Raw genomic sequence first — 57,671 nt, 5'->3', positions numbered from 1 at the left:
GAGGCGGTGGGTTCGTCGAGCAGCAGCACGCGGCTCTCGCCGTACAGGGCCTTGGCGATCTCGACGAGCTGCCGTTGCGCGACCGACAGCCGGTCGACCAGCACGTCGGGGTCGAGGTCGACCTCGAGCAGGCCGAGGATGCGCCGGGCCTCCGCCCGCATGTACGCCCGGTCGACCAGTCCGCGCCGTATCGGAAGCCGTTGCAGGGCGATGTTCTCGGCCACCGAGAAGGCGGGGATGAGGTTGCGTTCCTGATGGACCGCGCCGATCCCGGCCAGCGCCGCCTCCGTCGGCGATCTCAGCGTCATCACCTCGCCGCCGACGAGCAGCCGGCCCTCGTCCGGGCGCTGCACTCCGGTGAGGATCTTGATGAGGGTCGACTTGCCCGCCCCGTTCTCGCCCAGCAGGGCGTGCACGGAACCGGATTCCAGCCGCAGGCTCGCACCGTCGAGGGCGCGGACGCCGGGAAAGACCTTCACCAGCTGGTCTGCGACAATCACGATGAACCCCCTGACCGGCGCGTCTCGCGCGTGCGGGTGAGCACGACCGTGGCGAGCACGACGGCGCCGACCACGAAGTTCACCCAGCTCGGCTGGAGGGAGAACTCTGCGCGCGCGCTGTCGACGAGGCGCACCACAAACGCCGCCAGCACAGTGCCGAGCACCACGGCCGTGCCGCCGGTGAGCACTGCGCCCCCGATGATCGGGGCGGCGAAGCTGGGCAGCAGCCAGTCCCCGCCGATGCTCCTGTTGACGCCGGGCGAGACCGCCACCGTCACCACGGCCGTGATGGCGACCACCAGACCCGACAAGGTGTGCGCAAGGATGATGGAGCGGTCGTTGGAGACGCCCGACAGCGTGGCGGCCAGCGGGTTCGAGCCGGAGGCCAGCATCCTGCGGCCCGGCGCCGTGGCCCTGAAGAACACCGCGACCAGCGCGGCCACGCCCAGAGCGAGCAGGAAGACGAGGGGGATGTTCAGGACGGACGCCTGGCCGAACTGCTTCAGGCCGGGTGAGTAGTCGCTAACGGTGCGGGTCCCGACCAGGCGGTACTGCGCGCCGATCAGGATCGTCATCGTGGCGAGCGTGACGACGAACCCGTTGATGCGGGTGTACACCACCAGCGCACCCGTCACCGCGCCGATGGCCGTGCCGAGCGCCAGCCCGAGCACGATGGCGGCAGGGGCGGGAACGCCGAGATCGGCCATGAGCACGCCTATCGCGCAGGCGAGGAACCCGCCGAGCGCGCCGACGGCCAGGTTGAGCTGGCCGACGCTCAGCGCGATCATCTGGGCCAGGCCGATCAGCACGGGCACGGGCAGGAACTGGAAGAAGGTCTGCACGGCGTTGCCGGAGGCGAACGCCCCGCCGGACGCGACCACGAGCGAGAGGTAGCCGGCGACACAGATCGCGATGAGCACCCTCACGATTTCACCCCCCGGCGTTGAAGGAAGCGGTCAGCAGACAGCGCGAGCAGGAGGATGACGCCCAGGTACACGTTGAGGTACTCCAGGCCGATCCCGACCATTTCGAGCCCCCTGCGGATCACCAGGGTCAGCGACGTGCCAAGGAACGTGCCGATGACGGAGATCACTCCGCCGGCCAGTGCGGTGCCGCCGAGAATCGCACCGAGGAAGGAGGGCAGCAGGAACTCCTCGCCGATCGTCGCCCGGAACGACCCGGTGGTTACCGCGAGCATGAACCCGGCCAGCCCCGCCAGTAGCCCGCTCAGCAGGTGCGCGGTGACTATCCGGCGGCGCGTCGGGATGCCCGACAGCTCGGCGGCGAGCGGGTTGGACCCGGTCAGCAACAGCTCCCGGCCAGGCCGCGTGCTGTGGTAGAGGTATCCGAGCGCCAGCATCGGCGCCACCGCGAGCAGCATCATCTGCGGTACGGCGGGCGACCCGCACAGGTTGCCCAGGCACACATCGCCCAGCGAGTACTGGCGCAACTCGCGCATGCCATCGGGTTTGACGGTGAAGGCCGCGTTCGCGGTGAGCGCCGTGTAGACGACCGGGATCAGCCCCAGGAGCGCGAAGTCCATCGCGAGCGTGACCACGAAGGAGTTGATCCCGGTCCTGGCGATGATCCAACCGGTGAAGGCGCCGATCGCCGCGCCCGCCAGCAGGCCGATGCAGAGGCCGGCGTACAACGGCAGGTGGAGCCGGTCGTAGGACAGCCCCATGAACATCGCGGAGAACGCCGCCATGCGGCCCACCGCGAGGTTCATGTGCCCGATGGAGAGCACGACCATCTGGGCCAGCCCGCGCGCCATGTCGACCCACTTGGTGTAGTCCGGTTCGCGCAACTCGATCTCGACGAGCCGACTGATCGAATCTGCGGGCAGCCCGTTCTCGACGAACTCTGCGGGCGGCAGCGCACGCGGCTCTGGGATCACGCGTTTGCGTGTCCCGGTCTGACCAGGCCCGTCTCGTAGGCGAAGACGGCGACTTGGGTGCGGTCGCGCAGCTGGAGCTTGTTCAGGATGCGGCCCACGTGAGTCTTGACGGTCTGTTCCGCGAGGACGAGCCGGCCCGCGATCTCCGCGTTCGACAGGCCGTGGGCGATGAGGGCGACCACCTCGGTCTCGCGTTCGGTGAGGTCGCCGGCGCGGGCCTGGGCCGGGGGCCGCGGGGTGCCGCCCAGCCGGGAGAACTCCGCGATGAGTCGCCTGGTGATGTTCGGGGAGAGCAGGGCCTCGCCCGCGGCCACGACGCGTACGGCCTCGGCGAGCTGGACACCCGAGGCGTCCTTGAGCAGGAATCCGCTGGCGCCCGCCCGCAGCGCCTCGTACACGTATTCGTCGAGGTCGAAGGTCGTCAGGATGAGGACCTTGGTGGCGAGGCCAGGATCCGCGGTGATGCGACGAGCGGCCTCGATGCCGTTCAGCCCGGGCATCCGGATGTCCATCACGATCACGTCGGGGTGCAGGTCGGCGGCCTTGGCGACGGCGTCGGCGCCGTCCTCGGCCAGGCCCACGACCTGGATGCCGGGCTGGGCGTTGAGAAGGACGGAGAAACCCTCGCGGACCATGGCCTGGTCATCGGCGATGAGCACGCGGATCGTCACGTGTGGCCTTCCTTCGCGGTCGTGGCGGTGTCCACGGGCACCGGGAGCAGGACGGAGACCTCATAGCCATCGCCGGGCGTGGGACCGGCGGCCAGTTCGCCGCCGAGCATCGCGGCACGTTCACGCATGCCCATGATGCCGTGACCGGCGCCGGGCGAGGGCCTGGTCTTGTCACGCGAGGGGCCGTTGAGCACCCGCAGCCGCAGCGTGGAGAGCGCATACGCGACCTCGACGCGGACCGTGGAGCTGGGCGCGTGGCGCAGCGCGTTGCTCAGAGCCTCCTGAACGATGCGGAAGGCCGACAGTTCCACACCCGGTGGCAGCGGGCGGGCCGTACCCGAGACGTCCAGCTCAACGCGCAGGCCGGCGGAGCGCACGTTGGCGACGACGCTGCCAAGCTGGTCCAGGGTGGGCTGGGGGCCGCCGGGCGCCGGGGAGTCATCGGTGGCTTCCGCGCGCAGGACCCCCAGGACATGGCGCAGCTCGGTGAGGGCTTCGAGGGCGTTCTGGCGGATGACGGCGAAGGCGTTAACCAGTTCTTCGGGCGGATCCTCGACGCGGTAGGGCGCGGCGTCGGCCTGGACGGAGATCACGGACATGTGGTGGGCGACCACATCATGCAGTTCGCGCGCGATCCGGGCACGCTCCTCCAGCAGGGCGCGGCGCCCCCTCTCCGCGATGGTGGCCGCCTGCTGCACCTGGAGCCGCTGCCGTGTCTCCCGGCGGCTGTGTGCCGAGGTGCCGAGGAACACGGCGACCGCGAAAATCACCGCGGGAGTCAGCGGCCTTTCCCAGAGCAGGTCTCCGCCCGGCCATTGCATGCCGCCGGCCAGCAAGCCGCTGAGCAGCAGTGTCTCGACGGCGACCCGGGGCCGGTTGCGCAGCGCCACCAGGAACAGCACCCCGGCATGGACGAACCATGGCCACGGCTGGCCGATGAGCGTGGGCGAGTAGGGCGTCGCGGCGGTGCCGGCCAGGAACGCCATCGACAGCCACCACGCCGGCACCGGCCAGCGCAGTGCCGACACCAGGATCACCGCGTGGGCGATCGCGAACGGCGCGGCCGCGCTGCCCTCGGCCGCAGCGGCGAGGAGAACGGCGGGCAGCACGATCAGCACGTGTGGCAGCCATTTCAGCGGCCGCGGCCCGGCCATGGGCGGCAGCGGCTGCCGGGCCGACGTGAGCAGATCCGCTCGTACGCCCCGCAGCACGGCACCCATCACGTCGGCCCTGTCCACGTGGACGATCCTAGACACGGGGCGGCTCCTCGCAGGCGTTTCGCGCTCCACCCTTCGACGGACGGCCGGCCCCGCCTCGCTCGACCGCGCCGAACGCGGCCTGGCACACGGCCAGCGCGATCGCGAAGACCGGCAGCCAGCCGAGCCGGGCCAGGACCCAGCCGAGATCGTCCGGCCTGGTGTGCAGGCCCGGCAGCGGGCCGGACAACAGCCCCATGGCGGTGACCGCGAGCATCGCCGTCTGGTGCCAGAGGAAGATCGTCATGGCGGAGAGGTTGGCCGCGGCCACCGCCGCCCAGACCATCGGCCGGATCATCATCCGGCGCAACGGCTCGCGCAGCAGCAGAGCCAGTCCGCATTGGGCCAGGCCGAAGGCGACGGCCGCCAGGGTGGGCGGGTTGAGATTGGAGACCGGCGCGCCGGGCACCCCGACCATGGACGCCGGGTATCCGCCGCAGATGACGAGGCCTACGGCGGCGACCGCACCGATGATCAGCAGCGGACCCGAGCGGCGGGTGTCGAACCGGCCCCGCGCCCACGCCGCGCCCAGCGCATACGGCACCAGCCAGCCGGCCACCACGTTCACCCAGCCGAGCCAGGCCGGACCCCCAAGACCGAAGCGGACCAGGTCAACAGCGGCCACCACCGCGAGCGGCCACCACGGGCCGACCCGTAAGACCATCGGGGTCAAAGCCGTGAGCAGCGCGAACACCAGCAGGGACCACAGGGGCGACAGGACCAGGGTCAGCAGCGTGCGCACCGTCTCAAGGGGTGTGCCGGACAAGAGCATGACGACGGCCGTCACCGCCCACACAGCGAGGATCACGACGACAGGCCGGAACAACCGGGCCAGCCGCCCGCCGAGCCACCGGCCGTACTCCACACCGCGCCGACGGGCGGCTTGGTAGCCCTTCGCGGCGACGTGCCCGCCGACCAGGAAGAACACGGCGAGGGTCTGGAAGATCCAGGAGAGTGGGGCGAGCCAGGGCATGTACTGCAGCGGGCTCGCCCCCTGCAGGGGACCCCGACCGGCCTCGACCACGGCGCTGACCAGCCAGTGGCCGAATATCACGCCGAGGATCGCCAGGGCTCGCAGAGCATCGACGGCCCGGTCGCGATCAGGTGGGGTCCGGGCATCGACGCGCCGCGCCAGTTCCCGCAACCCCGGCATCGGGCGGTGACCGGCTCGGACGGGACGAAACGACTGGGCGGTCACCGGGTCACCTCCCGGTCGTGTCCCAGGGCGATACGCGCCAGGTTCGCCACCGATGCCGAGCCGGGCGCGAGATAGTCGCCGTGGCCGCCGTCGCCCGCGGCGAACAGCCGGGCGCCGAAGCCGCCCGAGACCGGATCGGCGCCGAAGCCGATGGTCGTGCCGAAAACGGGCATGCTCAGGTGCGGCACGCCGCCGATCCAGTCCCGCGCTCCCCGTCCCGCCCACACCCGCGCGGCGGTGCCCAATCCCGCCGCCGTGTCCGCACCGGTGCCGGGGCTGCCGAACATGGCGATGTCGGCGACGGCCAGGCCGGCGGCGGCGCGCCCGCACACCACCGAGCCGTAGGAGTGGCACAGCAGCGAGACCTGCGCGGCCGGGTTCGCCCGGCGCACCGAGACGACGAACGCACGCAGCGCACGCGCGCCGTCTTCGGCCCGGCCCGTCGTGACCGCGTCGGTGCTGATCAGCCGGGGTGGTGTGTAGCCGAGCCAGGCCACGACGGCGACCTTGGCGGCCGGGTCCAGGCGGCGGATCTGCTCCTCCAGCGAGCGGGCCGCCCAGCCGAGCCTGGCGTGCGGCTTCGGGGTACGGGCGTCGTAGGTGTCTAGGGTGGTGTCCGAACCGGGCACCAAGACCGATATCCGCCGGGCGGTCGCCAGGTCGCCCAGGACCTCGACGGCCCGGCCCTCGCCGCGGGCGTCGAAGGACAGGAACGTCCGGGCGGAGCCGGCCATGGCCCGCAGGGCCTCTGCCCGCCGGTGGTCCCCGCCCTTCTCGGCCATGCGCGCGGCCTGGATGATGTTGGCCCGGTTGGCCGCGTACCGGGTCTCGAGGGTGCCGGTCGACAGGACGGGCAGCATCGCCGGGTCGGGGGCAGGGACGCCCGCCCGGGCCGCGGCCGAAACCGGTGCGCACAGCGCGGCGATCAGCAGCCCGGCCAGCGCACCACGCCACAGCCGGGTACCGCGGCCTGGGATCCACATGTCGCACCTTCCCTTCCAGAGGTTTTGACCTGGTCAGGAAGTTACGAAGAGGCGCAAGTAATCAGCGTCCCGCTGTAGAGCCCACTTCCGGATGTAGCTCTCAGGTACTGCGGGTATCGGTCCCACCGCGTCGATGCCCGCAGCGCCGTGCATCCCCTCTTCGCCGAGAGTGAAGGCAACGTGGATCCGGGCACCTCGGCGCGGCACACCAGGGCACGGCGGATGGCACACAGGTGAAACGCCTTCGGGGGTGTATCCCGTCACTTCCGCCTAAGGACACCATCATGTCGATCCGTCGCATCGCCGCGGGCGTGCTCGCCCCGCTGCCGCGGCCGCCGTGGGAGTCGGTGTCAGCGCCGCCCCAGCGAACGCTTTCCCCAGGGACTGCGCTGTCATGTGGGACACGGTTGCTGGCAACAGGACGGTCCTCTTACGCCAGGTACGACCCAGGTGGCACACGGCCGGCGACTTGCGTGCTGGGCGCCGTTGCACCTGGTGCTGATCCGCCGGCTCCCGGCGGGCGCCCGCCGGGCGGTCACACTCGCCGCCGTGGCGACGGTCATTGACCGACTCTACGAATTCAACCTGTGTAGGCCGGAAGGCTGCAACGGCCTAGCCGGGATACCCAACTTCGCTGCGGTCTGGATCGACACGGAGGACATCGAAGGGATCGCGGAGCGTTTCCGCGCGGATCCCGACTCCGGGACCCCCTGCGACCTCACCGCGGCATTCCGCCTGGCCGCAAAACGAGCAGAACACTCTGATCTGGATCGGGACGCACTCCCCGGGCTGGTCCGTCGCGATCACCATAGACGGCAGTCTCACCCTTCGGGAGGGGGCGAGCGCTATTACCAGGACGGAGAGTTCATGGGCATGGTCGGAGTGCAAGGATTCCAGGAATACGCGGATGATCTGCACGCGAACGATGAGTTCGAGGAGTTGGTGGAGAGTTACCTCATCCTCGCGGGGCGGATCACGGGCCGTTTCCTCGATCGGGACTGGTTCGCGGCGCCGCGCGTCCTTTACCGCATTCCCAAGGACGCGTGGCCTCGCGCTCTAGACCGAGCTTGAGGCCTTGACCTCCTATCGGGGAATGGACGTCAGCGGCGGTCGCCGGCCAGCAGCACTCGGCCGCGACGGTAGGTTGAGGCCTGACGGGTGTTGTCGGTCAGGCGTACCGGGCCGGCGATCGAGGTGACGGTGACGGGGGTGCCGCTGGCGCGGCGCAGGCTAACCTGGAATCCCTCGACGGTCAGGGCGACGTCCCCATCGGGCTGCGGAACACCGAACTCGACCACCGTTGTGGGTGCCGGCGGAGGCGAGGCGATCAGCATCCCGGCCGTGTTGCGCCCGAACCCGGGCGGCAGGGTGGGTAGGCCGGCCGGAGGCCGGACCGCGCGGGTCCGCGTCTTCGCCTGGGCGGCGGCCGACCTGATGGCCGGTCAGCCCATCGAGATGAGGATGGGCGCGACGTATCGCCCGCGGTCACCCGGGTGGCGGTGGGCGCCGTAGACCATCGTCGGCAGGGCCGCGGGTCCCTCGGTGGGCCCCAGCCCAGTGAGCCACGGGCGCAAGCCCGGGTAGGCGTCCAGCAGGTCGATCCGCACGTCGCGGTCGGCGCCGTGGGCGGCGGCCAGGATGAGCTCGCGGGCGGCTTCCTCCGTGGGCGCGACGACGGGGCCGATGACACGGTGGGGGCCGGCGTTCCAGGCCACAGCGAAGCCGCCGTCGGTAACGATCGTGCGCTCGGCCGTGGCCAGCAGGGCGTTCAGCGCCTTGCTCCGGTCGGCCCCGGTGACCTCGGCGTCCAGGTCGAGGAGCGCGGCGTGGTCGTCCGGTGTCGCCACGCGGACTCCGGGCGACCCCGCCGCCCCCTCCATCGGGCCCATAGTGATCGTCAGGTTGCCCGTGGGCCGGAAGCCCAGCCGCTCGTAGACGGGGCGCCCGAACCGGGTCGCGGTCAGCTCCACGATGCGGTCTCCGGCGGCCTCCAGGGCGTGCTCCATCAGCCGCGTGCCGAGCCCCTGCCTGCCGTACCTGCTGGCGACCAGCATCATGCCGACGTCGGCCAGCGAGTCGCCGTAGCGGGTCACCACGACGCACCCGGCCAGGCCGTCGCCGTCGGCCGCGTCGACGGCGTAGACCTCGCCCGTCTCGAACATCAGCCGCCATTTGGCCTCGTCGGTGGACCACTCGCGATCGCTTTCGAGCCGCTGGCACAGGGGCAGTTCCTCGGGACCGAGAAGTCGAATATCACTCACAGGCGAGAACCTACTCTGTCGGCTACTCCGGCACAGCCCCGGAAGTACCAGAGCCGGTACGGAGTCGAGATCACAGGGACGGCCTGCGCTCCGGTCTGCGGTTCTGGCAGGCCTTCGCCATGACGCGCGGAGACCTCACCGACGAGGAGCGGTCCATGATCGAGCCTCACTTGCCGCTGGGTGAGCGAGGCCCGATTCCGGGTCTGCGGCGGCAGATCAACGCGGTGGTGTGGCGGTTTCGTACCGGTAGCCCGTGGCGGGACCTGCCCATCGAGTACGGGCCATGGTCCACCGGTTCCGCTTTGTGGGCGGTGAGCGGCGATCCGGGACGGGACGCAGCGGGCTGCCTGGCGTTCAGCACGGTCCGGATGCCAGCCTCGGCAAGGATCTCGTCCATGAGCGCCGGAAACTTCCCAGCCCGGTCGCGGATCAGGGAGCGAGCCCGGCAGCCGGCGTCCTGCAGATCCATCACCGCCTGATCGCGGCCCGGCAACATCAGCCAGCCGAACACCCGAAGCGCGAGCGGATACAGCAGGCGGACAAGCACAAGCCGCGATCTTTCTGCGCGAACTGACCCCGTCAAACCACAGGCCAGAGCCCTCTTAGCTGTATTTGACGCGGTACACGCCTGACCCCACCACCCGATAGAGCAAATCAAGATCGAGAAACACCGTTATCTAGACAAACCCCCACCTGGCATCGGAATGAACCCGGCGTCGGCGGGCGTACGTACAACCTGTCTCCAGGTGCGGCAACCTCTCTACAGGTGCGGTCCGAGCAGGCTCAGGTCGGCGGGCGAGAGCCGGTCGGAGGCGGTCGCCGCCTGATGCCAGTACGGGTAGAGCAGCGGCTGGCGGCTGACCTCGTCCAGCCGGTCACGCTGCTCGGCCGTCAGCTTCAGGTCGGCGGCGGCCAGGTTGTCGGCCAGTTGCTCGCTGGTGCGCGCGCCGACCACCAGCGACGTGATCGCGGGCCGTCCTAGCAACCAGGCCAGCGCCACCTGCGCCGCCGACACCCCGTGCTCCCCGGCGATGTCGACCAGCACCTCGACGGTGTCGTACAACTGCTCCTGATCGCGTACGGGAGGCTCGTTCCACTCGGTGAGCTGGCGGCCCTGGGACGGCTGGACGTCCCGGCGGTAGCGGCCGGACAGCAGGCCGCCCGCCAGCGGGCTCCACACCAGCACGCCGAGGCCCTGGTCGATCGCGGCCGGGATCAGCTCGTACTCGGAGTCGCGGGCCTGGAGAGAGTAGTAGATCTGCTGGCTGACGAAGCGCGGCAGGCCGAGCCTGTCGGCGGTGCCCAGGGTCTTCATGAGCTGCCAGCCGGTGTAGTTGGAGACGCCGACGTACCGGACCTTGCCGGCGGTCACCAGGTGATCGAGCGCCGCCAGGGTCTCCTCGACGGGGGTACGGCCGTCCCATTCGTGCACCTGGTACAGGTCGATGTGGTCGGTGCCCAGACGGCGCAGGCTCGCCTCCGCCCCGGTGATGACGTGGTGGCGCGACAGCCCGGCGTCGTTGGGGCCGTCGCCCATCGGCATGCGTACCTTGGTGGCCAGCAGCAGGTCGTCACGGCGGCCCTGGATCGCCTTGCCGACGATCTCCTCCGACAGGCCGGTGGAGTACACGTCGGCGGTGTCGATGAGATTGACCCCGGCGTCCACGCACATGTCGATCTGCTTGCGCGCCTCCTCCACCCCGGTGTCGCCGACGTAGGCGAACTTGCCCCCGCCGCCGAACGTCATCGTGCCCATGGTGAGCACCGATACCCGCAGCCCCGATCGTCCCAGCTCGCGATATTCCATCCCGTCATCATTCCAATCGGCGAGCGGCACCGCCAGGACGCCCGCCCGTGGGAAGTGTCCCGTTCCGTGACCTGGAGCCCCACGCTGATGGCCGCACCTCGGATGATCAGGGAGGAACAGATGGAGGGCAAGAGCGGCCCAACGGCCGAGATCATGATCGCCGAAGCCTGCAAGGCGTTATGGGTGATGGTCGGGTTCCTGGCCGTCATCTGGAAACCTGGTTCACCGCCAGCCCGACGGGCATCGGGGTGGACGCCAGCGGGCTGGTGTTCGGGTACTTCGGGCGATCTTACCGACCGGTGGGATCGGTGTGCGTCGGGCGTTCTTGCGGCCGGGAGGGCGTCCGGGGCTAATCGGCAAGCTGAGCGGTGCAGTTCTCCCCCACACGGGTGTTCACTGATCGACGTGCTCGGTCGCGGTCTTCGGGAGCGCGAGCATCACGAGTGCCGCCACGACGTAGAGCACCGCGGAGACGACGAGGACGATGCTGAGCGCGTGACCGTAGTCGGCCAGTCCCGGTGTGCCGGTCGTCGATCCGGTGACGGCGGTGAAGAAGACTGTGCCGAGAACGGCGATGCCGATGGCGCCGCCGATCTGGTTGACGGTGGAGAGCACGCCGCCCGCGGCGCCTGCGTTGCGTCCAGGGATGCCGGCGAGGACGACGTTGACGAGGATGGGGGCGGCAAGACCGAGCCCGAGGCCACCGATGAAAAGAGCGAGGGCAAGCTGCCAGTATCCGGGATCGTTACCGTCCCTGATGATCGCCCACAGGACGAGCTGGGATGCCGCGATGGTGAGCGAGCCGGTGATCACCAGGGCTCTCCCGGCCTTGGCGGCGAGAGCGACGCCGAGTCCTGAGGTGATGATCGAGCCGAGCGCGTAAGGCAGGATCACCAGGCCGGTCTCCCACGCGGTGCGGTCGGTGCCGTTTTGGAGGTAGACCGACAGGGTGAGGAAGAACGACCCGATGCCGCCGAAGAAGAGCACGGACGCGCTCAGGCCGATCGCGAAGGCGCGGATTCGGAGCAGAGCCGGATTGAAGACCGGTTCGGTCCCGTGTCCGGTGAGGCGGCGCTCGTAGGCGAGGAAGATCGCCAGCACGATGATTCCGGCGACGAGGAGGGCGTAACTGGCCCAGGTCCATCCCCAGGTCTCGGTCTGGATGATCGGCAGTAGCAGGAGCAGGATGCCCGAGGCCGCGAGCAGCGCGCCCAGGAGGTCCGGCCGCGCGGTCGAGGCGGAGCGGGACTCCGGCAGAACTTTCGCGCCGATGATGAGCGCCAGGATCGAGACAGGCACGTTGATCCAGAAGATTGTGCGCCAACCCAGATCGAACAGGTCGCCGTCAACAAGCAGCCCGCCCAGCAGCGGGCCGGCGACCGACGCGAGACCCTGGACCGCCCCGTAGGCACCGAACGCCTTGCCACGCTCGCCCGGAGCGAACGATGCCCGGATGATCCCGAACACTTGCGGGACCATGATCCCGGCGGTCAGTCCCTGCGCGGCGCGCATGCCGATGAGCATTCCCGGTTCGGCGGCCAGCGCGCAGAGCGCGGAGGTGAGCATGAACCCGGCCAGCCCGATCATGAACAGGCGCTTCCGGCCGTACTGGTCACCGAGCCGCCCGCCGGTGATCAGGCCCGCACCCAGGGCGAGGACGTAGGCGGCGATCGTCCACTGGATCTGAGCGTCGCCGGCCTCCAGGTCTTGGGCTATCGCCGGGGCCGCGACGGTGACGATCGTCGCGTCGAGAAGGTCCATGAAGGAGCCGAAGAGCACCACCAGGAGCGCCGCGCCCGCGCCGGCGCCGGAGATGAGTGCCGAGGAAGCGGCTGGTGCATGCGTGCCCTTCTGAGGGCTCTGTGAAGCGGTCATGCCGACCACAATGACGGGTATAGTTGCCATCGAGTGACCGCTTTAAGTGAGGGGATGAGCGATGGCTGCCACCTCCGCGCGGACGCTCAAGCTGCTGTCGATCTTCGGGATCGGCGCGACCCTGACCGCCGTGGAGCTCGCCACCAGGCTCGGGGCGTCTGTGCGGACCGTGCGACGCGACATCGACACGCTCAGAGAGCTCGGGTACGAGATCGAGGCCGTGCGCGGGGCGGGAGGAGGTTACCGGCTCGGGCGCGCCACCCAGTTGGCGCCGGTCGTCTTCGACGAGGACCAGGCTGTCGCGGTGGCCGTCGCGCTCCAGACCGTCCCCATGATCCTGTCCGGTATCCGCGAGAACTCGGCCCGCGCCCTCGCCACGCTGCAGCAGGCGATGCCCACCCGCAGCCGTATCCACGCCGAAGCGTTCACCGTCTCCGCAGCGCGCAACTACTGGGAGTTCCCCGCAGCGCCCATCGATGCAGAGATCATCCGTGTCATCGGTGGCGCGATCAACCGACAGCACATCGTTCGTGTGGACTACACCGGCGAGGACGAATCGACGACGCTCACGCTGGAACCGCACGACCTCGTCGTGTGGGCGGCACGGTGGTACCTCGTCGCATTCGAACCGGACGCGGACCGATGGCGCGCGATGCGAATCGACCGCCTCGAACCACGCATGCCCACGGGGAGAACCTTCAACCGCCGCGACGTCCCGCACAACGATCCGGTCGCATTCGTCATGAGCACGCACGACCGCGGCGACACCCCGGCGGAATGGCCATGCCGCGGGTCGGCGCTCGTCGCACTCCCTGCGCCCGTCGTCGCCCAGTTCGCCCCCGGCGGATCGACGGTCGAGCACGACACCGACTCCAGCTGCCGACTCACGCTCGGTGCGTGGTCATGGGCAGGGCTGGCAGGACTGCTCCTGACTTTCGACGCTGACGTCACGGACATCGAACCGGCAGAGCTCAGGCAGGCGCTGCACTCCTTGCGCACCCGCATTGACGAAGGACTCAGGCGTGCTATGTGAGTTCACTGACGTGATCTCAGCCCATTGCCGGTAGGTAGTCGTGCTCGACATGGGTGAGGACGAGCGCTGCACGGGCGATGTCGCCGATTCGGCTGGGGCTGATGGTGATGTGCTGGAGGGTTCGCCACCGGCCTTTGAGCAGGGCGAATCCGCTGTCGGCGAGGGTCGGCAGACTGGCTGCGGCAGCGGCAGCGGCGTACACCGCGCCCAGCACGTGGGTGCGGGCGGCGGACAGGGATGGGTTCGCCCTTGACGCTGAGGATCTGCTCCGCGCAGCGGTCGATCGGGATCAGGGTGCCGTCCAGGATCACGTAGGCCAGTCCTTCGGCTTGGGCGCGGTCGAGAGCTTCGGGCAGATCCGGTGCTTGAGCTGCGAGAACCTCGATGCCTTCGTGTTCACGTGCTTCTGTTTGGTGTGGCCTCAAGCGTCCCAGCGCTGGTTGGCGCCGCCCCAGCAGGTGTACTGCTGGAGACGGGCGCTATTTGCCGTCGACTGGCCGGACACGTCGAGGCACTTGCCCGAGTGCCGGGCGACGATCTCGACGTAGCTCGTGCCGGACACGGTGCGGAGTTGCCACTGCTGGTTGGTGCCGCTGCCGCACGTGTACTGGATGACGGCCGCGTTGTTCGCGGTGGAGCCGTTGTTCACGTCGAGGCACTTGCCGGAGTGCTGCGCCACGATGTTGTGGTAGCCGTTGCCCAGATCGCGCAGTTGCCACTGCTGGTTGGCGGCCCCGGTGCAGGTGTACTGGATGATCTCGGCGGCGTTCGCGGTCGAGCCCTGCAGGACGTCGACGCACTTGCCGGAGTTCTGGTTGACGATCTGGGTCGTCGTTGCGCCACCGCCGCCGTCGACGGCGTCGCCCCAGCCGTAGCGCAGGCGGTTCGCACCGGACTGGTTGCGGATCGTGAGGTTGAGGTCGGTGCCGCTGCCGCTCCTGGCGTACATCGAGTACCAGTCGTAGCCGATGTCGCCGGGCTTGCCGCCGATGGCCGGCCAGTAGGTGCCGCCCATGGCGTTGTCCCGCATCACCTGGGTGACGGCGCGGATGTGGCGGACGAAGTTGTCCGTGCTGTTCGCGTCGGCGTAGTTCAGGCCGTTGTTCATCGGAGCCCCGAACTCGGTGACGACCGCCCGCGAGGCGCAGTTGCCAAGGCGGGTCTGGACGTGGGACCGCCAGCCGTCGTACGTGTTCGCCGAATAGAAGAACGCGTAGTGGTGGAACGAGAACAGCGTGCCGGCGAAACGCGAGTCGTTGCACAGGTCACGGAGGTCCTGGCTGTAGCCGGTACCGCCGACGAGCACCCGGTTCGGCGGGGCCGAGTAGTGGTAGTCCAGCCAGTCGGCGGCGATGTTGCGCCACTCGGCCGAGCTGTAGCCGTGCGGCTCGTTCATCGGCTCGAAGTACACGAGGCTGTTCGATCCGTACTGGGACGTCACGGTCGACCACATCGAGTTCCACGCCGACAGGTTGGTGATACGGCCCCCGGAGGCCGCGCCGTCCTCCCAGTACGCGAGGATGACCTTCCACCCGCGCGCCGTGGCGGCGTCGACGGCGCCGCGGTAGGCGTTCCACCAGGTGGTGCCGACGGTGTGGGTGTTGATCGGCAGCCGGACCGTGTTCACGCCGAGTGTCGACTGCATGTCGTCGTACAGCGCGTTGGCCTTGGCCTGCACCGTGGCGTAGCTGTCGGAGCCGCTCAGCCCGTCGACGACGAGCGGGCCGGTGCTGAAGTTGTCGCCCAGCACCGCCCAGTTCATGCCGCGGAACTGGCTGGTCGCGGCCGCTGCGGGCGTCGTCCATAAGTTCACCGCGATGATCGGCAGGAGCACCAGGGCTGCCAGTCCGGCGAGCAGCCGCCTGGCTCGGGATGTGTCCATGAGGGAACCTTTCTCGTGCGTCGTCGCGGTGGTCTGCTCACGGGCCGGAAGGTCGCGTCGGCCGATCCGGCCGAGATGGTCCTGGTGCCTGACGTAGTCGCGCGCGGTCAAGCGGGCACGACGAGACGTGGTGCTTGTCATGGTTCTCCTTGAGGGCATACACCATGGACCGGCGGCACTGCCGGTTTGTGCACGCTCACGGCGTGATCGTTGACACCCGCCCGGAGAGAAATCCGTCTATCAAGCCAAGTTAGCGCTAACACATCGCCGAGAAAAGAAGCAAAGCGGCGTCGTCGAGCACGCCGGCGACCGTGGTGTCGCCGGCGAACGGCGCCTCCTGATGCAAGAAGCCCAGGTCGGCGGGCCGCACGACGGTGCCCGAGTCCGGCTCGTCCGCTCCGGCCAGCAGCCGCAGCAGGGTGGACTTGCCCGCACCGTTCTCGCCGATCAGCCCTCTATCGCGAACGGATCGTCATCGCCGCCTGCGTGGGAACACGCTGCAGGCGTACTCCGGTCACGGAGGCGCCCTTCGGGACCGGGCCGTCGCCGGGCAGCCGCGCCCGGCCGCATGGGAAACTGCTGCGGTGACCGCACGACGTATCGCCTACCAGGGCGAGCCCGGCTCGAACTCCCACATGGTGTGCAAGCTCCACTACCCCGACTGGCATACGGTGCCGTGCGCGTCCTTCGAGGACGTGTTCGCGGTGGTGGAGAACGGGGAGGCGGAGCTGGCGATGATCCCGATCGACAACTCGATCGCCGGCCGGGTCGCCGACATCCACCACTTCCTGCCGACCTCGGACCTGTACATCGTCGGCGAGCACTTCCTGCGCATCCAGTTCAACCTAATGGCGCCGCCGGGTGCGACCCTGGACACGATCAAGGCCGTGCACAGCCACGTGCATGCCCTCGGCCAGTGCCGCCGGATCATCCGCGAGCACAAGCTGGTGCCGGTGATCGCCGGTGACACCGCCGGCGCTGCGCGCGAGGTGGCCGAGGCGGGCGACCCGACCCAGGCGGCGATTGCGCCACCACTCGCGGCGGAGATCTACGGTCTGCACATCCTCGCCCGCGACGTCGAGGACGAGGAGCACAACACCACCCGGTTCGTGGTGCTCAGCCCGGACTACGTGCAGGCGCCGCGCGGCGAGGGCCCGGTGGTCACCTCGTTCGTCTTCAACGTCCGCAACCTGCCGGCCGCGCTCTACAAGGCGCTCGGCGGGTTCGCGACCAACGGCATCAACATGACCAAGCTGGAGAGCTACATGGTCGGCGGCCACTTCGCGGCCACCCAGTTCCTCGCCGAGGTCGACGGGCACCCCGAGGACCCCGGCCTGAAGAACGCGCTGGAGGAATTGGCGTTCTTCACCACCGACGTGAAGATCCTCGGGGTCTACCCAGCCGCCCCGTCCCGCGCCGACTGAATCTCGAGACGGGCGCCAGAGCGCCATCCTCGATCAAGTGTCATCGGCCTAGATGATCAAGTCCGACGTGTTCAGTGATCGAATGCGATCAAGGAGCGCGTGACTGGCTGGCCGGTCTTGGAACGGGTCGCCGGGGAACCTCCTGGGCTGCGGCAAGGCCCACCACGGACCACCACCGAGCAGGCCGAACACCCTGGTACGGCTGGCCCTACCACCCGTGGGAGGGCTGGCCGTCCTCTGGTTCGGGGGTCGCCAGGCTGGGACGGAACCGCGCCGATTCCTAACGTCGAGGCTGTTCCGTCATCGCGGCTTCCGCTTCGAAAGGCGTGCCGATGCCCGCAGTCCTCGAACCAGCCCGTGCGGCGGTCCGCCGCCTGCACCGCCCGCTCCTGCTGATGGTCGCCTCGATGGCACTGCTGCTGGTCGTCTCGGCCGTGGGCATGGTGGCCGACGACCGTGTCCTGCTCGGCGCGCCGGTCTGGGGAAAACCCCTCAAGTTCGCCGTGTCGTTCATCGTGTACGGCCTGACACTGGCCTGGTTGTTGACGTTGCCGCACAGGGCGAGCCGCTGGACCTGGTGGATGGCGACGCTGCTGGCCGTCACCGGCACGCTCGACGTCGGCGTCGTCGTGGTCCAGGCGGCGCGCGGTACGTTCAGCCATTTCAACCAGGCGGACGACCCGTTCACCAACGTCATCCAGTTGATCTTCGGTGTGGGCGTGCAGCTGCTCATGCTGGCGAACTTCGTCCTCGCCGGGCTTCTGATCTTCCAAAGGGTCGGCGACCGCGTGCTCACCTGGGCGATTCGCGCGGGCCTGACCTTCGTGATCGCCGGGATCGGCCTCGGGCTCCTGATACCGACGAGGTCCAGCGAGGTGTGGACGGCCAAGGACGCGGCCGGGCACGCCATCCCCCTGGCCGCCCAGCACAACGTGGGCGTCCCGGACGGCGGCCCCGGGCTGCCACTCACCGGCTGGAGCACGGTCGGCGGCGACCTGCGCATCCCGCACTTCGTCGGCCTGTACGGGCTGCAGGTCATGCTGGTCGTGGCGCTGGTGCTCGGGTTCCTGGCGAGCCGGGTCACCCCGCTGCGCGACGAGCGGACCCGGGCGGGCCTGATGATCGTAGCGGCCGCGGCGTACGCGGGCCTGATCGTCCTGGTGACTTGGCAGGCGCTGCGCGGCCAAGCGCTGATTCACCCCGACGGCCAGACGCTGGGCGCGCTGGCCCTGCTCATGGCCGCCACGACGGCGGCGAGCTGGGCGGTCCTCGCCGCGGGCGGTTCGCCGGGCCCGGTGGTTCGCTCGGTGACCTGATCGACGCCGGGTCATGCGCTGCTGACGGCGCCTCTTCTCATGATCGCGGGAGCGGGAGCCTGCCCGATGGACCAGCGCACGATCTCGCTGTCGACCACCGTGGCGACCGGCAGGTGCTCGTAGACCGCCCACACGACCTCCGGAAAGGTCTCATGGAGGCGGGTGCCGCGCCGCGACTGCAGATACACGCCCCGATCAGAGTCGATCCTGGCCAGGGCGCGTGGTCTTACCGATCATCGGTTCGGTCGAGCGAGGTCGAAGTGTGCTGCCTACGACGATCTCTCAAGATCTCGTTTGCCTCATGTGGCGCATTCCCGGCGAGCCGAGCCGACCACGAAGGCCTCCAGCCGATGCAACAGGGCGGCCATCTCGCCCTCGGGCAGGCGGGTGGTGTCGGCGCTCAGTTCCACGCCGAGCGTGCCCTTCCAGCGCATCAGGGCCACGCAGAAGTCGCAGCTGCGCTGGTCCATGCCGGGCAGCCACTCCAGTTCGGACTCCCCGTCCGCGTGGTCGGCGCCGCCTGGATCCTCGCCGGGGCGCAGGTCGTTGAAGCAGCACAACGGGAACATGGGGACGCCCCGGTCGGCGCTCATTCGGTCGACCATCGCATGCAGGGCCAGCGAGTCGAAGCGGGCGCGCCGGTAAGACGCGAGAACCGCCGGATAGGCGCTCACCAGGGTCTCGGAAAGGCTTCCGCACGGGCCCAGGGTGAACAGTCCCAGCTGGTTCAGGCTGCTGACCAGGTCCCGGGTTCGGTCGCTGAAGCGGTTGTGCACGATCGGGGTGATCGCGCACACCTCGTGCCCGGTCAGCTCGCGCAGCAGCATGGAGACCGCCACCAGCAGGACCGTGGCCGTGCTGACGCCGGTACGGCGGGCGAGCACGTGTGCGGCGTGGTTGAGCCGGGGCGACGACAGCACGGCCCGCGCGAACTTGGGCGTCGTGCCGCTCCCGACAACGGTGGGAAACATGGAGGACGGTACGGTCCGAAGAAGCGCCTCCCACTGCGCGATCGCCCGGTCCGAACGGGCCGATGCCGCCTCCTCCTCCCGTACCAGGTCGAGCACCTGCGACGACGGCGGCCGCGCGATCACTCCGCGGAGCAGCAGTATCCGCAGGTCGCGCACCACGACGTCGGCCGCGCGCCAGTCCGCGACGACATGATTGATCACGAGCGCAACGTGGGTGACGGCGCCGTCGCAGACCACGAGTCCGGCGCGCAGCGGCTGCTCGCCGTCGCCGAAGGTTCGTCCGGCCAGGCGGGCCACAAGTTCCGCCGCGGCATCGTCCACGTCGCCGCGTGCCGCCTCAACCATCTCGATCGACAGGGTCCCGGCCGCCGCCACCTCCTGATACGGCCCGGCCACGCCGAGCCGTACCAGGGATCGCAGGGCATCATGCCGGCGCATCACCTCGGCCAGGGCGGCCGCCACGGCCGAGGGATGGCGCGGCCCGCCCGCGCGCGGGACTGCGAGCAGCCGGGGCACGTTGAAGTAGCGCGCGTCCGGGCCCACCCGCTGGATGGCCCCCCAGATGTCCCGCTGTCCCCACGCGAGCTCCGCCGTACCGGAACGGTCGGCGGCGAAGTCCACCGAAAGCCGCATGACATTCCTTCGGCTGTTAGACACCCCTAACTCCGGACTTTCCAGTCCGCGGCTCCCAGTTCAGACAGCCGCAGACCCGGGTCGCCGCCCGCGCGCGTCACCACGCGGGCGAACGCATCCGCCAGGCGGTGCGCGGTGGCGGCGTCGAACAGGTCGGTCGAGTACTCCAGCCAGCCGCCGATCCCCTCGGGCCCCCGGTACACGTCAAGGGACACCTCCACCCGGGCCCGGCCCAGGTCAGGCTGTGGATACACCTCCACGGCCAGGTCCCCCAACTCGGTACGGAGCAGGTCGCCGGTGGGCAGGTTGTGGGTGAGGTTGAACATCGCCTGGCACAGCGGCGGACGGCTCAGGTCGCGGGGCACCCGGAGTGCGCCGAGGATGCGATCCAAGGAGGTACCGCCGTGGGCGAGGGCCTTCAGGGTGCTGATTCGGGTACGCCGCAGCAGCTCGCCGAAGGGCGGATCCCCCGAAAGGTCGGCCCGCGCGACGAGCGTGGTGGAGAAGTAGCCGATCAGCGGGGCCAGCTCGGGCCGGTCCCGGCCGACCACGGGCACGCCTACGCAGAAGTCGTCCTGCCCGGCGGCCGCACCCAGCGTGACCTGCCACGCGGCGAGCAGGGCCATGAACGGGGTGGCCCGGTGGGCGCGCGCGAGGAGTTCCAGGCGGGTGACATCCGCGTCCGGCACGGCCACGCCGGCCTTGGCGCCGCGGCCGGTCCAGCGAGCGGGGCGAGGGCGGTCGAGGGGCAGGTCGAGCGGCGGCGCTCCGGCGAGCCGCTCGACCCAGTAGTCCAGGTGGTCCCGGTCCTCCTCGGCTCGCCGCCGCTCCGTCACCGCGAAGTCGCGGTACTGCGTGGGCAGCTCGTCCAGCATCGGAGGACGGCCTTCCCGGTGGGCGCGGTAGCATTCGCCGAGCTCGCGCATAAGCACGTCGAGCGACCAGTGGTCGACCACGATGTGGTGCAGCACGATGCACAGGACGCCGTCGTCGGCGGCCAGGCGCAGCAGCCCCGCCCGCCATGCGGGGGCCGCCGCGAGGTCGAACGGCCGCCCGGCGTAGGCGGCGATCGCCGGCTCGATATCGGAGCAGGCGGGATCCAGGCGGTCCAGCCGCACCTCGCGGGGCTCGTCCACGACCTGGGCGGGCAGGTCGCCGTCCAGGACGAAGCGGGTGCGCAGCACCTCGTGCCTGGCGGCGATCGCGGTGAACGCCGCGGCGAGACCAGTCTCGTCGATGGGGCCGCGCAGCCTTACCGGCCACGTGATGTGATAAGCGCAGTCGTCAGTGTCGAAGCGTTGCAGAAACCACAGCCGCTCCTGCCCGGTGGACAGCGGCCAGGTCCGCTTCTCCTGGCCGCCGAGCAGCGACCGGCGCAGCGCAGCGCGGCGTTCGGCGGGCAGCGCGGCCAGGCGCCGCCGCAGTTCCTCGCGCTCGGCCGTGCCCTGCTCTTGATGGTCGGCGACCACCCTCGTCTCGGGGCTCACGAGCCCTCCTCGTTGATCGGCAGCGTCTCCGGCTCGCGCGTTCGCCGGCAGAATGTGGTGCGGGCGCCTTTTGGGAACGCTCCCAAAAGAGGCTAGGTTTCAACTCTGAGCACGGTCAAGATCTTCTTCTTGCCGTTCGCCGCAGCCCAATGTGATCCGACCGGGACGGTAGGCGATTCCTGCACGTGGCGCGGGCCATTCCGAACGCTTCATTCTCGGCGTTTGACAGCCTGGAAACTTCTTCGTCTGATGCTGACGACATCCAACTGATCGAATAGAATTCGTGGGAGCGCTCCCAATCTCCTCGACACCCACCAAGGAGTGCCGATCGTGCCAGAAGGACTGCTGGAAGAGATCACGGAGGACCTGTCCGATGACGACCTCGGGCTGCTCCTGCTGATCAGGCACTTCGAACGCAAGCTGCTCGACCTGTTCGGCCAAGGGCTGGTACAGGGCACCACCCACACCTGCCTGGGGCAGGAGTACGTGCCGGTCGCGCTGGCGCCGCTGCTGGGCGAGCGGGACTTCGTCTTCAGCAATCATCGCGGGCACGGCCACTACCTGGCCCGATTACGGGACCCGTACGGGTTGCTCGCGGAGATCCTCGGGCGGGAGGGCGCGGTCTGCGGAGGCGTGGGCGGCAGTCAGCACATTCTGTCCGGCCGCTACCTGTCCACCGGGATCCAGGGCGAGAGCCTGCCGGTCGCCGCGGGCGTGGCCCTGCATCTGCGGGACGCCGAGCCGGGCGCGCTGGCGCTGGCGTACATCGGCGACGGAACGTGGGGACAGGGCGCCGTCTACGAGGCGCTCAACATGGCCGCGCTCTGGCGGCTGCCGCTGGTCGTGGTGACCGAGAACAACGGGATCGCGCAGACCACACCGACGTCGGCGCAGATGGCGGGCACGATCGGGGATCGGGCGCGGGCGTTCGGGTGCCGGTTCCTGCACGTCGGCTCGCGGGACATAGGCGAGATCCGGGACGGGCTGCGGCCGCTGCTCCAGCGGACCAGGCAGGGCGCGGGGCCGCTGGTGGTGGAGTTCGCCACGCACCGGCTCGGGCCGCACAGCAAGGGCGACGACACCCGCTCCGCCGAGGAGATCCGGCGCGCCCGCGACCACGACTGGTGCCCGCGCGAGGGCGCCACCGTGTCCCCTCGCTTTGCCCGCATGGACGCGGAGGCGCGCGCGTTCGTCGAGGTGGTGGCCGGTGAGGTGCTCGGGCGACCGCTGTCGGCACGGGAGGGCTGAGGGAGATGCGGGTCGCGGAGAGCCTCAACCAGGCGCTACACGAGGTGCTCGCCGGCGATTCGTCCGTGTGGATGCTCGGCGAGGACGTGCTTGATCCGTACGGCGGGGCATTCAAGATCACCAAAGGGCTGTCCAGCCGTTTTCCCGGCCGGGTGCTGGCTACCCCGATCAGCGAGAACGGCATCGTCGGCGTGGCGGGCGGCCTGGCCCTCGCGGGCGGCAAGGCCATCGTCGAGATCATGTTCTCCGACTTCGTGACCCTGGCCTTCGATCAGATCGTGAATTTCGCCAGTAAATCGGTCTCCATGTACGGCCGGCCGCTGCGGCTGCCACTGATCGTGCGATGCCCGTCCGGGGGCGGCCGCGGCTACGGACCCACGCACAGCCAGAGCCTGCAGAAGCACTTCATCGGCGTCCCCGGTCTCGCGGTGTACGAGGTGTCCCCCTTCGACGACCATCGCGAGCTGTTCAGCGAGATGCTCACGCGCGGCGAGCCGTGCCTGCTGTTCGAGGACAAGACCCTCTACACCCGGCAGATCTTCGGCGGCGGGGTCGCGGACGATCTGTTCCGGTACGACGTGCTGCCGCGGGCCGCCGCGGCCGGCGAGGTGACCAGGGTGTACCTGGACGATCCCGAGCAGGCAGACTGCGTGATCATCGCGCCGGGCGGGCTGGCGCACCGGGCCCTGGCCGCGATGCGCACACTGCTGCTGGAGCGGGAGATCACCTGTCTGCTGCTCGTGCCGCGGCGCCTGTATCCCTTCGACGTGACCCCGCTGTCGCCGCTGCTGGAGCGGGCCGGTGCCGTGGTCGTCGCCGAGGAGAGCACCGCCGGCGGCACCTGGGGGGCCGAGGTGGCGCAGCAGGTGCACAGCCGGCTCTGGGGGCGCCTGCGGCGTCCGGTGTCCCTCGTCCACTCGGCGGCCAGTGTGATCCCGGCGGCCGTCCATCTTGAGCGTGACGTGCTGGTGCGGGACACCGCGATCGTCCGCGCCGTACAGGAGCTCTTGCCTTGACCGAGCTGAGCGTGCCCAAACTCAACAACAACGACACCGAGTACCTGCTGGTCGAGTGGCTGGCCGAGGACGGCGCCGGGGTGCTGAAGGGCGATCCGGTGGTGGTTCTGGAGACCTCCAAGGCGGCCGAGGAACTGGTGGCCGAGGCCGATGGCGTACTGCGGCGGACGGCGGAGACCGGCGCGACCTGCGTTCCCGGGGAGGTGATCGCGTACATTTCCGATGACTCGGCGCCTCCGCCGGCGGCCGCCGATCACGAAGCCCATGCGCGTGACACCGACGGTGAGTCCTCCGAGCCGATCATCACCGCGCCCGCCCAGGCGCTGATCGACGAGCACGGCGTGGACCCGGCGCGGATCCGCGCGCTGGGGAAGAAGGTGATCAGGCGCGCCGACGTGACAACCCTGATGGAGACCGGCGGCGACAACGCGTCGTCGCGGCCGAGGACGCTGCCGGCCGTTCAGCGGGCCGTGGCCGCTGCGGTCACCCGTTCCCATCAGACGATCCCGGCCGCCTTCACCGCCGTGAAGCTGGACGCCGGCCCCGCCATCGCCCGGGCCCGCGTCCTCAGCAAAGAGGCCAGGGCGCTGATCGGCCTGCCTGAGCTGCTGGTTTCGGCGGTCGCCTCGCTGCATGGGCAGTTCCCGATGTGCTTCGCCGAGCCGGTGGTGGACAGGCCCGGAGGCGAACTGGCCGTGGTCCCCTCGTCGGCGCCGAACGTCGGTGTCACCGTGGACGTCGGCGATGGCCTGTACGTCCCCGTGCTGCGCGGCGCCGACCGCCTGTCCCTCGGGGAGATCGCGCAGCGGCTCACGGCGTACCGGACGACGGCGATGCGGGGGGCCTTCCGCGAGGAGGACCTGGCGGGCGGGAACATCGTCGTCACCCTGCACACCGACGCGGCCGTGCTCCTCGCCGTGCCGATCGTGTTCCCGGGGCAGACCTGCGCGCTGTCGCTGTGCGCGCCGCAGCACGAGTTCGCCCTCGACTCGACCGGAAACGTCGTGAAACGCACCACGGTCACCCTCGGGCTCGCGTTCGACCACCGCGTCGTCAACGGCCGCGAGGCGGCGATGTTCCTGAATGCCGTGCGGAAGACCGTCACCCCCTGAGCGGGGGTGACGTGCACGTCATCCGGACTGCCCGGTCAGGGCGCGCCGCGCCTCCTCCTCACTCATCGCGTCGATCTCCTCGATGAGCAGGTCCTCGACGGCCTCGGCGAGCTCGGCCACGGTGCCGCAGCCGAACACGGTCCGAATCGGCACCTCCACCTCCAGCATCGCCCGCAGCCGCGCCGCGACCCGGGTGGTCATCAGCGAATGCCCGCCCAGCTCCAGCAGATCGTCCAGCACGCCGACCCGTTCGAGGCCGAGCACCTCGGCCCAGATCTCGGCGACCAGCGCCTCGCTGTCGGTGCGCGGCGCCGTGTGGTCCGTCCCGGTGACCCGGTCCGGCTCGGGCAGCGCGGCCCTGTCGACCTTGCCCCGGGAGGTGAGGGGCAGCTCCGCCAGCTGTGACCACAGGGTCGGCACGAAGCCCCTCGGCAGCCTGCGCGCGGCGTGCGTGCGCAGCTCGGCGGGATCGGCGGGGCCGGTGAAGTAAGCCACCAGGTCCTCCCCGCGCGCCGCCACGGCCACCTGCCCGGCGCCTGGGTGCTCGCGCAGGGCGGCCTCCACGTCGCCGGGCTCGATGCGCACGCCGCGGACCTTGACCTGGTCGTCCAGGCGGCCCAGGAACTCCAGCAGTCCGTCCGAACGCCACCGCGCCCGGTCGCCGGTGCGCAGGCGCCGGGTGCCGGGATCGCCGTACGGGTCGGGCTCGAAGGCGGCGGCGGTGCGGCCGGGCAACCCGGCATACCCGCGGGCGACCCCGGCGCCGCCGATCACCAGCTCCCCCGCAGCGCCCGGCGGCACCGGCTCGCCCCGAGGGTCCAGCACCCGCACCGACGTGGCCGACAGCGGCCGGCCGATCGGCGGACGCCCGCCGGAGTCGGTCCCGTCCAGCTCGGCCCAGGTGGCGATGACCGTGGCCTCGGTCGGCCCGTACGTGTTGACCAGCCGGACCCCGGGCCCCTCGCGATGCCAGCGCGCCACCGCCGCCCCGTCGGCCTGCTCACCGCCGAGGATCACCAGCCGCAGCGCCGGCGGCCACGCCACCTCAGCCGGCGACTCGACGAGCCGATGCCAGTACGCGGTCGGCAGATCCAGCACGGTGATCCGCCGTCCGTCCGGCTCGGCCAGCAGATCGGGCAGGCTCGCCGGGCCGTCCGGCAGCGGCACCACCGCCGCCCCGGACGCGAGCGCCGGGAAGATCTCCTCGACGTGGGTGTCGAAGCTCAGCGACGCGAACTGCACCACATGATCCCCCGGCCCCAGGCCGTACTCTCGCCGCATCCACCCGACCCTGGCCGCCACCGAACCATGCTCGACGAGAACCGCCTTGGGCAGCCCGGCAGACCCCGACGTGGTCATCACGTAGGCGATTCCCTTCTCCGGTCCCTTGGCCGCGCTCCCCTCCCCCACGGCGCGCACGCCGTCCTCGCCGATCAGCCAGGCGGCGCCCGCGGCGGCCATGGAGTCTGTGTGCCGGGCGAACGGGTCGGCGGGGTCCAAGGGAAGGTACGCGGCGCCCGCCCGCCACACGCCCAGCAGCGCGGCGATCACCTCGGCGGACGGGGCCAGCCGTACGGCCGCCACATCGCCCTCCCGGACGCCGCTCTCCCGCAGGGTGCCGGCGAGCGTGCCTGCCCGGTCCCAGAGAGCCGCGTACGAGACCACCTGATCACCGCAGCGCACGGCGACGGCGTCCGGCATCCGGCGCACCACGTCCGCCACCAGGTCCAGCACCCCGTCCGCGACCGGCTCGGCAGGCCCGGCGGCCAGCTCGGCCATCGTCTTCTCGTCCTGTGCGGTCCACGCGGGAAGCCGCGAGATCGGCGTGTCCGGCTTGGTCACGGCCCCGGCCAGCAGCGTCAGGTAGCGCTCGGCGATCGTCTCCACCTCGCTGATGTCGAACACCGCGCCGTCGTACCCGAAGCAGATCGCCAGCTCGTCCCCAGCCGGCCAGACCTCCACCAGCAGATCCACCACGATCTGGTCGTGGCTTCCCTGAGCGTCCGACACCCGGACTCCTCCGTACACCCGGTCCTGCCCGGCGGCGTAGTCCTGCATGATGAACACGGTCGGCAGCAGCGTCTCGACGCCGCGCGCCAACCGCTCCAGCAGCGGCGCGGGCCGGCCCATCACGTCCAGCGCCACCCCTTTGACCCGCCCGAGCAGCTCGGCGAACGTCGGATCACCCGTCAGGTCGCCGCGCAGCGGCAGGGTCTGGGTGAGGTATCCGACCATCCGCTCCAGCTCGACCCGATCCCGCCCGGCGACCACGGTGCCGACCAGCATGTCCTGCTGCCCGCTGTGCCGGAACAGCAGCGCCTGGTACGCCGCCATCAGCACCATGAACGGGGTCGCCCGATGGGCCAGGGCCAGCCGCTCCACTTCGGCGAGGTGACGCGCGCCCAGCCGTACCCAGTGATATCCGCCCTCCCGGACGGCCGCGCGCGCCCCGGGGCGGGCGAAGGGCAGCTCGGTGACCGGCGGCGCGGCCAGCGCCTCGCTCCAGTACGGCATGGCCTTGTCCGCCCTGCGCCGCTGCCAGCGGGCGTAGTCGCTGGGCAGGATGCGCAGGTCGGGCAGGCGGGCGGGGCGGCGCTCCACGGCGGCGGCGTAGTACTCGCCCAGGTCGTCGAGCATGATCTCCAGGGAGTGCCCGTCGGCCAGGATGTGGTGCAGCGTCAGGCACAGCACGTGATCGTCCGGGGCGATCTCGATGACGGCGACCCGCAGCGGAACGCCCGCGGCCAGGTCGAAGGCGGCGTTGGCACGCTCGTCGACCAGCGCGCCCACCTGCTCCTCGGCCGCCGCCAGCCACTCGATGGGCGGCGCCCAGCCGACCGGCCCGGCCACCGCCCAGGGCGTGCCGTCCTCCTCGGTGAAGGCGGTCCGCAGGCTCTCGTGCCTGGCCACGAGCGCCCCGAGGGCGCCGGTGAACGCGTCGCGGTCGAGCGGGCCGCGCAGGCGTCGTACCAGGTACATCGTGTACGAGGCGTCGCCCGGCACCAGCCGCTGGAGCATCCAGAGCCGTTCCTGCGCGGGCGACAGCGGTGTCCTCATGACCCGGCCGCCAGATCGTCGAACAGGCCCTCGAGCTCCTCGGCGCTGAGGCCGTCCAGCTCGTCGCGCAGCGCGGCGACGTCGGCCAGGCTGAGATCGGCGTCGTCCATGTCGTCGAGCCGGGCGGCGAATCCGGCGATCGTCGGATGCTCGAACAGGACGACGATCGGCACTTCCAGGCCGTACCTGGCCTGGACCCTGGCGATGATCTGCGTCGCGGCGAGTGAGTGGCCGCCGAGCTCGAAGAAGTCGTCGTCGGCGCCGATGGGCTCAGTGGCGCCGAGCACTCCCGCCCAGAGCTCGGCGAGGTCGGACTCGACCGCGGTGGCCGGGGCCCGGAAGGCGGCGGTGCCGGGGCGCGTCCACGACGGGGTGGGCAGGGCGGCGCGGTCGAGCTTGCCGTTGGGGGTGAGCGGCAGGGACGTCAGGGTCGTGTGCCGGACGGGGATCATGTAGTCGGGGAGCGATGCGCGCAGTCGTTCCCGCAGCGCCGCCCAGTCGACGGCCTGCGCCCGCGGAACCAGGTAGGCCACCAGACGCCCGTCGCGGACGGCGACCGCGGCGTCCTTGACCTCGGCGGCCGCGCGCAGGGTGGCCTCGATCTCGCCCAGTTCGATGCGGAATCCGTGGATTTTGACCTGCTGGTCAGCGCGGCCCAGGTACTCCAGCCGACCGGCGGGCGTGATTCTGGCCAGGTCGCCCGTGGCGTACATGCGGGCGCCGGGGGTGCCGGCGTACGGGTCGGGCAGGAAACGCGCGGCCGTCTGACCGGGTAGCCCGTGGTATCCCCGGGCGACCCCCGCGCCGCCGATGAGCAGCTCGCCGATCTCCCCGTCGGCGACCGGCGTCCCGTTCTCGTTCAGCACGTGAACCGAGGTCCGCCCGATGGGCGACCCGAGATCCACGGCCTCAGGTCCTGGCCGCACCCGGCCGGCCGTGGACCACACGGTGGTCTCCGTGGGGCCGTACACGTTCCACAGTTCGGCGCCGTCCGCCAGCAGTTCGTCCGCGAGATCGCGGGGCAGCGCCTCACCACCGCACAACCGCGTCCTGATCGTCGTGGGGATTCCGCCGGACTCCAGCAGGATGCGCCAGCCCGCCGGTGTCGCCTGCATGATCGTGACCCCCTCGGCGGCGGCCCGTTCGCGCAGCGCCCACCCGTCGGAGACCTCCCCGGTGGTCGCGATCACCACCCGGCCTCCCGTGAACAAGGGCAGCAGCAACTCCAGAACCGAGATGTCGAACGACAGCGTGGTGACGGCCAGCCACCGATCCTCCGGCCCGATCGGCAGCAGTTCGGCGAATGACTCCAGCAGGTTCGCCACGGCCCGATGCGGCACCGCCACCCCCTTCGGGCGACCGGTGGACCCCGAGGTGAACATCAGGTACGCCAGCCGATCCACGACCGCCGGGGGCGGCGCGGCGTGGGCCGGCCGGATTGCCGGGGGCACGGCCGGGATCCGCGCGGGCGAGAGGGGAGCACCGTTCAGCGGCCGGCCTCCGGGTGAGAGCGTGAGAACGGTGGGAACGCCGTCCAGCAGTGCGGGATCGACGCCCGCCTGGGTCAGCACCAGGCCGATGCCCGCATCCTGGCGCATCATCCGCAGCCGTTCGGCTGGGAACGCCGGATCCAGCGGTACATAGGCCCCGCGCGCCGTCCATATGGCGAGCATCGCCACGAGCATCCCGGTGGTCCGCTCCACGCACAGCCCCACGGGCACCTCGGGACCGACGCCGTGCCTGCGCAGCACGGCGGCGAGGTCATCGACGCGCCGGTACAGCTCCCGGTAGGTCACCTGACCGTCGGAGCCGGTCACGGCCACCGCGTCGGGCGCATGGTCCAGCCACCGCCATATCGTGCCCGCTCCGCCGTGCACTGCCCCCCGCGGGGGCGGCGTCGTGTCGTCACTCAACGTCGATCTCGCCTTTCAGTCTCGCAGGCTGAGCGGGCGCATGTCCGTCCAGACGGTCTCGATGTGGGCCAGGCACTCCTCCCGAGTGCCCGCGAACCCGGCGTCGGACCAGCCGGACGGCAGGTCTCGATCGGCGGCCCAGATGGAGTACTGCTCCTCGTGGTTGACGACCACCCTCATCTCGGCACTCACGTGTTCTCCTCGTTGACCAGTAGCGTGCAGGTGTGAGTGGCGGGCCCGACGGTGAAGAACACCTCGGTTGTCACGGGGGCGATCATGACGGGCGGTCCGCCAACTGCGACAGGTGCTCGACCAGCCCGTCGAGCGTGTCGAGGCTGCCGTTGAGCTCGACGTCGAAGCCGAACGCGTCCTCGATCGCGTCGATCAGCCGTATGTAGCCCAGCGAGGTGAGGCCAAGTGCCGTCAGCGAGCAGTCGGCCGCCAGTATCTCCGCCGTGGTGAGTTCACCGTCGCTGGCCTGGGCCACCAGCGCGGCCACGCGCTCCCTCAACATGTCTGCTCCCGCAGTCGGGCGACCTCCGCCGCGATCCGCGTCGCGGTGGCGTCGTCGATGAACACCTCGAAGGAGAGCTCCACACCGAGCCGCTCCTTGGTCCTGACCATGATCTGGGTGATCGTCAGGGAGTGGCCACCGAGATCGAACAGGTCGTCGTCGGGTTCCACGTCGTCCAGCTCGAGCTCCTTGGCGAAGATCGCCTGAATCTCCCGTACGAGATCGGCGTCCACCGGCCCGTCCTTGACGGCGGCGGTGACGGCGGTCACGGACACCGCCGGAACGGGACTTGGCAGCGGCAGCCGGTCCAGCGGCGTCTCCGGATCCGCGGCGACCGCCGCCAGCAGCGCGGCGAGGTGCTCCCGGATCCGCCCGGCACCCGTCCCGTCGAGGAGCGCGGGGTTGTACTGCAGCCGCGCCGCCGTACCCGCCTGGTCATCGACGATCTGCAGATGGAGCGTGTTGCGCACCCAGCCGTTGAACATCATCCACTCCACCGACGCGCCCAGCCCGGGGAACAGCGGGCTCGTCTCCGGCCGCCGGCGGTAGCTGAGCGACACGGGGGTGAGCGCGGCGCGCGGGCCGATCCCGTCCACGGCCCTGGCCAGCGGAACCTCGCGATGCCGGTACAACCGCCGCAGATCGCCCCGCAGGCTCCGGGCGAACTCGCCGAACGTGGCCCCCTCGGGCACCCCGATCACAGGCAGCTCGTTGACGAAGGCGCCCACGTGGTCCCGGCTCCGCTCGGTCCGCGTGGACAGGTCCACGCCGACCGCGGGCCGCGCGTTGCCGTACGCGTGCAGCAGTGCGACGAACGTGGCCAGCACCGCCTCGAATCGGGTGACCTCCAGCCGCGCGGCGAGCCCGGCGAGGTCCTCGACCTCGAAGTCGAGGGCGGATCCTGGAGCCGCGGCCAAGGACACACCGGTCAGGCCGGGCAGGCGCAGCTCCCGCTGGTCCTGCCACCGGTCCTGCCAGTACCGGCGCGCGTCCGGCAGCGCCTCCCCAAGCCTGGCCTTCTGCTGGAGCATCACCTCCGGGTACGTCGACCCCAGCGGCGCCGGCGTCGCGCCCCCGTACCAGGCGGCCAGATCCCGCAGCAGAATGTCCTTGGACTCTCCGTCGAACACCGCATGATGGGCCTGGAACAGCAGCACATGCCGCTTGGCGTCCTCCCTGATCAGCGTGAACCACGCCGCGGGCCCTTCCACCGGATCGACCGCTCTGGCCAGCTCCTCCTGGAGATCGCCCCCTTCGCGCATCGGCGGCATCGCGTGCGGGACCACCCGCAGCTCACCGCCGTCCTCCACGAGCACGCCGCCCAGCCCGGGATGCCTGCGCGCCACCTGCTCACATGCCTCCCCCAGGGCCATCATGTCGAGCGGCCCGTCCAGCCACACGGCCAGCGGCATGTGAAAGGCTCGCCCGGCAACCCCGGCCCGCTCGGTGAGCCACATCCCCTGCTGCGCAGGGGAGGCCGGCCACGATCCGGTCATCTCCCGCCTTCTTTCTGAAAAGGGCCCGACTTCTCCGCCGAACCCACTTCCACCACAGAATCCGCCTGATTCAGGAGATCACGCAGGCCGGACTTGACGACCTTGCCCGAGTGGTTTCTGGGCAGGCGGTCCACGAAGATCACTCGTGCCGGGAGTTCGTGCGGGGCCAGCCGTGTCATGAGGAAGGCCCGCAGCTCCGTCACGAGCGGCGCCCGCGAACGGGGCACCACGGCGGCGGCCGGCACGGTGCCGAGCACGGGGTGCGGCACACCGGCGACCGCCGCCTCGGCCACGTCAGGGTGTTCGTGCAGCGCGGCCTCCACCTGCACGGTCGACACCTTGTACGCCCCGGACTTGAGGACGTCGCTTTCCCGGTCGACGAGATAAAGGTAGCCGTCCTCATCGAGGTAGCCCAGGTCGCCCATCCGCACCCACCCGCCACGGAAAGTGTGCGTGTTGGCCTGCTCGTCCCGGTAGTACGAGCGCGCGGTGGCGGGTGACCGCAGCCAGATCTCCCCCGTCTCCCCGGCCGCGAGTGGCCCGCCGTCGGGGCCGGTGATCCTCAGTCCGCTGCCGAGCGCCGGCCGGCCTAGAGCCGCAGGCCGCGACGGGTCGTAGATCATGACGGTCTGGGCGGGCGCCGCCTCGGTCGAGGTGTAGTAGTTCGTCACGGTCGCCTTGGGGAACGCCGCCGCCAGCCGCTCGCACAGCGCCGCCGGCAGCGCCGACGCCGCCGACCCGAGCAGGACCACGCCGGAGAAGTCGTGCCGTTCGTGCAGCCCGGCGTTGAGCAGCTCGAGGGCCATCGCGGGCACCAGGAACACGGTCCCCACCTGCCGCGACTCGATCAGCCTGGCGAACCTGCCCGGGGTGAACCGCGCCAGGGTCAGCACCGACGGGCGCGCGTCCAGGGCGTTGATCAGCATGGCCTGGCCGGCGTTGGTGCCGATCGGAAACGCGTGCAGCAGAAGCCGCGAATGCCCGAACCTTCGGCGATTGGCCCGGGGGGCGCAGCCATAGGTGAGGTTGGCGTGGGTGGCCGCCACCGCCTTGGGCCGGCCCGTGGTGCCAGAGGTGTAGAGGATCTGCGCCAGATCCCCCGGCCCCGGCGGCTCGGGTTCCCGCGAACCGGGCTCCAGCTCGGCCGGCACGGCGCTCCAATACCCGCCGTCCGGCGGCCCCTTGCCCGCGTGCAGCACGCCGGTCGCCGAGCAGTGCTCCAGCATGTACGCCACCTCGGCCGGAGCGAACCGATCGGAGATCGGTACGGCAACCCCGCCGGCGAGCTGCGCGGCGCAGTAGGCCACGGCGAAGTCGGTCCAGTTCTCCGCCCCGAACAGCAGCCCCACCCGGTCGCCCCGCCGCACCCCGCGCCGGACCAGCCCGCGCGCCAGCGAATCCGCCCGCGCGTGCCATTCCGCGAAGGTCAGCGTGCCGCCCCCGGCGACCTCCAGCGCGGCCCGCTCGGGCTCCTCCGCGGCCCGCCTGGCCAGCAACTCCGGAACGATCATGACTCTCCCCCGGCGCGCCGCCGCAGCTCCTGGATGCCGACGAGATCATCGGGCAGCGCGTCGGGCACCTCGCTGTCGAACCGCGCCAGCACCCGCACCCGCATCGCCCACACCGCGATCAGCGCGATGGCCAGCCCGAAGGCCACGTACATCAGCCCGATCCCGCGCCCTTCCCCCGTCCCGAGCAATGCCCCCGCTGTCGCGGCCAGCGGCCCGTCCGGCGCCATCAGCGGCTCGAACACCGCCGCCCCGTACGGCGCCACCAGGCCGAACCCGATCGGCAGCGTGGACCAGGCGACGAGCGTGTTGAGCGCGATGACCCGGCCGTGGAACCGCTGCGGCACCTTGACCTGAATGATCGTCGCGTACACCCCGTTGAGCAGCGTCAGACACAGCGACATCCCGAACGCCCCCGCGATGATCGCCACCAGATCCGCCCGTACGCCGACGACCACGCAGAACACCGCCAGCGCGAGCGTGAACAGCAGCACCCCGCGCAGCCGTCGCCGGCGCGGTCCGCCCCACACGGCCATCAGCAGCCCACCGGCCAGCACGCCGATCCCGCCCGCCAGCGACACCTGCCCGACGTCCTGCAGCGTCGCGAACGACAACACCAGCGGCGAGATCATCAGGAACAGCGGCGACAGGAACACGTTCAGCACGGCGAAGAACACCAACATCCCGCGGAAGCCCCGATTTCCCCAGGTCAGCCGCCAGCCGCCGGCGATCTCCGCCATGACCGTCTCGCGGCGCCGCCACGCCATGCTCCGGGGGAACCGGACCGCCAGCACGACCGCGGCCGCCAACCCGTACGACACCACGTCGATGATCAGGATCCCCTCCAGCCCGATGACCGCCATCAGCCCGACCGCCAAGAGCGGCACCGCCACCTGGGCCGTACCGGTGACGAGCTGTACCACCCCGTTGGCGTGGCCGAGGAACCGCTTGGGGACGAGTTGCGGGATCGCCGAGGCGTACGCGAACCGCTGGAAGGTCAGCGCGACCGACAGCAGCGCGAGCAGCGGGTAGATGTGCCAGATCTCCAGGTTGCCGGTCCACAGCAACAACCCGAGGATCAACTGCACGCCGCCCGCGGTGACGTCCGCGGCGAGCATCACCACCCGCCGGTCGTGCCGGTCCACGATGGCCCCGGCCAGCGGCGCGACCAGCATGCCCGGCAGCAGCCCGAGCACCGCGAACAGCGCGAAGTTCGCCAGCGAGCCGGTGGTCGTGTAGATCCACAGCGGCACGGCGAATTCGGTCAGCGCCGACCCCAGGATCGACACCAGCTGCCCGGCCGCGACCAGCGCGAACCGGCCCATGCCCGGCCGCACCCGAGGAGCCCCGTCCGCGGCCGGAGAGTCTCCGGAGGACACGCCTTCCAGCCACCACGTCGATCGCGGTGTACGTGCCAGCCGCTCGGCCCGCCCCTCGGCGATGGCGCGGTGCGTGCCGGTCACGATGTGCGCCAGTTCTCTGGCCCGATATTTCAGGAAGAAGTGTCCCGCCTCATCCAGCACGACCAAGGCCGTCAGCTCCGACAGCACGTGCCACTCGCGGTACCGCTCCTGGTAGAACTCCATCGCCGGGTCGCGCTCGCCGGCCAGCGCGATCACCGGCGCCCGCAGCGGGGCCGCGGACTCCTCGAACATGCCGGTGAAGTACCGCTCCGCCTGCCGGGTGCCGCGCCGCCGGTTGCGGACCATGAGGTCGAGCTGGTCGCGGCCCACTTCCTCCACGTCCAGACCGGCAGACCGCAGGTCGTTGATCCAGGCCTGGTCGCCACGGATGCGCTCCATGAGGTCGGTCAGGCCCGCGAGGCGGCCGCGGGGACGGGCGAAGGGGAAGACACCGCCGAGGTACACCGCCTCGACCTCGCGGCCGGCGGCCTCCAGCTTGCGGGCGATCTCCGCGGCCAGCATCACGCCGAGGCCGCAGTGGCCATACAGGGTGACGGGGCCCTCGATGCCGTCGAGGATCTCCTGTACGCACCCGTCGGCGACCTCGTCCAGCGACCGGGCCTCCTCGCCCAGTTCGTGCCCGGGCACGGCGATCGAGTACAGCGCCCAGTCGGCCGGCAGCGCGTCCGCCAGCGGCTGGTAGATGACCGCGCTGCCACCTCCGTACGGCGCGCAGATCAGCGTCGAAGCGGCCGTCCTGGTGGGCGTGAGCCGGTGCAGCAGGCGGCGCGGGAGGTCGGCGGCCGACTCCAGCGTCGCGGCCAGCTCCCGCACGGTGCGGTGCTTGAACAGGTCGAGTACGGTGACGCTGCGCTCCGGCGCCACCTGCCTGAGCCGGGCCACCACCCGCATGGCCAGCAGGGAGTGCCCGCCGAGCTCGAAGAAGTCGTCCGTTGCGCCGACCTCGGGGACGTCGAGCAGCTCGGCCCACACGGCGGCGACGGCCTGTTCGACGATGGTCCGCGGCGGCACGAACCGGCCGGTCGTCTCCGGCGCCGGGTCGGGCAGGGCGCCCCGGTCCACCTTGCCGTGCGACTTCAGCGGCGGCGGCTCATCCAGCCATACGTACCTGGCGGGGATCATGTAGTCGGGCAGCCGCTCGGCCAGCCACGCCCGCACCTCGGCGGCCTCCGGCCGGGCCCCCACGGACTCGCCGACGAGGTACGCCACGAGCAGGCCGCCGCGCATGTCGGCGATCGCCGACGTCACGCCGGGACACCGGCCGAGCACCGATTCGATCTCGGCCAGCTCCACGCGGTAGCCGCGGATCTTCACCTGCAGGTCGCGGCGGCCGAGGAACTCCAGGTTCCCGTCGGGAAGGTGACGGGCCAGGTCACCGGTGCGGTACATGCGTGCACCGGCCGGACCGTACGGATCGGGCAGGAACCGTTCCGCGGTCAGGGCGGGACGGTCGAGATACCCCCTGGCCAGCCGATCCCCGCCGAGGTACAGCTCCCCCGCGACGCCGATCGGCACGGGCTCCAGATGCTCGTCCAGCACGTACGCCCGTGCCCCCGGCATCGGCCTGCCGATGGGCAGCGTGGTGGTCGTGCCGCCGCCCTCGACCGGATACGTGGTGACGCCCACCGTAGCCTCGGTCGGCCCGTAGTGGTTGACCACCCGGCACCGCCCGGACGCGGCCAGTTCCTCGGCCCAGTCGCGAGGCGCCGCCTCACCGCCGAGGATCAGCAGCTTGCGCGGCAGCACGTCGGCCTGCAACGCGGCCAGATGAGAAGGAGTGATCTTGAGGTGGTCGATGCCCGCGTCCCGGACGTATTCGGCCAGCTCATGCCCTGCAGTGCGTGGCGCGATGATGTGCAGCGTCCCGCCGGTGACCAGGCACGTGTAGAAGACCGTCACCCCGAAGTCGAAGGCCAGCGACTGCAGCAGCCCATACGAACCGCCGGGTTCGATCTCCAGGCGCTCCCGCAGGCCCGCGAGATAGACGAGCGCCTGCCGATGCTGGATCGCGACGCCCTTGGGCCTCCCGGTGGTGCCGGACGTGTAGATGACATAAGCCAGGTCGTCGGGAGTCACGTCACGAGAGACCGGCACGCCGTCGAGATCCCCATGGGGTTCGTCCAGTGCACCGGAGCCATCGAGGCCGACCGTGACCAGCCCATCGGGCAACCGCCCCCTGGAGGACGAATCGGCCACCGCGATCCGCACTCCGGCGTCCCGCACCACATATTCCAGCCGCTCGCGCGGATGCTGCGGATCCAGCGGCAGATAGGCGGCCCCCGCTTTGAGCACGCCGAGCACCGCCACGGCCAGTCCGGCGGACGGCTCCAGGCACACCGCCACCCGTTCCCCGGGCCCGGCGCCGAGGGTCCGCAGCCGCCGGGCCAGCCGATCCGCGCGGATGTCGAGCTCGCCGTACGTGAGTGAGACGTTGCCCGCGACCACCGCGACCGCTGCGGGATCCTGGCCGTCGACGACCTCGTGCAGCAGCCGGATCCCGGCGGGCGGCGCCGGCTCGGCGACCCCGAGCGCCAGCACGCGCCGCCGCTCGTCCTGGCCGAGCAGCGGCAATCGGGAGATCGGCAGCCCAGGGTCGGCGACCGCCGCCCGCAGGAGCGTCTCCAGGCATCCCACCAGCCGCCGCGCCGTATCCTCCCGGAATAACGCGGTGCTGTACGCGAGCTGCCCGTGCAACCCGCCTCCACCCTCGAAGAGATAGAGCGCCAGGTCGAACCGGCTGGCCACGGTGGGGATCGGATACGGCTCCGCACCCAATCCGGAGGTGTCCAGGGTCCGGCCACGATAGTTCTGCAGCGCGAACATGCTCTGGTACACCGGCGTACGGCTGACGTCCCGCTCCACGGCCAGCTCGGTGACGAGTCGGTCGAACGGCAGCGCCTGATGCGCGAACGCGTCCAAAGTCGCGTCGCGGACCCGGCCGAGCAACTCACTGAAGGTCGGGTCGTCGCGCAGGTCGGCCCGCATGGCCAGGGTGTTGATGAACGGCCCGACGACCCCCTCCAGCTCGGGCAGCTCCCGTCCGGACACCGGCGACCCCACCGCGAAGTCGTCCTGCCCGGCGAACCGGCCGAGCAGCACCTGGAAGGCGGCGAGCAGCGTCATGTACGGCGTGGCTCGATGTGCCTTGCCCAGCTCCGCGATCGACGCGGTGAGTGCGGGGTCCACGATGACATCCACGGCGGAGCCGGTCCAGCGCTGCTCGGCGGGCCGCGGCAGGTCGGTCGGCAGTTCCAGGGCAGGCACCCCGTCCAGCCGGGACACCCAGTAGCGCATGTCGTCGTCGAAGGTCCGGCCGCGCTGCCAATGCGCGTAGTCGCCGAACTGCAGCGGCGCAGGCGGCAGTTCCCGGCCCGCGTGCAGCGCCAGCAGCTCCTGGAACAGGATGTCGCACGACCAGCCGTCGATGATCGCGTGGTGCATGGTGAGCAGCAGCACGTGCTCGCGCGTGGTCTCCTCGGGGGCCGACCGCACCAGCAGGGCGCGCAGCAGGGGCGGGCGGGCCAGGTCGAACGGCCTGGCCAGCTCCTCGTCGAGCTCGCCGGGATCGGCGGTGACGCGGAACTCCACGACCGGCTCCTCGGCGATCACCACCTCCGGACGGCCGTCCGGGGTGGTGACCAGGCTGGTACGCAGGCTCTCGTGCCGCCGCGTGAGCTCCGTCAGCGCCCTGGCCAGCGCGTTCTCGTCGAGTTCGCCGGTCAGCCTGACCGCGAACGGCACGGTGTAGGCGGCCGTGCCGGGAGCGTACTGGTCAAGGAACCACAATCGCTCCTGCATGGCCGACGGCGGCGGCGCGGTGCCGGGGGCACGGCGGGGAACGCTGACCTTGGTGGCGCGCGCTCGAAGGCGACGCTCGAGCAAAGCCTGCTTGGCGGGTGAAAGGGAGCTCCTGGTCACGCGTCTTTCTCCTCGGAACACGCGGTTGTACACGGATGGGTCCGTGACGATGACGCCCCAGACCGGGAGGTGCTGCAGTGCGATCGGTGTAGCCGGAACGGCGAAATATTGCGCAGGCGTGGGAACGCTCCCACGAGTGAGGCTAGGTTTCGGCCCTATGGAGGTCAAGCACTAGATCGACATTTCCGATTGCAGCCAGTGCCCTAACAAATACGATTTGCGATGTGCGCACGTCGCTTCCCTTTTTTCGCCAGCCCAATTTTTCGAACCCTTGACAGACGGGAAACCACTTCGTCATCTATCTGGGAGCGCTCCCAGCACTTGTTGCCAGCGGTGCCCGCACCCTTCTGCCTGACAACTCATAGCTTTCTTCGATTTCTGGAGAAAGATATGGGCAGGTTAGATATTTCGCCTTATATTACGGCGCAGAGCAGCGTTAACCCCTTCATGTTCCAGCGAATGAGACCCGGCATCCGCCGATGGATCGCAGCTGTCCCGGCGATGCCGCACCCCCACACCCCCGCCGAGATGGGACAGCTCATGCGGAAACCATCCCTGTTATCCGTCTTACTGATCATCGCGCTCTCATGCCTCGTCGTACCCGCTCAAGCGCACGCGGCGGTGCCGCCGCAGGAGCCGGGCATCACCCTGCGCACCTACGACGTCCAGGTCGAGCTGTCCAAGCTCTGCACGCTCAAGCCCGGTCAAACACCCAACGTGGACAAGCTGATGCCCACGATCGACTGGAACTCCGACGCCGACTTCGGCCTGACCGACACGTTCGTCACCGAGGTCATCGGCAACATCTCCATCGCCGCCGCAGGCACGTACGAGTTCCGGCTCACCAGCGACGATGGCTCCCGGCTGCGCATCGACGACACCGTCGTGATCACCAACGACGGGCGGCACGGCCCGATCGCCGTGGACGGCATGATCACCCTGACCACTGGCTACCACGCGCTGCGCGTCGACCACTTCGAACACCTGTACGGCCAGCAGCTCAAGCTGGAGTGGAGACCACCCGGATCCGCGGAGTTCACCCTCGTACCGAACTCGGTGCAGAGCACGGACGCGGAAGTGGTGCGGGTCACCGCCCCCGGGCGCAAGGAGTGCGAGAGCGGCGCCGACTCGCCTGGCGACGGGCTGCCGCTGGAGTCGGTACACCCTGACTTCGCGCTCACCGACCTGCGGCCGAACGGTTTCCAGCCGCAGGTGACCGGGATGGACTGGCTGCCCGACGGCCGGTTGGCGATCGCCACGTGGGGCGGCTCGGAAACCGAGCTCGGCGAGGTCTACCTGCTTGACAACGTCACAGGCAAGACCTCAGCCGCGCAGGTGACCGCCAAGAAGATCGCCGGCGGGCTGCAGGAGCCCATGGGCATCAAGTACGTGGACGGCAAACTCTACGTGTCGGAGAAGTCCCGGCTGGTGGAGCTGAACGACACCAACGGCGACGAGGTCGCCGACAACCTCAGGACCGTGGCGAGCTGGCCGTTCGGCGGCAACTTCCACGAGTTCGCGTTCGGGCTGCTCTACCGTGGCGGCCACTTCTACCTCAACCTCTCCGTCGCCATCAACTACGGTGGCGCCACCACCGACCCGCAGCCGGCGCGGGACCGGGGCACGACCATCAAGGTCAACAAGGCCACCGGCAGGGTCGAATACATCGCCGGCGGTCTGCGCACGCCCAACGGCCTCACCTGGGGTCCGGGGGGTGACCTGTTCGTCACGGACAATCAGGGCGGCTGGCTGCCCGCCTCGAAACTGGTGCACATCAAGAAGGACCGGTTCTTCAACCACTACACCAACCCTGACGGCCCGTTCGACAACAACCTGGTGAGCCCGCCCGCGCTGTGGCTGCCGCACAACGAGATCGCCAACTCCCCCAGCACCCCGCTGGTCATGAGGCAGGGCAGGTTCGCGGGACAGATGCTGTTCGGCGACGTCACCTACGGCGGGATCCAGCGGGCCTACCTCGAGAAGGTCAACGGCGAGTACCAAGGCGCGGTCTTCCGCTTCACCCAAGGACTCGAGGCAGGGGTCAACCGGATCAGCCTGGGGCCCGACGGCGCCATCTACGCCGGAGGTCTCGGCGCCGGCGGAAACTGGGGCCAGCCGGGCAAGCTCACCTACGGCCTGCAGAAACTGACCCCGGTCGACGACAAGGCGTTCGACATCCTGAGGATGCGCGCGATCGAGGGCGGCTTCGAGCTGGAGTACACCCAGCCGCTGTCGGCGGAGACCGCCACGTCGCCGGCGTCCAAGTACCAGGTCACCCAATGGCGGTACGCCGCCGCCTCCACGTACGGTGGCCCCAAGGTGGACGAGGAGCCGCTGACCGTCACCTCCGCGAAGCTGACCTCCGGCGGGAAGAAGGTCACGCTCAAGATCGCCGGTCTCAAGCCTGGGCGCGTGGTGCACCTGCGGTCGCCGCGCCCGTTCAGCTCGGCCTCAGGGCAGCCGCTATGGAGCACCGAGGCCTGGTACACGCTCAACTCGCTGGTCGGCGGCCCGACGACGGACACGACGTACGAGGCGGAGAGCGCGGCACACAGCGGCGGCGCGAAGCTGGGCACCGACCATCTCAGTTACTCGGGAAGCGGCTTCGTCGACGGCTACTGGACGGCGGGCGCGGCCACGCAGTTCGCCGTACGGGCAGCCGAGGCCGGCACGTACCACGTGGGCCTGCGCTACTCCAACGGCCCGCACCCCGCACCCGGCACCAAGTCGCTGAGCGTGTACGTCAACGGGACCAAGGTCAGACAGGTGCCGTTGCCCACCACGGAAACGTGGGACCTGTGGGCCACCCAGGTAGAACCGCTCACGTTGAAGGCAGGCGCCAACACCATCGCCTACAAGTACGACAGCGGCGACACGGGCAACGTCAACCTGGACTCCATCACCGTGGCCACGCGACCGGTGCTCGAGGCGGAGAACGCCTTGCTGCGCGGTGGCGCGAAGGTGAGCACGAACCATCAGGGCTACACCGGCAAGGGCTTCGTCGACGGCTACACCGCCACGGGCGCGAGCACGTCGTTCACCGTACGGACGGACTCACCCGGCATGCACAACGTCGGGCTCCGCTACGCGGCCAACGCCGGCACGTCGGTGAGCGTGTACGTCAACGGTGACGAGGTCAGGCAGGTGCGGCTGGCCGCCACCGGCGGCTGGGACGCCTGGGCAGTCCAGACCGAGGCACTCAACCTGAAGCGAGGATCGAACAGAATCACCTATAGCTACGACTCCGGCGACACAGGACAGCTCAGCCTCGACCACCTCACCGTGTCGAAGGCACAGCGAATCATGCTGTTCGACGGGTCCAACCTGGCGGCGTGGGAGAAGCGGGCCGGCGGACCGGCGACCTGGCCGATCGCGAACGGCTCTATGGAGTCCTACGGCGGCGACATCCGTACCCGGCAGACGTTCGGCGACTTCACGCTCCACGTCGAGTGGTACGAGCCGGACTACCCACCGGACGTGACCGGGCAGCAACGCGGCAACAGCGGCGTCTTCCTCCAGGAACGCTACGAGGTGCAGGTCCTCGAGTCGTACGGTGACACCACACCGGCTGCCAACGAGGCGGGCGCGATCTACTCCAAGCGCGCGCCCGACCGCAACATGGCCACCGCCCCGGGAACCTGGCAGACCTACGAGATCACCTTCCGCGCGGCCCGCTACACCAGCGCGGGAGTGAAGGTCGACAACGCGCGGGTGACGGTCGTCTGGAACGGCGTCGTGGTGCACAACGACGTGAGCATCGACGGCGGCACAGGCGACAACATCCCGGAGAGCGCGGCCTGGGGCGGGATCCGCCTCCAGGACCACGGCGACCCCGGCGAGAATCCCCGCTTCCGCAACGTCTGGGTCGAACCCGTCACCTGACATCATCCGGCCCGGCAGGCCGTCCCGCCTCTGCGCGTGGCCGGTCTGCCGGGCCATGAGAGCGCCGTGCTGACCTCGTCCTGGATGATCGCCCACACGCAGACCGCGCCCGTCACCTGGCTCGGCTACGAGAAGCCGCCTTGGTTCCCTTGTTCCAGGCACTCAGATCAGAGTGGTGCCAGAATGTGACCGTGCCACCACTCCGAGCGAAGTATTTCAATACCACCGGCCCCTGCGATCCGCAGCTCCATTACATGCTTCCCCCCACACCACGGCTTCCCGAGGCGCGGGCGCTCATCGAGATGGACCGCTATTTCGTGCTGCATGCCCCCCGGCAGACCGGCAAGACGACCATCCTGGACGCTTTGGCGTCGGAGCTGACCGCCGAGGACGACATCGCCGCTCTGTCGTTCTCCTGCGAGCGCGCCAAGATCTTCAGCGACGACATCGCCGCCACGGAGACAATTCTGCTGGACTCCCTCCGCGAGACCGCAAACTTGTCGGGATTGTCCGGCGAACTGCTGCCGCCGGACTCCTGGCCGGAGGAGCAGGCGGGCACCCGGTTCGGTAAGGCGCTGAGCGCGTGGTGCCGCCGCTGCCCGCGCCGGGTCGTGCTGTTCCTCGACGACTTCGACGCCCTGCAGGGCAACAGCCTGATCAGCATCCTCAGCCAGCTCCGCCACGGCTACAACGCGCGGCACAAGGGGCATCCGTTCCCCGCCTCGGTGGTGCTGTGCGGGTTGCGCGACCTGCGCGACTACAAAACTGCCTCCAGCGGCGACCCGGCACGGCTCAACCCGGCCAGCTCGTTCAACATCTTCGCTGACTCACTGCGCCTGAGCGACCTCACCACCGACCAGATCGCCGAGCTGTACGACCAGCACACGCAGGAGACCGGCCAGGAGTTCACCAAGGACGCCGTAGACCGCGTCTTCGAGCTGACCCAGGGACAACCCTGGCTGGTCAACGCCCTCGCCCACGAGATCACTGCCGAGATGAGGGTGAGCGGCGCCATCACCACCGCACAGGTCGATGAGGCCAAGGAGCGGCTGATCCGGAAGCGCCCCATCCACCTGGACGCCCTCATGACACGATTGCACGAGCCCCCGGTGGAACGAGTAATCCGGGCGATCATGGAAGAAACCCTGCCGGGCACGGACGCTCCCTTCGACGACGACGTCTCCTACGTTCGCAATCTGGGCCTCATCCGGGGAACCGGAGAACCGGAGATCGCCAACCCGATCTACCGAGAGTTCCTGCTGCGGCACTGCTTCACCGATCTGCTGCGCCGGGAACAGCAGGGACCTTTCACCGACGAGAAGCTGGCCGAGGCCCGCATAAGGATCTTCGGGCCCTCAGGTCAGAATGGTGGCAGAATGTGACCATGCCACCACCCCGAGCAAGGTATTTCAATACCACCGGCCCCTGCGATCCGCAGCTCCACTACATGCTTCCCCCCACACCACGGCTTCCCGAGGCGCGGGCGCTCATCGAGATGGACCGCTACTTCGTGCTGCACGCGCCCCGGCAGACCGGCAAGACGACCATCCTGGACACCCTGGCCTCCGAGCTGACCGCCGAGGGTGACATCGCCGCCCTGTCGTTCTCCTGCGAGCGCGCCAAGGCGGCCGGCGACGACTACGCCGCAGCGGAGTCGCTGCTGCTCGATTCCCTCTGCGACGCCGCGCAGTGGTCGGGATGGCCGGACGAGCTGCTGCCGCCGGATCCCTGGCCGCAGGCCACTCCGGGCAGCCGGTTCGGCGCGGCGCTGCGTGAGTGGTGCGACCGCTGCCCGCGCCGGGTCGTGCTGTTCCTCGACGAGATCGATGCCCTGCAGGGCGCCAGCCTGGTCAGCATCCTCAGCCAGCTCCGCGATGGCCACAACGCGCGGCACAAGGGACATCCGTTTCCTGCCTCGGTGGTGCTATGCGGGTTGCGCGACCTGCGCGACTACAAGGTCGCCTCGGGCGGCGACCCCGCTCGGTTCAGCCCGGCCAGCCCGTTCAACATCCTTGCTGACTCGCTGCGCCTGGGCGACTTCACCGCCGACCAGATCGCCGAGCTGTACGACCAGCACACGCAGGCGACCGGCCAGGAGTTCACCAAGGACGCGGTGGACCAGGTCTTCGAGCTGACCCAGGGACAACCGTGGCTGGTCAACGCCCTCGCCCACGAGATCACCTTCAAGATGAAGGTGATCGGCACCATCACCGCCGAGCCGGTGGAGGACGCCAAGGAACGGCTGATCCGGGCACGCGCCACCCACCTGGACTCCCTGGCGGCCCGGCTGCACGAGCCCCGGGTCAAGCGGGTGATGGAGCCGATCGTGGCCGGCGGCCCCTACACCGACCGCAGCAACTCCGACGACCTGTCCTACGCCCGCGATCTGGGCCTGATCACGCAGAAACCCCCGCCGCAGGTGGCCAACCCGATCTACCGGGAGGTCATCCTGCGCGTGCTGGGCGACCTGACGGAACAGAACATCCACGCCGACCCGCACAGCTTCGTGCTCCCCGACGGCCGGTTCGACCTGCCACGCCTGCTGGAGGAGTTCGTGGTGTTCTGGCGCGAACACGGCGAAGTCCTCATCCAGCAGGAGGGATACCACGAGGCCGCCTGCCAGATCATCCTCATGGCCTTCCTGCACCGCCTGGTCAACGGCGGCGGCTACCTCAACCGTGAATACGCCGCCGGCACCAAACGCCTGGACGTGCTCGTCCGCTGGCCGTACAGCGGCCCCGACGGTGGACGGCTGATCCAACGCGAGGCCATGGAACTAAAGGTGTGGCGACCCGGCGCAGACGACCCCAAACCCGAGGGCCTTGCCCAGCTCGACCGCTACCTCGACCGCCTCACCCTCACCACCGGCGTCCTGGTCATCTTCGACCGCCGCCCCGAAGCCCCACCATGGAAGGAACGAGGCAGCTTCGACCAGGCCACCACCCCATCCGGCCGCCAGGTCACCGTCCTGCGGGCGTGACGAGTGCTTACTCGGTGAGCCATCGCGATCGTGCGGGATCGCTGGCCCGGCGAAGGTCTCACCCGTACTCTGGTGAGTTCCTTGTCGAGAAGGCCCCTCATCGGGCGCCTGTGCCCCGCTTCACCTGACGGTCGGGGATCGAAGACAGGCACTAATCCTTCAGGCCCGCGCTGAGGTCGGCGTTCATCACGTACTTCTGGAAGATCAGGTAGATCACGACAAGGGGGATCATGGACAGGACCGACGCCCCGAGCAGGACGGACCAGTTGACGTTCTCCGCGCCCACGATGCTCGCGACGCCGATCTGCAGGGTGAACTCGTTCGGGTCGTTGAGGACGATCAGGGGCCAGATGTAGTCGTTCCACCGCCACTGGAACGACATGATGGCGAGGGTCATGATGATCGGCCGGGAGAGCGGGAGCATGATCCGGATGAAGGTCGACAGTTCCCCGCTGCCGTCGATGCGGGCCGCGTCCAGCAGGTCGCGCGGCACGCTCAGGAAGAACTGGCGGAACAGGAAGGTGCCCGTTGCCGTGATCACTGAGGGGGCCACGACGCCGGCGAGACTGTTGTACAGGCCCAGGTCGCGGACGATGAGGAACAGGGGGGAAAGGATGACCTCGCCCGGCAGCATCGTGGTGGCCAGGACGCAGATGGTGAACGCCCGCAGCCACCAGTTGGTGTACTTCGCCAGGGCGTACCCGCAGGTCGCGCTCGTCACGATGGTGATGAGGGTCGCGGACACGGCCACGATGAGGGTGTTGCCGAAGTAGCGGCTGAAGTCGAAGCTCGTCCAGGCGTCGGTGAAGCCGGAGATGGTCGGCTGCTTCGGGAAGATGGTCAGCGGATAGGAGAACAGCTCTCCCGCCGGTTTGAAGGAGCTGAGCAGGAACCACAGGACGGGAATGCCGTACAGGGCGACCATGAACCACAGGGCCGCCGTCGCCCAGACCTTCTTCGGCAGCAGGTAATCCATCTCAGGAGTCCTTCCGGCGGTTGATGACCAACTGCGTGATAGCGATGATCATCAGAATCAGCATGAGCACGAAGGACGCCGCGCTCGCGTAGCCGATCTGGGCGCGGCGGAAGCCGGTCGTGAAGATGTACTGGATGAGCAGGTTGTTTTCGGTGCCCGGACCTCCGGCGTTGACCGCTTGGATGAGCGCGTACTCCTTCATCGAGTGCAGGGTGGTGAGCAGGATCACGATGAAGGACGTGGGCGCGATCGAGGGCAGCGTGATGTGGCGGAACTTGGCCCACGCGCCCGCGCCGTCCAGGGACGCGGCTTCGTAGTACGCGGTCGGCACGTTCTTGATGGCCGCGACGAACATCAGCATGTTGACCGCGGTGCTACCCCAGGCTGCGGCGATGACCACGATGATCAGGGACAGGTTCGCGTTGGACTGCCACGGCACCGCCTCGCCGCCGAGCGCGATGATGACGTAGTTGACGAGCCCGAAGTTCTCACCGAAGATCCAGCGCCAGATGACACCGGCGATGATCGGGGAGATGAGCCAGGGCACGAAGAAGATCACCCGCGCGACCGGCTTGCCACGGCTGTACGGGCTGACGAGCAGCACGGCCGCGCTCAGCGCGGCGACGTACGTCAGCGGAACGACGGCCGCGGTGAAGATCACGGTACGGACCGTCGCCGCGTAGAACGCCTCGTCGTTCAGCAGCCGCTGGTAGTTGTCCAGACCCACGAACGGCGCCGAGCCGACGCCCGTGTAGCTGGTGAAGGAGTATCCCAGGCCGATGACGGCCGGCCAGGCGAAGAAGAGGAGGAACAGGGCGAGGTTGGACGAGATGAGCAGCAGGGGCGCCAGGGTGTAGCGGTCATGCCGCCGGGGCCGTCGGCGGGGCCACCGCCGCGACGCGATCAAGGCCGATGTGTCGTCGGCGAGCCCCGTCGACTGCTGGACACTCTCCGCCATTGCGCTCTCCTCTTTCCGCACTCGTCAACGCTCGGCCCGCCGGCGCGGGGACGCGCCGGCGGGCCGAGCGATCAGCCGACCTGCTGGTTGAGTCCCGACACGATGTTGTCGACGGTCTTCTTGATGTCCTGCTGACCGTTGATCAGCTTGGACATCTCGTCCTTGGTCGGGTCGTCCTGGATGGACTTGCCGGCGAGCAGGAGCTTCGTCCCGTTCTGGTGTCCCGAGGAGGAGATCGGGTCCGCCAGCTCGATCTCCTTGAGGTAGAGCTGGAACGCGTCCAGGGCGGCCTGGTTCTTGAACGGGTAGTTCAGCGTGAGACCGGACTCCACCGGCAGGTAGCCGTTGACCTGCGCGAGCTTCGTGTAGTTCGCGGGCTGGAAGATGTAGTCCACCCACTTCTTGGCGGCCTCGGCCTTGTCACCGTTGTTGAAGGCGACCACCTTGCCGCCGAGGTTGATGTCGGTGGCGTGGATGGAGCCCGGCGTCGGCGCGCTGGCCCAGTCGAAGCTCGTGATGCTTTCCGCGAAGTCCGCCACTTGCCAGACGCCGGAGAAGTACGCGACGACCTGGCCGCTCTTGAACAGGGCGTTCGGGTCAGCGCCCGCGCCCCAGACGGACTTCGGCATGACCTTGTCGTCGTTCAGCGAGGCGAACTTCGACATCGCCTGCACGGTGGCGTCGTCGGGGGTGGCGTACTTGTTGTCCGCGCCGAGCTGGAAGCCCTTGCCGCCGTGGCCATAGATGAAGGCCCTGATGCGCGCGGGAGACTGGTCGTAGACCAGGTCGTACTTGGCGCCCGTGGCGGTGCGGACCTTCGTGGCGGCGGCCAGGAACTCGTCCCAGGTCCAGGTCTGGCTCGGGTCGGCGGGAATCTCGACCTTGGCCTTCTCGAACAGGGTCTTGTTGACGAACAGCCCGGCCGCCGTCAGGTCGGAGGGGATGCAGAGGACCTTGCCGTCCTGGACGGTGAGCAGGTCTTTGTTGATCTTGTTGGCCGGGGCGTTCGCCGTCGCGGCGAGGTCCTGGAGCTGGTTGATCCAGATGGTGTCGAGCGAGGGCACGCTGGCCGCGTCGGGCAGGGAGTTGGCCTGCGCCGCCTGGCGCAGCTTGTCCTGGTAGCCGTCGTAGGGGACGTTGACGATCTCGACCGTGACGCCCTCCTTGGCCTGGAACTCCTTGGCCAGGTCGTGGTAGCCCTGCGCCTGGGCCGAGCTCGCCGAGAGCCAGAAGGTGATGCTCTTAGCGCCGGAGTCCCCGCCCGAGCCTGCGTCGGAGCTGGAACCGCATGCGGTGAGGGCGATCGCCGCGGCGACGGTCACTGGCAGCCAACGCCAGCGCATGAGTCGTCTCCGGGCTGTCGCAGAAGTCGTCATGGCGTCTCCTTGAACGTTGTCTGCCTGTGGCGTGGGACGGTAACTGGAAAGCGTTTGCCGGGTCAATAGTCAGTACGTAAGCTGTTTAGGATCTTTCGACATATAGACATCAGGACAAACTTCCTTAGCTGCGGTTTTATCCCGAGTGATGAGGAGCGGTGAGACCTAAACGCAACCTTCCCGGGACTCGTCCGGCGACGTAGAGCCGCTCTCCCGACACGGCGTCGGTGCCCCCGAGGAACCGGTACTCCTCGCCGGGCTCGTAGCCGGGAACCGCATGGGAAGCGGCCATCGACATAGCGAGCACCGTGACCGTGATCGAGTCGCCGCCGACGCGGTAGACCGCAGGCTCGCCCGGGTCGAGCTGCCAGGCGTGCTCGTCCAGGGCCACGGCGCCCGTCATGCGCCCGCCGGGCCGGAAGGCCAGCTCCAGCGCCCAGTCCACGGCCGGGCCCGCCAGGTCGACGGTCAGGTCGGCCCCGGTGTCCGTGATGGCCACGTGGACGGCGGTGGTCAGCGTGACCTCGTCCCGCGTGCGCAGGCCGAAGTCCATCGCCGAGCTGAACCGGCCATCGTCCACCAGCCCGTAGCGGCCGCGCGCGTCGCGGTTCTGATCCGTCATCGGCTGGTAGTAAGAGGCCGACACGGATTCCGTGAGCGTCGCGGTCGTACCCCCCTGATCGTCCTCGACCAGCAATCGGGCGGCGCGGAACGGCCCCAGACCGAAGAAGACCCGCGAGAGACGCACGTCTCCCAGGACGGCCGCCCCGGCGAACAAGCGGAGAAACGTCGGGGAGTTCGCCAGCCCGGAACGGACGCGTCTGTGGCGTGGATAGTCGGAACCGCCGAAGACCACGGTCGTCGTCGCGGGCCGATGGTCGACGAGCAGTCCCGCGGCACCGAAGACGCGTTGCCGCGGTCTCCGGGGCGGGACGGGTTCCGGCAGCTCCCGCGCGATGCCGGGATCGAGGATCAGCTCCGTGGCCGCGCGCGCCGGTGAGACGACCCCCTGGGACAGCGCAAGCCCGGCCGCCCAGGCGAGGTCGCCCCGGCCGCGCAGCAGCGCGATCCGGCGCAGCGGGAGCAGGTGGGGCGCCAGGGGCAGCGGCTGCCGCTGGTCCTGGCGGCGCGACAGCACCGTCTCGACCGACCCGTCCGGCAGCAGCAGATCGAGCGTGGCGTCCAGGTTGCGTTCGACGGCGTCGACCAGGTCGGGACGGTCGAACAGCTCGGCGATGGCGAGCAGCGACGGGTTCGACACGTACGCGGCGTAGTTGGCGCTGCGTTCGGAGTAGAGCCCGTCGTCGTCGATGTCGACTCCCTCAGCCAGCCACTGGCCGACCCGTTCCGCCAGCACCCGATCGGGCGCGAGCCGGTGCAGCCTGGCCAGGGCGGCCGAGATCTCCCAGCGGTGGTTCGGGGTGTGCACTCCACCCCGCGCCAAGGCCGGGGTGACCGCCGTCAGTAGGTCGTCGAGCAGGTCCGCCAGCCGGTGCTCGGCACCGCCGGGAGGGTCGCGCCGCAGCAGCCACAGGGCGTCGGCGAGATCGTTGACGCTGAACGCGGAGTCCGGCGGGGAGTCGACGTTGTCACCGCCGGTGAACAACCCACCGGGACCCTGTAGCTCGCGCAGCCGGGCGGCGAGCCGGGCCGCGTGATCGAGCAGCCGGCCGTCCCGCCCGTACGCGACGAGGGCCAGGATTCGTTCGGCCAGCCGGCGGTGTTGCAGGTGACCCCCGCCATCGCCCTCGTTGAGGATCGCCTTGACCTGCCCGGTCAGGGCAGCCTGGACCGCCGCGGTGAACGCAGCGTCAACATGTTCGTCGTTCATCTCTGCATCGACCAGCCACGAGCGGGTTCATCTGGAAGCTGTAGCGGGCCGCGGCGTAGAGGTGCGTGCCGTACTCCACGGGCGTGCCGCTGTTGTCGTAGGCGACGATGCCGGCCGATTCATGCTGATCTCCTTCAGAGCGGCGAGATCTCGAGGGTGAGGTGGAGGGGGCCTGGGTAGCGGATCCGGAAGGGGGCGGGTCTGGCGGCGGCGCCGGTGGAGACGGTCACCGACAGGCCCGGCAGGAGCCAGCGGTCCGCGCCGACGTCAGCCCGGCAGTCCGACTCGAACTCGAGGTCGCCCGCGGCGGTGACCTCGAGCACGCCGTCCTTGGTCACGGTGGCGTCGACGCCGGCGGACGGCATGACGCGCAGCCAGTGCGGCGCGCCGTCGTCGCCGCGCCAGTGGACGGTGACCGGGTGGTACTGATCGTCCGCACCTGTCTTGGCGCCGCCGGTGTCCTGGGCGCCGATCATGTGGTGCGGCCCGAGCCACGACGTGGCGATCCGCCGCGGGGACTCGGTGACGGTGGTGCTGACCCAGCGCGGTTCCTCCGGGGCCGGGGCGAGCAGCCCGGCGGCCTTGGGGTGGGCGCCGAGCAGGGCGAAGCAGGGGGCGAAGCACAGGTCGTGCGCGTGGACCGCCTGCGAGGGGTCGCCGGCGGGCAGCGGCGCGCGCTCCAGGCCGTCGGCCAGCGCGATCCACTGGCCGAGCAGGGACACGTAGCCGGACAGGTCCATGCCGTACGAGCGGTCGTACGGACCCGCCAGGTTGCGCAGGCCGGGGTGGTAGCGCCGGCCGATCTCCGTCCAGAGGCCGACCTCCATCTCGTCGCCGAGTTCGCGCAGGACCGGCGATGAGCTGCCGCGCCAGAGGGCCAGAGCGAACAGGTCCACTCCGTAGTAGGTGGGCGAGTTGAATTCGGCGAACGTCCGCGTCCGCCGCCAGATGTCGAAGACCTGCCGTCCCAGGCTCTCCCCGGCCGCGGCCAGCGCGGGATCGCCGCTCCGGACGCCGACCTCGTGCATGAGATGCGCGCTCATCAGGGCGATGTTGCTGTAGTGCGGCGACACCGCGCGTTCGCCGGCGTTGCCGGCCGCGAGGGCGAGCGCCCCGGTGATCCGCCGGACCAGGTCGTCCGGCAGCGTCTCGCCGTACTCGCGCAGGACGAGCAGGAGCGTGCAGCCGACGAACTCGCGCCAGTTCGGGTCGTAGTCGTTCCACAGGACCGGGTCGGCGGGGGGCTGCGGCTCCTGGGGCGAGCGCCGCCAGGTTCCGTCGTACGGCGTCCCCGGCGCCATGTACTGGTGCGTCAGAACCGAAGCCAGCGCCTCGGCGGCCCGCTCGGTGTCGGCCCTCATGAGCAGGCCGAGCGCGTACCAGGAGGTCTCCCTGACGCCATGGGTGCGCCAGGCGTGCGAGGACCTGGCGAGGGAGATCGCCGGGTAGCGCAGGAGCCGCACTTCGGGGTCCCACAGCGAGTCCATCCACGCCATGGCCCGCGCCGCGAGCTGATGGCCTGGTCCGCTCACAGGATCTACCTTTCACCTGTTGTCATGACATTCGGTGATTAGACCTGAAGGAGATGCGCAGTGTCAATAGTGGCAAATAGGATGACAAAAGAATGGTTTCGAGCGTGCTGCACCAAGGGAGCGTGATGTCGCACAGTCAGCCGCCACCGCTGTACGAGCAGCTCAAGGCCCGCCTGGTAGCGGACATCAGGGCCGGGCGCTTCGGTCCGGACGGCAGGATCCCCACCGAGCAGGAGCTGTGCGAGGAGTTCGGGCTGAGCCGCACCCCGGTGGCCAGGGCGCTGACCGAGCTGGCCCAGGAGGGGATCGTCCTGCGGCAGCGGCGGCGCGGCACGTTCGTCAACCCCGCGTGGGCCTGCGGGGCGGCTCCGGCGGAGGAGGAGCAGGAGACGGCCGACCTGACCGTCCTGGCGACCGGCACGGTCAGCGTCGACCACCTGCGGACGGCGGCGGCCGGCGCGGCCGTCCGGCCGCGGATCCGCACGGTGCGGTTCGACGAGCTCCACGCGGCCTTCCTGCGGGCCATCGCCGAAGGGCGCGGCCCCGACCTGGCCGTGCTCGACTCCGTCTGGGTGGCCGAGTTCGCCAGGGCGGGCTTCCTGACCCCGCTGGAGGACCTCGATGCCGACGGCTGGCTGGCCAACGAGTACACCCGCGACCTGCTGCCCCCGTTCTCCCACCGGTTCGGCGGACGGACGCCGGCGGTGCACGCACCGGCCGACGTCACCGGGCTGTGGTACCGGCGCGAGACGTTCGAACGTCTCGGGCTGCGCGCGCCCCGGACCTGGGAGGAACTGCGCGCCACCGGCCGGCTCCTGGCCGGGCGTCGTCCGGGGTTTGGGCACGTCCTCGTCATGCCGGGCGGGCGCCGGGCGGGGGAAGAGACCACGTACGCGCTGACCGGGCTGCTCGCCGCCAACGGCGCCCTCGTCCTGGGCGAGGGAGGCGAGGTGGTTCTGGACAGCCCGGCGGCCGCGGAGACCATGCGCCTGGTCCGGGAGCTGATCGCTGACGGGGTGCTGTCGCCGGACGTCGCCGGCTTCGGCAAGGACGAGGCCGTCAAGCTGCTGGCCGCGGGCAGAGCCGAGATGTGCGTCGGCGCCAGCTACCAGGCCGGTGCGCTGGCGAAGGTGACGAGTCTCTCGCTCGATCAGGTGCACAGCAGGTTCGGCTTCGCCCCGATGCCGCGCGGCCCGGAAGGCCGCTCCGCGGTGATGTGCGGCGGGATGGTGTACGTGATCCCGCGGCAGGCCCGCCATCCCGAGGCCGCGATGCGGCTGCTGCGGGCCGCCATGGCTCCCGACGCCCTGGTCCGGCTGTGCCTCATCACCGGGCAGCTGCCGCCGCGACGGACCTCTCTCCAGGCGGCCGCCGCCGTGTCGGCCTTCCACGCCCAGACCGCCGCCCTTCTCGACCGTGCCGTCCTGCGTCCGGTGAGCCCGGTGTACGCGCTCGTTTCCGCTCAGCTTCAGGTCATGATCGAGGAGGTTCTCCGCGGCGAGCGCGGCCCGGCCGCCGCCGTCGCCCGCACCGCCGATCTGATCCGCGCCGTCACGATGACCGCTGACGTGACGCGACCTGCTGCGGGCTGACGTCGGGGACCTGCGCGTCGATCCGACCGGCACCCGCTGCCGGTATTTGGTCATGTCTCCCCGGCCTCCGCCATGGTCGGCAGGAGTGACACGGTCAGGTTCTCGATGTCCATGGGATTCCCGGGGCGCTTCAAGCCCATCGTTCATTTAAGCAACAGGGACAACCCCCTACAGTTGGGACTCGTGGATCGAACTCAGGTCATGGTGCGAAGACTGGGGGACGGCGAGCACGTCCGCGTAGGAGAGGTGCTCTCCCGTGAGCGAAGCGTCTTCACCGTGCGATAGAACGACGACGGAACCGAGGAAAGCCTTCGGCTGGACCACCGCAATCTGCTCGTCACCAAGGGAACGCTTCGCTTCATCTCCCTGATGGACCCGGAGCAGATCAGCAAGAGGTTCACCGATGCCCCGGCAGGCGAGCTCACCGGGCTGCACCTCTGAGCAGCGATGCCCAGACCTGCTCTGCCTCGGCCGCCGCCGTCCACGCCGTCTCGTGGATCACGCCACCGACAGACCGCCGGATGAAGGCGAGCTCGCCCGCGACGCAGAACTCGTAATTGGGCACGCAACGGCTACAGGTGTGGCAGCCCAGCCGAACCCGGCCACACCGAGCAGCGGGGTTCGCCCATGTGATCCGTTCATGGCCCTCCTGGGGAGGAGCCACGTGGAGGCCGTGATACTCCTCCAGCGGGTCATGCGCCCCGCTCATCGCCGATCCTCCGTACGAGGCAGCGCGAACCAGATCGCCTTGCCCGCCAGTCCAGGGCACGTGGCAAACCCCTGCGGGATGCAGCCATACAGCCCGGCCGACAGCTTCGCCACGATCAGCAGCCCTCGGCCGTTCTCGGCTTGAGTGTCCGCACCCCGCAGCATCGGGCGAACGGCTCCGGCGTCGACGACCATGCAGACCACTTCGGCCGGATCGACCCGTACCACCAGCTCGTACGGCGCGTCACCGTACAGAACCGCGTTGGTGACCAGCTCGCTGACCATCAGAACCGCGTCGTCAACGAGATCCCGCCCCAGACCGACCAGCAGGAGCGCACGTCGGACGAGGTCTCGGGCATCACCCACCGCCCGCGCGTCATCCCGAAGCCGCCAGACCATGCTCTGCTCGACAGAGCTTGAGCGCTCCGCCGCCACAGCGGCCTCCACCGATTGGGCGGCTCCCGATGTGATCTCGCTCAACAAGAGATCCCTTCCGTACATTTTGATCCTTTTCTAGGGAATGTCGATTTTCTCCCGCTCTAGGTATGTCAATAAGCTTCCACCCCTAGCGTTTCGCTGTCCATTTCCTGTCATGACCAGAGGCGGAGCGGAAACTTTGACTTTCAGTCTGCCCAGGTGAAGACTTATCTTGTAGAAGAAATCACCGCACATTCGAGTCCCAAAAAAGTCCTTCGGCTGGGGCTCGTTGTCAAGTTTCGTCAAGCACCCGTCAAGATGCTGGGGAGGACAGGTGAGGGATAGTCATGGGCAACGACCTTGATCCGCGTCTGACACCAGTTCAGCGCTTCGGCAAGGAGCTGGCGCGGACTCGCAGAGAGCACGATTTGACACAGGCAGCGCTCGGCAAGCGCTTGGGGTGCTCGTCATCGCTTGTGGCGCATGTTGAGAAGGGGGACCGGACGCCGAAGCCCGACTTCGCCGCAGGATGCGATCAGATTTTCGGGACACGCGACCGCTTCGTCCGCCTGTGTCGCAGCATCACATCTCCGTCCGGGCCAGGCTGGTACCTCCGGTGGACAGACGAGATCGAGCCCTCGGCACGCGTTCTCAGAAGCTGGGATCCCCTCCTGTTCCCTGGCTTGCTCCAGGCCGAGAACTACGCCAGAGCCGTCTTTCGAGGCGGGCTCGCGGGGACCTCAGACAAAAGCGTTGAGGATGGCGTCAGCGCTCGCATGCACCGCCAGCTCATCCTCGACACCGAAACACCGCCCACGCTGTGGGTCCTCCTTGATGAGATGGTGCTTCGTCGCCCTGTCGGGGGTCCGCAAGTCATGGCCGCGCAACTGGAGCATCTCCTTGCCGTTGCCGACCGCCCCTACGTGACGGTGCAAGTCGTCCCCTTCGACACCCCGTGTACCGCCGGCCTGCTGTCCGGCTTCATCATCGCTGAGCTACTGGACGGCCCCACGGCTGTATCGGTGGACTCCGCAGGTAGAGGCGAGGTGTCAGCTGAACACGACTTCGTTACGCTGATCTGGGATAGATATGACAAACTACGAGCAGAGGCGTACCGTCCCGGACAGTCTCTAGAGATGATCGAGGAAGCCCGAGACCAATGGAAGCTCAAGACCTGATCCATGCGGACCTCCTCCGGGCGGCATGGAGGAAGAGTTCGCTCAGCGGCGATAATGGCGGAAACTGTGTCGAGGTCGCCAGCAATATCCCCGGAATCGTCGCCGTGCGTGACAGCAAGAACCCGAACGGCCCCGCGCTCGTCTTCACCCCGGGCGAGTGGCGAGCCTTCCTCGGCGGTGTCAAGCTCGGCGAGTTCGACGCATAGTCTGATTGCCCTCGGCAACGAGACTCTGCCATCCCCTTTGGGGGATATGAGCCGTTTCCATATTGCATTCGCAGGCGCCTGACCACTTCCGGCGGTCAGGCGCTTTTGCGTCATCGACCAGGCGTCAAAGGCAGGGGTCGACACGCGGACGATCAAGCTGCCAGAGCCGTATCCAGGTAAGTGATGTCGCTGGTGGCCACGTACAGGCGCCAGCTCAGCACACCATGGCGCGTCACGACGGTGACGTGGACGCCGGCGGCGGTGAGCCAGGCGACGAGGCCGGCGAAGTAACCGTCTTCTGAACCGATGACGACCCGTTCGAAGCGCAGGTCGATGCGGTCGCTGACGGCCATCTCCGTCAGGACGCTGTCGGCGCCGTCCGGGCCTGAGCGGGTGAGGATCTGGGCTCCGCGGATCCCGCGACCGACCTCGATCAGCGAGCGCGGATTGACCCCGACGACGAACTGGTCCAGGGGGCCGACCTGCACGCGCTGCCGGTACTCGGTCATGGTCTGCTCGACCTCCACCGTGGTCGGCAGGGGTGACGTGGTCAGGTTCTCAATGTCCAGTACGTGCATCGAAAAGCAGCCGGAAGACCGCCCTGCGACGGCGGCCGAGGTGCACGATCGGCTCATGCCGTACCTCGCGGGGACGGGACCGCTCGGCGACATGACAGCTCCCGGCTCGAGCCCTGTCCGGATGTACGCGCACGCGATCAGCCGCACCGTCACTGACGGGACCCGGTCAGGGTTCCCGCCATGAGGAACGCTCCGGCGGATGACGACTTCAGCCGCAGTGACATCGGGCGTGCTCGCAGAGAGGCGATGTCTCTGGTCAGAGAGTCGCGCTATGGCGATGCGGCAGGCGTACTCGCCGAAGTCGCCGTCCCGGCAAGCCGCAACCTCGGCGCGGCCGACCCGGACGTAATCGGCCTGCGCGGACAGCTCGCGGATGTCCTGTTCGCAAGCCAGGACCATCGGCAGGCCGCACGCGAATTTCGGCAGATCGCGGACGACCTGCTCCTGGAGCCGGAGCCTGACCACGAGCAGATTTCCCAGTGCAGGCTGCAGGAAGCGACCTGTCACGTCCACGCGGGCGATCCCGAGCTCGCGCTCCACATCATGCGCGAACTGCTGGCGGATGAGATGAGCCGCTTCCCCGAGGACGACGCGCGGCTCTTGGAATTGCGTCGCCAGATAGGCGAGCTGGAAGTCGGCGTCGGCGATGTGGACAAGGCTCGCGTCACCCTCACGGACTTGCGGAATGACCTCACCAGGCTCTACGGCCCAGACCACGGCGCGACGATCCGCGTGTCCGAGTTGCTGGCAAGTCTTTCCTGACGGTGTTCGCCGTCTGCCCGGATCGCGCACATGACCAGGGCAGTGAGCGGAGCGCACCCAGAGGATCGGGCAGACGGCAGGGAGGCATGCTGGGACCTGCCCGCCGTACCCGAAACGGTGACCGCAGCGCGTCGGCTCGTGCGCGAAACCCTCACAGCGTGGGGCCTGTCCCATCCGCGTCAGAGCTAATGAACCAGTCCCGGTCCGAAACACCTATCAGCCGCGGGTAGTTTGATCACCCGTTGGAAGAGGTTGGAGCAGGTGGCAGGACCACAGCAGGACCCCAAGCAGTCCC

46 protein-coding genes and 1 pseudogene (1 of these 47 running past the window's edge) are annotated in these 57,671 nt (G+C 69.5%); 16 read left to right on the top strand and 31 right to left on the bottom strand.

From position 1 onward, the window contains the following. The 7 genes in view from ACTWQA_RS41775 to ACTWQA_RS41745 are tightly spaced (each overlapping or abutting the next) and all read right to left on the bottom strand, a layout consistent with a single transcriptional unit that may run on beyond the window. Nucleotides 1–500, bottom strand: the start of a protein-coding gene (locus ACTWQA_RS41775) for a sugar ABC transporter ATP-binding protein (protein WP_443164421.1). Its footprint begins 1,000 nt before the window's first position; only the first 500 of its 1,500 coding nucleotides appear in the window; the start codon lies at nucleotides 498–500; the stop codon falls past the left edge of the window. Beyond that, nucleotides 497–1,426, bottom strand: coding sequence for an ABC transporter permease (locus ACTWQA_RS41770; RefSeq protein WP_443164420.1), 930 nt, complete (start codon nucleotides 1,424–1,426; stop codon nucleotides 497–499). Before ACTWQA_RS41770 ends, ACTWQA_RS41775 begins: the two co-directional genes overlap by 4 nt. After that, nucleotides 1,423–2,397: an ABC transporter permease gene (locus ACTWQA_RS41765; protein ID WP_443164419.1), complete on the bottom strand. Its 975-nt coding sequence runs from the start codon at nucleotides 2,395–2,397 to the stop codon at nucleotides 1,423–1,425. Before ACTWQA_RS41765 ends, ACTWQA_RS41770 begins: the two co-directional genes overlap by 4 nt. Continuing rightward, nucleotides 2,394–3,068 carry a response regulator transcription factor gene (locus tag ACTWQA_RS41760; protein WP_327587933.1) on the bottom strand — a complete coding sequence of 225 codons (675 nt, stop codon included), beginning with the start codon at nucleotides 3,066–3,068 and terminating at the stop codon, nucleotides 2,394–2,396. Before ACTWQA_RS41760 ends, ACTWQA_RS41765 begins: the two co-directional genes overlap by 4 nt. Then, the gene (locus ACTWQA_RS41755; protein ID WP_443164418.1) at nucleotides 3,065–4,324 is read right to left on the bottom strand and encodes a sensor histidine kinase; all 1,260 of its coding nucleotides are present in this window, start codon (nucleotides 4,322–4,324) and stop codon (nucleotides 3,065–3,067) included. The genes ACTWQA_RS41760 and ACTWQA_RS41755 overlap by 4 nt, the downstream gene beginning before the upstream one ends. Beyond that, the gene (locus tag ACTWQA_RS41750) at nucleotides 4,317–5,522 is read right to left on the bottom strand and encodes an acyltransferase family protein (protein ID WP_443164417.1); all 1,206 of its coding nucleotides are present in this window, start codon (nucleotides 5,520–5,522) and stop codon (nucleotides 4,317–4,319) included. The genes ACTWQA_RS41755 and ACTWQA_RS41750 overlap by 8 nt, the downstream gene beginning before the upstream one ends. Then, entirely contained in the window at nucleotides 5,519–6,505 is a 987-nt protein-coding gene (locus tag ACTWQA_RS41745) for an alpha/beta hydrolase (protein ID WP_443164416.1), read from the bottom strand. Before ACTWQA_RS41745 ends, ACTWQA_RS41750 begins: the two co-directional genes overlap by 4 nt. Before the next feature lie 549 nt (nucleotides 6,506–7,054). Here ACTWQA_RS41745 and ACTWQA_RS41740 point away from each other — a divergent pair. Continuing rightward, nucleotides 7,055–7,576, top strand: coding sequence for a hypothetical protein (locus ACTWQA_RS41740; RefSeq protein ID WP_443164415.1), 522 nt, complete (start codon nucleotides 7,055–7,057; stop codon nucleotides 7,574–7,576). Nucleotides 7,577–7,605: 29 nt separating this feature from the next. On the opposite strand, the gene ACTWQA_RS41735 is transcribed toward ACTWQA_RS41740, so the two are convergent. Beyond that, the gene (locus ACTWQA_RS41735) at nucleotides 7,606–7,839 is read right to left on the bottom strand and encodes an FAD-dependent monooxygenase (RefSeq protein ID WP_443164414.1); all 234 of its coding nucleotides are present in this window, start codon (nucleotides 7,837–7,839) and stop codon (nucleotides 7,606–7,608) included. A 108-nt stretch (nucleotides 7,840–7,947) separates the two neighbouring features. Next, entirely contained in the window at nucleotides 7,948–8,766 is an 819-nt protein-coding gene (locus tag ACTWQA_RS41730; RefSeq protein ID WP_443164413.1) for a GNAT family N-acetyltransferase, read from the bottom strand. A gap of 119 nt (nucleotides 8,767–8,885) precedes the next feature. Between ACTWQA_RS41730 and ACTWQA_RS41725 the strand changes: the two are divergent. Next, nucleotides 8,886–8,999, top strand: a pseudogene (locus ACTWQA_RS41725) (transposase); the annotation flags it as partial. 50 nt (nucleotides 9,000–9,049) lie between these two features. Beyond that, a complete protein-coding gene (locus ACTWQA_RS41720; RefSeq protein WP_443164458.1) occupies nucleotides 9,050–9,340 on the top strand; it encodes a hypothetical protein in 291 nt (96 codons plus the stop codon). Between the two features lie 186 nt (nucleotides 9,341–9,526). Here ACTWQA_RS41720 and ACTWQA_RS41715 read toward each other — a convergent pair whose 3' ends face one another. Then, on the bottom strand, nucleotides 9,527–10,573 hold the full coding sequence (locus ACTWQA_RS41715; protein ID WP_443164412.1) for an aldo/keto reductase: 1,047 nt from the start codon (nucleotides 10,571–10,573) through the stop codon (nucleotides 9,527–9,529). Between the two features lie 393 nt (nucleotides 10,574–10,966). After that, nucleotides 10,967–12,448, bottom strand: coding sequence for an MFS transporter (locus tag ACTWQA_RS41710; RefSeq protein WP_443164411.1), 1,482 nt, complete (start codon nucleotides 12,446–12,448; stop codon nucleotides 10,967–10,969). 61 nt (nucleotides 12,449–12,509) lie between these two features. Here ACTWQA_RS41710 and ACTWQA_RS41705 point away from each other — a divergent pair, with 61 nt between their 5' ends. Further along, entirely contained in the window at nucleotides 12,510–13,481 is a 972-nt protein-coding gene (locus ACTWQA_RS41705; RefSeq protein ID WP_443164410.1) for a helix-turn-helix transcriptional regulator, read from the top strand. Nucleotides 13,482–13,497: 16 nt separating this feature from the next. Here ACTWQA_RS41705 and ACTWQA_RS41700 read toward each other — a convergent pair whose 3' ends face one another. From ACTWQA_RS41700 to ACTWQA_RS41690, 3 genes are all read right to left on the bottom strand, one after another. Next, nucleotides 13,498–13,695: a hypothetical protein gene (locus ACTWQA_RS41700; RefSeq protein WP_443164409.1), complete on the bottom strand. Its 198-nt coding sequence runs from the start codon at nucleotides 13,693–13,695 to the stop codon at nucleotides 13,498–13,500. Between the two features lie 207 nt (nucleotides 13,696–13,902). Beyond that, nucleotides 13,903–15,504 carry an RICIN domain-containing protein gene (locus ACTWQA_RS41695; protein WP_443164408.1) on the bottom strand — a complete coding sequence of 534 codons (1,602 nt, stop codon included), beginning with the start codon at nucleotides 15,502–15,504 and terminating at the stop codon, nucleotides 13,903–13,905. Between the two features lie 115 nt (nucleotides 15,505–15,619). Further along, the gene (locus tag ACTWQA_RS41690; protein ID WP_443164456.1) at nucleotides 15,620–15,811 is read right to left on the bottom strand and encodes an ATP-binding cassette domain-containing protein; all 192 of its coding nucleotides are present in this window, start codon (nucleotides 15,809–15,811) and stop codon (nucleotides 15,620–15,622) included. A 136-nt stretch (nucleotides 15,812–15,947) separates the two neighbouring features. On the opposite strand from ACTWQA_RS41690, the gene ACTWQA_RS41685 reads away from it, so the two are divergent. After that, entirely contained in the window at nucleotides 15,948–16,787 is an 840-nt protein-coding gene (locus ACTWQA_RS41685) for a prephenate dehydratase (RefSeq protein WP_443164407.1), read from the top strand. Nucleotides 16,788–17,119: 332 nt separating this feature from the next. Next, entirely contained in the window at nucleotides 17,120–18,103 is a 984-nt protein-coding gene (locus tag ACTWQA_RS41680; RefSeq protein WP_443164406.1) for a hypothetical protein, read from the top strand. Nucleotides 18,104–18,114: 11 nt separating this feature from the next. Here ACTWQA_RS41680 and ACTWQA_RS41675 read toward each other — a convergent pair whose 3' ends face one another. From ACTWQA_RS41675 to ACTWQA_RS41665, 3 genes are all read right to left on the bottom strand, one after another. Continuing rightward, on the bottom strand, nucleotides 18,115–18,291 hold the full coding sequence (locus ACTWQA_RS41675; RefSeq protein ID WP_443164405.1) for a hypothetical protein: 177 nt from the start codon (nucleotides 18,289–18,291) through the stop codon (nucleotides 18,115–18,117). A 111-nt stretch (nucleotides 18,292–18,402) separates the two neighbouring features. Continuing rightward, entirely contained in the window at nucleotides 18,403–19,707 is a 1,305-nt protein-coding gene (locus ACTWQA_RS41670; RefSeq protein WP_443164404.1) for a condensation domain-containing protein, read from the bottom strand. 26 nt (nucleotides 19,708–19,733) lie between these two features. Then, complete coding sequence (locus ACTWQA_RS41665) at nucleotides 19,734–21,194, bottom strand: condensation domain-containing protein (protein WP_443164403.1); 1,461 nt, start codon at nucleotides 21,192–21,194, stop codon at nucleotides 19,734–19,736. A gap of 330 nt (nucleotides 21,195–21,524) precedes the next feature. Between ACTWQA_RS41665 and ACTWQA_RS41660 the strand changes: the two genes are divergently transcribed. Genes ACTWQA_RS41660 through ACTWQA_RS41650 form a run of 3 tightly spaced genes read left to right on the top strand, consistent with a single transcriptional unit; the run spans nucleotide 21,525 to nucleotide 24,570 of the window. Next, entirely contained in the window at nucleotides 21,525–22,442 is a 918-nt protein-coding gene (locus tag ACTWQA_RS41660; protein WP_443164402.1) for a thiamine pyrophosphate-dependent dehydrogenase E1 component subunit alpha, read from the top strand. A gap of 5 nt (nucleotides 22,443–22,447) precedes the next feature. Beyond that, the gene (locus tag ACTWQA_RS41655) at nucleotides 22,448–23,458 is read left to right on the top strand and encodes an alpha-ketoacid dehydrogenase subunit beta (RefSeq protein ID WP_443164401.1); all 1,011 of its coding nucleotides are present in this window, start codon (nucleotides 22,448–22,450) and stop codon (nucleotides 23,456–23,458) included. Continuing rightward, complete coding sequence (locus tag ACTWQA_RS41650; protein ID WP_443164400.1) at nucleotides 23,455–24,570, top strand: 2-oxo acid dehydrogenase subunit E2; 1,116 nt, start codon at nucleotides 23,455–23,457, stop codon at nucleotides 24,568–24,570. Before ACTWQA_RS41655 ends, ACTWQA_RS41650 begins: the two co-directional genes overlap by 4 nt. Before the next feature lie 18 nt (nucleotides 24,571–24,588). Here the strand turns inward: ACTWQA_RS41650 and ACTWQA_RS41645 are convergent, their stop codons facing one another. The 7 genes from ACTWQA_RS41645 to ACTWQA_RS41615 form a co-directional block, all read right to left on the bottom strand. Beyond that, nucleotides 24,589–27,627: a non-ribosomal peptide synthetase gene (locus ACTWQA_RS41645; RefSeq protein ID WP_443164399.1), complete on the bottom strand. Its 3,039-nt coding sequence runs from the start codon at nucleotides 27,625–27,627 to the stop codon at nucleotides 24,589–24,591. Further along, a complete protein-coding gene (locus ACTWQA_RS41640; RefSeq protein WP_443164398.1) occupies nucleotides 27,624–29,540 on the bottom strand; it encodes a non-ribosomal peptide synthetase in 1,917 nt (638 codons plus the stop codon). The genes ACTWQA_RS41645 and ACTWQA_RS41640 overlap by 4 nt, the downstream gene beginning before the upstream one ends. A gap of 15 nt (nucleotides 29,541–29,555) precedes the next feature. Then, entirely contained in the window at nucleotides 29,556–29,720 is a 165-nt protein-coding gene (locus ACTWQA_RS41635; RefSeq protein ID WP_443164455.1) for an MbtH family protein, read from the bottom strand. 94 nt (nucleotides 29,721–29,814) lie between these two features. Beyond that, nucleotides 29,815–30,054 (bottom strand): phosphopantetheine-binding protein, encoded by a 240-nt coding sequence (locus ACTWQA_RS41630; protein ID WP_443164397.1) that lies wholly within the window; start codon nucleotides 30,052–30,054, stop codon nucleotides 29,815–29,817. Beyond that, a complete protein-coding gene (locus tag ACTWQA_RS41625) occupies nucleotides 30,048–31,550 on the bottom strand; it encodes a condensation domain-containing protein (RefSeq protein ID WP_443164396.1) in 1,503 nt (500 codons plus the stop codon). The genes ACTWQA_RS41630 and ACTWQA_RS41625 overlap by 7 nt, the downstream gene beginning before the upstream one ends. After that, nucleotides 31,547–33,061, bottom strand: coding sequence for a class I adenylate-forming enzyme family protein (locus ACTWQA_RS41620; protein ID WP_443164395.1), 1,515 nt, complete (start codon nucleotides 33,059–33,061; stop codon nucleotides 31,547–31,549). The genes ACTWQA_RS41625 and ACTWQA_RS41620 overlap by 4 nt, the downstream gene beginning before the upstream one ends. Beyond that, nucleotides 33,058–38,400: a non-ribosomal peptide synthetase/MFS transporter gene (locus ACTWQA_RS41615; protein ID WP_443164394.1), complete on the bottom strand. Its 5,343-nt coding sequence runs from the start codon at nucleotides 38,398–38,400 to the stop codon at nucleotides 33,058–33,060. The genes ACTWQA_RS41620 and ACTWQA_RS41615 overlap by 4 nt, the downstream gene beginning before the upstream one ends. 540 nt (nucleotides 38,401–38,940) lie before the next feature. Here ACTWQA_RS41615 and ACTWQA_RS41610 point away from each other — a divergent pair. From ACTWQA_RS41610 to ACTWQA_RS41600, 3 genes are all read left to right on the top strand, one after another. Beyond that, on the top strand, nucleotides 38,941–42,282 hold the full coding sequence (locus ACTWQA_RS41610; protein ID WP_443164393.1) for a family 16 glycoside hydrolase: 3,342 nt from the start codon (nucleotides 38,941–38,943) through the stop codon (nucleotides 42,280–42,282). Between the two features lie 254 nt (nucleotides 42,283–42,536). Next, on the top strand, nucleotides 42,537–43,664 hold the full coding sequence (locus ACTWQA_RS41605) for an AAA family ATPase (RefSeq protein WP_443164392.1): 1,128 nt from the start codon (nucleotides 42,537–42,539) through the stop codon (nucleotides 43,662–43,664). A 65-nt stretch (nucleotides 43,665–43,729) separates the two neighbouring features. Continuing rightward, nucleotides 43,730–45,262 carry an AAA family ATPase gene (locus ACTWQA_RS41600; RefSeq protein ID WP_443164391.1) on the top strand — a complete coding sequence of 511 codons (1,533 nt, stop codon included), beginning with the start codon at nucleotides 43,730–43,732 and terminating at the stop codon, nucleotides 45,260–45,262. A 151-nt stretch (nucleotides 45,263–45,413) separates the two neighbouring features. Here the strand turns inward: ACTWQA_RS41600 and ACTWQA_RS41595 are convergent, their stop codons facing one another. The 5 genes from ACTWQA_RS41595 to ACTWQA_RS41575 form a co-directional block, all read right to left on the bottom strand. Continuing rightward, nucleotides 45,414–46,238, bottom strand: a complete 825-nt coding sequence (locus ACTWQA_RS41595; protein WP_327583603.1) for a carbohydrate ABC transporter permease — start codon at nucleotides 46,236–46,238, stop codon at nucleotides 45,414–45,416. 1 nt (nucleotide 46,239) lies between these two features. Further along, the gene (locus tag ACTWQA_RS41590; RefSeq protein ID WP_443164390.1) at nucleotides 46,240–47,196 is read right to left on the bottom strand and encodes a carbohydrate ABC transporter permease; all 957 of its coding nucleotides are present in this window, start codon (nucleotides 47,194–47,196) and stop codon (nucleotides 46,240–46,242) included. 71 nt (nucleotides 47,197–47,267) lie between these two features. After that, nucleotides 47,268–48,539, bottom strand: a complete 1,272-nt coding sequence (locus ACTWQA_RS41585) for an ABC transporter substrate-binding protein (protein ID WP_443164389.1) — start codon at nucleotides 48,537–48,539, stop codon at nucleotides 47,268–47,270. Nucleotides 48,540–48,708: 169 nt separating this feature from the next. Continuing rightward, entirely contained in the window at nucleotides 48,709–50,403 is a 1,695-nt protein-coding gene (locus ACTWQA_RS41580; protein WP_443164388.1) for a hypothetical protein, read from the bottom strand. A gap of 134 nt (nucleotides 50,404–50,537) precedes the next feature. Continuing rightward, on the bottom strand, nucleotides 50,538–51,935 hold the full coding sequence (locus ACTWQA_RS41575; RefSeq protein WP_443164387.1) for a hypothetical protein: 1,398 nt from the start codon (nucleotides 51,933–51,935) through the stop codon (nucleotides 50,538–50,540). A gap of 125 nt (nucleotides 51,936–52,060) precedes the next feature. Between ACTWQA_RS41575 and ACTWQA_RS41570 the strand changes: the two genes are divergently transcribed. After that, nucleotides 52,061–53,527: an extracellular solute-binding protein gene (locus tag ACTWQA_RS41570; protein ID WP_443164386.1), complete on the top strand. Its 1,467-nt coding sequence runs from the start codon at nucleotides 52,061–52,063 to the stop codon at nucleotides 53,525–53,527. 705 nt (nucleotides 53,528–54,232) lie between these two features. Here the strand turns inward: ACTWQA_RS41570 and ACTWQA_RS41565 are convergent. Further along, nucleotides 54,233–54,715 (bottom strand): ATP-binding protein, encoded by a 483-nt coding sequence (locus ACTWQA_RS41565; protein ID WP_443164385.1) that lies wholly within the window; start codon nucleotides 54,713–54,715, stop codon nucleotides 54,233–54,235. A gap of 284 nt (nucleotides 54,716–54,999) precedes the next feature. Between ACTWQA_RS41565 and ACTWQA_RS41560 the strand changes: the two genes are divergently transcribed. Then, nucleotides 55,000–55,830, top strand: coding sequence for a helix-turn-helix domain-containing protein (locus tag ACTWQA_RS41560; protein ID WP_397128596.1), 831 nt, complete (start codon nucleotides 55,000–55,002; stop codon nucleotides 55,828–55,830). After that, the gene (locus ACTWQA_RS41555) at nucleotides 55,812–56,036 is read left to right on the top strand and encodes a DUF397 domain-containing protein (protein ID WP_397128595.1); all 225 of its coding nucleotides are present in this window, start codon (nucleotides 55,812–55,814) and stop codon (nucleotides 56,034–56,036) included. The genes ACTWQA_RS41560 and ACTWQA_RS41555 overlap by 19 nt, the downstream gene beginning before the upstream one ends. Before the next feature lie 152 nt (nucleotides 56,037–56,188). Here the strand turns inward: ACTWQA_RS41555 and ACTWQA_RS41550 are convergent, their stop codons facing one another. Next, entirely contained in the window at nucleotides 56,189–56,614 is a 426-nt protein-coding gene (locus tag ACTWQA_RS41550) for a hypothetical protein (protein ID WP_443164384.1), read from the bottom strand. A gap of 180 nt (nucleotides 56,615–56,794) precedes the next feature. Between ACTWQA_RS41550 and ACTWQA_RS41545 the strand changes: the two genes are divergently transcribed. Further along, a complete protein-coding gene (locus ACTWQA_RS41545) occupies nucleotides 56,795–57,376 on the top strand; it encodes a tetratricopeptide repeat protein (protein ID WP_443164383.1) in 582 nt (193 codons plus the stop codon). The last annotated feature ends 295 nt before the right edge of the window (nucleotides 57,377–57,671 follow it).

The sequence above is a fragment of the Nonomuraea sp. 10N515B genome, from assembly GCF_052245915.1.
In the GTDB taxonomy this organism is placed as follows: Bacteria; Actinomycetota; Actinomycetes; order Streptosporangiales; family Streptosporangiaceae; genus Nonomuraea.
The sequence above is the reverse complement of the archived record's forward strand: the minus strand, read 5'-3'. Positions and strand labels throughout refer to the sequence as shown.

Bases quoted from the DNA above. Each gene is read 5' to 3' on its own strand.
- ACTWQA_RS41595 (WP_327583603.1), bottom strand. From the start codon at position 46,238: ATGGATTACCTGCTGCCGAAGAAGGTCTGGGCGACGGCGGCCCTGTGG.
- ACTWQA_RS41670 (WP_443164404.1), bottom strand. From the start codon at position 19,707: ATGCGGCTTTCGGTGGACTTCGCCGCCGACCGTTCCGGTACGGCGGAG.
- ACTWQA_RS41735 (WP_443164414.1), bottom strand. From the start codon at position 7,839: ATGCTGATCGCCTCGCCTCCGCCGGCACCCACAACGGTGGTCGAGTTC.
- ACTWQA_RS41645 (WP_443164399.1), bottom strand. From the start codon at position 27,627: ATGAGGACACCGCTGTCGCCCGCGCAGGAACGGCTCTGGATGCTCCAG.
- ACTWQA_RS41680 (WP_443164406.1), top strand. From the start codon at position 17,120: ATGCCCGCAGTCCTCGAACCAGCCCGTGCGGCGGTCCGCCGCCTGCAC.
- ACTWQA_RS41655 (WP_443164401.1), top strand. From the start codon at position 22,448: ATGCGGGTCGCGGAGAGCCTCAACCAGGCGCTACACGAGGTGCTCGCC.
- ACTWQA_RS41745 (WP_443164416.1), bottom strand. From the start codon at position 6,505: ATGTGGATCCCAGGCCGCGGTACCCGGCTGTGGCGTGGTGCGCTGGCC.
- ACTWQA_RS41600 (WP_443164391.1), top strand. From the start codon at position 43,730: ATGCTTCCCCCCACACCACGGCTTCCCGAGGCGCGGGCGCTCATCGAG.
- ACTWQA_RS41590 (WP_443164390.1), bottom strand. From the start codon at position 47,196: ATGGCGGAGAGTGTCCAGCAGTCGACGGGGCTCGCCGACGACACATCG.
- ACTWQA_RS41545 (WP_443164383.1), top strand. From the start codon at position 56,795: ATGAGGAACGCTCCGGCGGATGACGACTTCAGCCGCAGTGACATCGGG.
- ACTWQA_RS41580 (WP_443164388.1), bottom strand. From the start codon at position 50,403: ATGAACGACGAACATGTTGACGCTGCGTTCACCGCGGCGGTCCAGGCT.
- ACTWQA_RS41635 (WP_443164455.1), bottom strand. From the start codon at position 29,720: ATGAGGGTGGTCGTCAACCACGAGGAGCAGTACTCCATCTGGGCCGCC.
- ACTWQA_RS41695 (WP_443164408.1), bottom strand. From the start codon at position 15,504: ATGACAAGCACCACGTCTCGTCGTGCCCGCTTGACCGCGCGCGACTAC.
- ACTWQA_RS41720 (WP_443164458.1), top strand. From the start codon at position 9,050: ATGGTCCACCGGTTCCGCTTTGTGGGCGGTGAGCGGCGATCCGGGACG.
- ACTWQA_RS41620 (WP_443164395.1), bottom strand. From the start codon at position 33,061: ATGATCGTTCCGGAGTTGCTGGCCAGGCGGGCCGCGGAGGAGCCCGAG.
- ACTWQA_RS41570 (WP_443164386.1), top strand. From the start codon at position 52,061: ATGTCGCACAGTCAGCCGCCACCGCTGTACGAGCAGCTCAAGGCCCGC.
- ACTWQA_RS41605 (WP_443164392.1), top strand. From the start codon at position 42,537: ATGCTTCCCCCCACACCACGGCTTCCCGAGGCGCGGGCGCTCATCGAG.
- ACTWQA_RS41585 (WP_443164389.1), bottom strand. From the start codon at position 48,539: ATGCGCTGGCGTTGGCTGCCAGTGACCGTCGCCGCGGCGATCGCCCTC.
- ACTWQA_RS41610 (WP_443164393.1), top strand. From the start codon at position 38,941: ATGCGGAAACCATCCCTGTTATCCGTCTTACTGATCATCGCGCTCTCA.
- ACTWQA_RS41555 (WP_397128595.1), top strand. From the start codon at position 55,812: ATGGAAGCTCAAGACCTGATCCATGCGGACCTCCTCCGGGCGGCATGG.
- ACTWQA_RS41550 (WP_443164384.1), bottom strand. From the start codon at position 56,614: ATGCACGTACTGGACATTGAGAACCTGACCACGTCACCCCTGCCGACC.
- ACTWQA_RS41630 (WP_443164397.1), bottom strand. From the start codon at position 30,054: ATGTTGAGGGAGCGCGTGGCCGCGCTGGTGGCCCAGGCCAGCGACGGT.
- ACTWQA_RS41715 (WP_443164412.1), bottom strand. From the start codon at position 10,573: ATGGAATATCGCGAGCTGGGACGATCGGGGCTGCGGGTATCGGTGCTC.
- ACTWQA_RS41560 (WP_397128596.1), top strand. From the start codon at position 55,000: ATGGGCAACGACCTTGATCCGCGTCTGACACCAGTTCAGCGCTTCGGC.
- ACTWQA_RS41625 (WP_443164396.1), bottom strand. From the start codon at position 31,550: ATGACCGGATCGTGGCCGGCCTCCCCTGCGCAGCAGGGGATGTGGCTC.
- ACTWQA_RS41705 (WP_443164410.1), top strand. From the start codon at position 12,510: ATGGCTGCCACCTCCGCGCGGACGCTCAAGCTGCTGTCGATCTTCGGG.
- ACTWQA_RS41710 (WP_443164411.1), bottom strand. From the start codon at position 12,448: ATGACCGCTTCACAGAGCCCTCAGAAGGGCACGCATGCACCAGCCGCT.